Genomic DNA, 49,023 nt, shown 5'->3' with positions numbered 1-49,023 from the left:
AGATGTGTATAAGAGACAGATATTATTGATTGTTGTTTGATTTAAGACCGAATTTTTTGTTGAATCGTTCAACACGGCCATCCGCTGCTGCGAATTTTTGACGACCTGTGTAGAATGGATGTGAGTCAGATGAAATATCTAAACGGATAACTGGATATTCGTTACCATCTTCCCATTCCATTGTTTCTGATGATGTTTTAGTTGAACCACTTAAGAATTTATAGTTAGTAGTAGTATCTAAGAAAATTACTTTGTGGTATTCAGGATGGATTCCTTGTCTCATTATTATTTTCAGCTCCTTTGCCCTGAACCATCTGGAACAGAGTTATTTGTGAGTTTTTACCCAATACTTAGTAATTATAATTGTTACCAGAATAAATTGCAACCCATTCTGGATGACAAATCAAATTTATATTTAAATGATCGGCTTGCCTGTACGCTTGCTGTCTTCAGCTGCTTTTTGTAATTTTTGGAAGAATTCTTCATTATTTTTCGAACGTTTTAACTTTCTGATGAAACGTTCTGTGAAGTCTGTAGAATCTGTAAACATATTACGTAATTGCCATAAGCTTTCTAAATCTTTCTTATCTACCAGCAATTCTTCTTTACGTGTTGAGCTTCGACCAATATCAATAGCTGGGAAGACACGTCTTTCAGCTAATTTACGATCTAAATGCAGCTCCATATTACCTGTTCCTTTGAATTCTTCATAAATTAAATCGTCCATTCTAGAACCTGTATCAATTAATGCAGTGGCTAAAATTGTTAAGCTGCCGCCTGCTTCAATATTTCTTGCCGCACCAAAGAAATGTTTAGGTTTGTGTAATGAAGCCGGATCTAAACCACCTGATAAAGTACGTCCGCTTGGTGGAATAACTAAGTTGTATGCACGTGCTAATCGTGTAATAGAGTCCATTAAAATAATGACGTCTTCTCCGATTTCAACTAAACGTTTCGCACGTTCTAGTAATAATTCAGCAACTTTCACATGATGTTCTGGCGGCTCATCAAATGTTGAATGCACTACTTCTGCATCATCACTTGAACGTTCAATATCTGTTACCTCTTCTGGTCGTTCTCCAACTAATAAAATGAACAATTTAGCTTCTGGTTTGTTTGCTGAAATGGCGTTCGCAATTTCTTTAAGCAACGTTGTTTTACCTGCTTTAGGCGGTGCGACAATTAAACCACGTTGGCCTAAACCAATCGGTGAAACCAAGTCCATAATACGTGTGGAATAGTTAGTTGATTTTGTTTCTAATCGAATACGTTCATCTGGATATAGTGGTGTAAGTGCTTGGAAGTGAGGACGTTTTTTGACTTCTTCTGCATTGTGATCATTAACGAAGTCAACTTGCAGTAAACCATAATATTTCTCATTATCTTTTGGCTTTCTGACTTTACCTGTAACCTTATCCCCTCGTTTGATTTCAAAACGGCGGATTTGGCTTGCAGAAATATAAATATCTTTTTCGCCCTTGGAATAGTTGACTGTTCTTAAAAAACCGTAACCGTCAGGTTGAATATCATCTAAGATACCTTCCATATAATAGTTGCCGTCTTTTTCCATTTGAGCTTCCATGATAGCTAATACTAATTCTTTTTTATTAAGTTTACTATAATTTGTAAGTTTAAGAGATTTTGCTTTTTGAGTTAGCGCTTTAGTAGTGTTGTTCTTATAAAGTTCGTGGAAAGACTCGTATTGAGGAGATGTACGTTCTCTTTCAGGCATGTTTGACACTCATTTCGTTTTAATTTTACGTATTTACTTATTATAAAGTATTTTTCATAAGATAACCATAGCAAATTTCCATTTTAATTACAAAAACAATCATTGGTCTAACGTTATCAATTGCGTATAATTAACTATTTCTCCATTAAAAAAGCTGGACACTTTCGTGCCCAGCAAATAGTATTCAAAGGTTATTCATTATAGTAACCTGCAATTGATTTAATTTCTAAGAATTCTTCAATACCATAGTCGCCCCATTCTCTACCGATACCTGATTGTTTATAACCACCGAATGGTAAATCTGGTTTGCGACCTGCTTCATTGATTTCAATTGTACCTGCTTCAACTTCACGTGCAACTTTGCGTAAAGTGTTTAAGTCTTTACCATATACATAACCAGCAAGACCATATTTTGTTTCGTTCGCAATTTCGATTGCTTCTTTAAGGTCTTTGTAAGTGATAATTGACATTACAGGTCCAAAGATTTCTTCTTGTGCGATAGTCATTTGGTTATCAACATTCGCAAAGATTGTTGGTTTTGCGAAGTAACCTTTGTCTAATCCTTCAGGTTTACCTACACCGCCAAGAACTAATTCAGCACCTTCATCGATACCTTTTTGAATATAATCTTCAACTTGATCAAATTGTTTTTTGCTGATGATTGGACCCATTTGAACGCCTTCTTCTCTTGGATCTCCAACTTTTACTTGGCTCATTTTTTCTTTTGCTGCTTCAATGAATTTATCTTTCATTGATTCAGGAATAATAGTTCTTGTACCTGCAGTACATACTTGGCCTGTGTTGTTATAAACTTTGCCGACTGCAGCTTCAGCAGCTTCTTCTACATCTGCATCATCTAAAATGATATAAGGTGATTTACCACCAAGTTCAAGTGAAACTTTTTTGAAGTCTTGTGCTGCTTTTTCCATGATTTTAGCACCTGTACGTCCTGAACCTGTGAATGACATCATGCGTACATCTGGGTGTTCACTTAATGGATTGCCGACACCTTCGCCGTCACCATTTACTAAGTTGAATACACCTTTTGGTACACCAGCTTTATCAAAGATTTCAGCTAAGATAATTGCTGCGTATGGTGTTAATTCAGAAGGTTTTAATACGACTGGATTACCAGCTGCGAATGCTGCTGCTAGTTTTAATGATGTTTGGTTAGTTGGGAAGTTCCATGGTGTGATTAAACCAGCAACACCAATACCTTCTTTCACCACTAAGTCATTACCGCGTCGTTCTTCAAATTGGAAATTATCCAATGCATCTCTTGCTTCTGAGAAGTGATTAAGTCCCATTTGATAATGCACATTTTCGGATTTTTCAAGCGGTGAACCTAGTTCATCAGTAATCGCTTCAATAATATCTTGTTTTCTATTTTCATACTCTTTGACAATTTTATCGAGTAAGTCTCTTCTATATTCTACACTGCTGCGACGGAATTCAAGATAAACATCTTTTGCAGCTTGGACTGCTTTATCTACGTCTTCTTTGTTACCTTTCGCAACTTGACCGAGTACTTCTTCAGTTGCTGGGTTGATGACATCGATTGTTTCGCCACTTGCACTATCAACCCATTCACCATTGATATATTGCTTAGTTTGAATTCTCAATTCAGTCACTCCTTAGTATTACGTCTTACTTTATAGTTTATCCTTTCTCAGATTTTTTTAAACGTTTCTGCTTATAACGCAAAATAAGAGCTACTCCAAAAGGAATAACTCTTACTTCTCTCAAATCTATATTAAGAATTGGCCACATTATCTGTTTGATTCTCAGATTCAAGTTCAATATATTTTTGTGCCCATTCTTCCATCGGTACTAAAGCCTCAGCTAAAGCAGCACCTTTATCAGTTAAATGATAAACGATTGATAAGGGGGCTTTTGATACGATGTTCTTTTCTACTAACTCCCATTCCATCAGTTCAGAAAGTTTTAAGCTTAAAGAACGTGGTGTAATTGTCTTCAAATCTTTCTTCATATCACTGAAGTGTGCAGACTGTTCTGGACATCTAGATAAATAATTTAAAATTAATCCATTCCAGCTTCGACCGATGATTTTGAATGTTTCTTCTAGATATGGACAAATTTCCATTTAAATCACCTCTCATGATTACTAGATCATGCAAACCTACTATACAAAGTATACCACGTTTCCTAAATTTTTTCAGTCCAAATGTTTGCGCCGAGAGATTTTAAATTCTCTACAATGTTTGTGTAGCCGCGATAAATGTGATTTACATTATAAATTGTTGTTACACCCTCAGCGATTAAACCTGCAATAATTAAGCAAGCACCGGCACGTAAATCACTCGCATACACAGACGCACCATGTAATTGAGACGGTTTAACTGTTGCTGTGTTTTGATCTACAGAAATTTCTCCGCCCATTTTTCTTAACTCTTCGATATGACGGAATCTTTCAGGATAAATTGTATCTGTTACAAATGAAGGTCCATCTGCTAAGAATAATAATGGTGTGATTGGTTGTTGTAAGTCAGTCGCAAAACCTGGATAAACCAACGTTTTGATGTTGACGCTGTTAAATGGTAATTGGCCTTTAAGTTTTACGCGGTCATCATCAATCTCAACATCTACACCTAGTTCACGTAATTTAACAGTTAAAGGTTCGATGTGTTTTGGAATGATATTATCAAGTTCCACTTCAGCACCGCAAGCTGCTGCCATACACATATATGAACCCGCTTCAATACGGTCTGGAATAATTTGATGTGTCACACCATGCAAATGATCGACACCCGTAATTTTAATAGTACTTGTACCTGCACCTTTGATATTCGCACCCATTCCTGTTAAGAACGTCGCAACATCTACAACTTCAGGTTCTTTCGCTGCATTTTCGATTACTGTTTGTCCCTCTGCACGGACAGCAGCTAACATAATATTGATCGTTGCACCGACACTAACCATATCTAAGAAGATATTCGCACCTTTTAATTCTTCCGCTTCAATCTTCATAGAAGTCGGGCTTGATTCATCAATCGTCGCACCTAATGCTTTGAATCCTTTAATATGTTGATCAATCGGACGTGGTCCTAAAGGACAACCACCTGGTAGTCCGATGACGCATTTTTTAAATCGACCTAACATTGCTCCCATCATATAATATGATGCTCTTAATGACTCTACCTTATGGTTTGGTAAAGACGCATTTTTTATTTCCGTCGGGTCTACTTTTAATTCTGTATCTTTTAAATCTGTTTTAATGTTTAAATCCTCTAACAAGCTTACTAAAGTAGCAACATCTGAAATTTGCGGTAAGCCTTCTAATGTTACAACATCCTCTGCAAGTAATGCTGCTGGGATAATCGCCACTGCACTATTTTTAGCGCCGTTGATTTTCAGTTTCCCTTTTAATGGCTGTCCGCCTCTGATTTTTATTACTTCTTGAGCCATTCGATTGTTCTCCTTTGTTATTCAATCTTTATTCCACAGTTCTATGTATAGTCTACCTTGTTTCTGATACGACTACACCCACTCTTTCATCATTTTCTATGAAAATAACTGTTATCCACATACTTCATATTAATTATAGTTGAATGTACTAGCGATTGTATATTCATATTATAGAATACAAAGCCATTTGTTAAAGTATTTACAACATGTTGATATGTTGCACCCATTTTATGCGTTTGTCTTAAGTTGTCAGTCTCAACAAACTTTTTTGTTTCATTCAAAAAATCACTTAAGACATTATAGCACAAGTCACGTTAAGACTGCGAAATAATTTCAGGCAATACACCATTTTTGCCTAACATTATTGTCATATAGATATTTCCGCAATCTTTTGTATCCTAACAAATGGTTGACGAGAACACAATCTTTTGGTGTTGTCTCACAACACAAAAAAGAGCATCCGAAAAAGATGCTCTTTCAATACTTAATTACTCAAAATTAAGCGCGGTTAGAAGTACCGAATTCTTTGATTTTACCAGTTACTGTAGCTTTGATAGCTTCACGAGCTGGTCCTAAATATTTACGTGGATCGTATACTTCTTTGTCGTTGTTTAATACTTCACGAACTGCTTTCGCTGAAGCAATTTGGTTTTCAGTATTTACGTTGATTTTAGCTGTACCTAAAGAAATAGATTTTTGGATATCTTTAGTTGGGATACCAGTACCACCGTGTAATACTAATGGTAAACCAGTTGATTGACCGATTTCTTCCATTTCTTTGAAGCCTAAGTTTGGTTCACCTTTGTAAGGACCATGAACAGAACCTAATGCAGGTGCTAAAGTATCGATACCTGTTTTTTCAACAAGTTCTTGACACTCTTTAGGGTCAGCATAGATAACGCCGTCAGCTACTACGTCGTCTTCTTGTCCGCCAACAGTACCTAATTCAGCTTCAACTGATACACCGCGTGCATGTGCATATTCAACCACTTTTTTAGTGATTTCAATATTTTCTTCGAATGGGCTGTGTGAAGCGTCGATCATAACTGATGTGAAACCAGCGTCGATTGCTTCTTTACATTTTTCGAAGCTTGAACCGTGGTCTAAATGGATAGCAACTGGTACAGTGATTTTTAAATCATGTAATAAGCCTTCTACCATTTTAACTACAGTGTAGAATCCGCTCATGTAACGAGCAGCACCTTCAGATACACCTAAAATAACTGGTGCATTTTGTTCTTGTGAAGCTTCTAAAATAGCTTGAGTGAATTCTAGGTTATTTAAGTTGTATTGACCAACTGCGTAACCTTTTTCTTTTGCATCGATTAACATTTCTTTCATTGAAACTAAAGGCATGAAAGTTCCTCCTTGCGTGCGTTTTGCACGTGATTTTTATACGTTAAGTATATCAAAGTCACCGCCGTAATGCATTGCAAAACTAAATGTAAGCGGTTATAAATGATAAAATTGTGTGAATTTTCAAATGAAAACGTATACAACATGTGTATATGTGTTTCACAACCACTTTGTTCTGTGCTTAACGTTGTATTTTTTATTATTACCCATTTTCATCTGCGTCTTATACATTTTTCAGTCAATTGAATTAAAGATAAGCTTCATTTAAAATTGAAATATCGATAATATAGTTGGAGGCTACTATGGCGAATATCTTACAAACACAACTTACTGGTATATTCAATCGCTTAAATCAACAAGAATTGGATATACAAATGGCAGCACAATGTTTAATTCAAGCTATCGGCGGAGAAGGTCATGTTTATGTCAAAGGTTATGGCGACTTAAATTGCTTCGAAGATTATGTGCTTAACAGCAATGAAAAATTAGAAGCAAGCAAACGTCTAACTGACTTAGAAAGTTATGATGCATTAGATACAACTGACCGCGTCTTACTCTTCTCTCCTTTTTATACAGAAGAAGTTCAAGCGGATACACAACGCTTAATTGATTTAGATGTTGATTTCGTTTTAATCTGTAACAAAAATAAAGAAACACCTATTCCTGACCATCTTCTTCATTATATAGATTTATGTACACCAAGACCGATTGTCTATACAGAGGATTATGACAAAATTGTTCAACCTCATCCTATGGCTTTCACTTATGTTTACTATGAAACCTATACACAAATGATTGAAATGATCAGAGACTTGGATTTGAACGTAGAAGAGTAACTAAATAATTTGAAAATACAAAAGCGGCAAAGCTGTTTCACCTAGTTGTGAATCTGCTTTGCCGCTTCTTTATGCTTTATAATAGACGTGTTTTGCCTTATTTACTTTTATTTTGTTGATATTTGTTAGCCGCTTCGATAAACGCTTTGAAGATTGGTTGCGGACGGTTTGGTCTTGATAAGAATTCTGGGTGGAATTGACTCGCGAAGAAGAAGTCATTACCAGGAATTTCAATCATTTCGATTCTTCTGCCGTCTGGGCTGATACCTGAGAAGACCATACCTGCATCTTCCATTTGTTGACGATAGTCGTTGTTAAATTCATAACGGTGACGATGACGTTCTTCGATTTCTTTTTTACCATAGATATCATAAGCTAATGTACCCTCTTTAACTTCACTTGGGTACAAGCCTAAACGTAATGTTCCGCCTAAATCTTCGATATCTTTTTGTTCTGGTAATAAGTCAATGATTGGATATGGTGTATCAGGATCTAATTCTGCAGAATGTGCACCTTCTAAACCAAGAACGTTACGCGCAAATTCTACTGTTGCCAACTGCATACCTAAGCAGATACCGAAGTATGGCACATTGTTTTCACGCGCATAACGGATTGCTGAAATCTTACCTTCACTTGCACGGTAACCAAAGCCGCCAGGCACTAAGATGCCGTCTACATCTTTTAAATATTCTGCTGCGTTTTCATCTGTCACTTCGCTAGAATCAATCCATTTAACTTTAATGTCTTTATATAATGGATAGCCTGCGTGTTTTAATGATTCTACAACTGAAAGATAAGCATCTTGCAAGCTTACATATTTACCGACTAAACCGATTGTGATTTCACCATCAAGATTGTTTACGATTTCTAATAAATGTTTCCATTCATCTAATTGTGTATCGTATTTCGCATCTAAGTCTAAGCGATTGATGACTAAGTCATCCATATGTTGTTTGCTTAATTGTAAAGGAATTTCATATAAAGATTCAGCATCACGACATTCGATAACATTTTCTTCAGGAATGTCACAGAATAATGCAATTTTATCTTTTAAATCTTGTGTCATTTCATATTCAGTTCTTACCACAATCAAATCAGGTTGGATACCTAAACCACGTAATTCTTTAACACTATGTTGTGTCGGTTTTGTTTTCATTTCACCTGCTGCTTTGATGTAAGGTAATAAAGTACAGTGGATATACATGACATTATCTCTGCCTAAATCACTACGAATTTGACGAATCGCTTCGATAAATGGCAGTGATTCGATATCACCTGTTGTGCCGCCGATTTCAGTAATAACAACGTCTGCATTTGTGCTTTCGCCTGCTAATAATAAACGTTCTTTAATTTCATTCGTGATATGAGGAATAACTTGAACCGTACCGCCTAAGTAATCACCGCGGCGTTCTTTTTTCAATACGTGAGAGTAAACTTTACCAGCTGTCACGTTTGAATATTTATTTAAGTTGATGTCGATAAAACGTTCATAGTGTCCTAAGTCTAAGTCTGTTTCCGCACCATCATCTGTCACAAAGACTTCCCCGTGCTGATACGGACTCATAGTACCTGGGTCTACGTTTAAATATGGATCGAATTTCTGTATCGTTACGGATAAACCTCTATCTTTTAATAATCTGCCTAATGATGCCGCTGTAATTCCTTTACCAAGTGAAGAAACTACTCCGCCAGTAACAAATATGAACTTAGTCATTCTTTTTCCTCCTACTTTTCAATTACAAATTAATTTAACATTCCATAACTTGTTTGTATTCATGTTAAGACATAAAAGTCTTAGCGCTTATTTTAAATATCGCTTAAAAATAAAAAAACGCTCCCTCTCACATCTCATGTAAAGGGGGAGCGTATGATTTATACACGTTGTCCTAATTAAAGGAGCCCGAATAAAATTTTATCATTTTTCTAGAAAAAGTCAATTATTATTCTTCATCGTCTGGCTCATCATTAAAACCAGCCGCATCTTCAAATAATTCTTCTGCTTCTTCTAATTCATCTTCGTCTTCTTCGATAACGATATCAGATTCATTGACTTCTTCTTCATCTTGAGGATCGTCTAAATTTTCTTCGTCGTCCTCAACATCTTCTTCAGTTCTTGCTTCGTCTTCCTCTTCTTCCTCTTCGCCAAGAAGTTTAAGATTTTTATCTTCTTCGTCTTCTTCATCCAAGATATCGAATTTTTGAATTGTAGGTGCGATTTTTTCTTCAATATCATCTACTGAATACCAGTCACGTAATCCCCACATATTTTCTCCGACATTTAAGAAACGTCCATCTGTGTTTAAGTCAGTGTAGAATTGAACAATACGATTTTCTAAATGTTCATTATCTTCATAGTGTCCTAAAGCTTTAAATTCATCAATGATATCGTATAAGTTCATTGTAGTCCCTTTTTCTTCTAATAAAGTATGGGCCATATCGATGAATGATTTTTCGTCTACCATTTCTTTTGTGTAGTCTTGAATTTTCATATGTTCTATTACTCCCTTTCAAAGGCTTTATCAATTCAATCACAAGTTTACTTATTTCTCATGTTAACAAATGTAAATTATAAATGACAATGCCCTATTTCGCAATGCTAATGATTACATTTTTAATAAACGATATATTTTTCAAATTTTACATAATCTTCAGTTTGCAAAGTTGCGACAAAATTACTGTTCAAACATAACGGTTTTAATTCATTATGTTCACCAAATAAAACAATATCTAAGACTTCTATTTCAGGATATGTTTTTCTGATATATGTCACTAACTGACGTAACGCACTTTCTGCGATACCTTTATGTCGTTTATCCTTATCCACTTCTATACCTCTGATATGCATACGGTTTTCTGTTGCTTGCAAGGCAATAAAACCTACTTTTTGACCGTCCAGCATTAAATGTACTGTATCGATTTCTTTATCAGGTTGTTCATCGGGTGCTTTCAACTTTAATGATGAAACATATTTAGAATCTAAATCTAAATAGTATAAACGTTCTTCACCGATTGGTCCTTCTTGTTTTGTCGCAGTATGCATAAACCCTGCACGTTCATACACATTCCACGCTGCTTTATTTTCAGCATCGACCACAAGGTATAAATGGTTGAAATCACTATAAAGTGACTGAACATAATTTGGCAGATTCATCATAATCTTCGTGCCGTAACCATTTCCTTGGAATTTTTCATTAATAGATAACGAACGGACATAGACGACATGTTCTGGTGTGTCGTAACCTTCGTGTTGATAATATTGATGTAAAACAAAGAAGCCGACCACTTCCCCTTTTTGATTAATAGCTATATTCGCGATACGGTCTTTGTCTTTTAATGCATCGTCTAATACTTGTTTTGGTAAAGAAGAATAAATCATCTGTCTTTCTGACAGTTCGAAATCTTCGACTTCTTGATGGTACTTTGGTTCGTATGGCTGAACGATAATATCTCCAAATTGCTTACTGTGTTTCATATACATCCCCTACATTTCTTATTTACTGCAAGTTCAATTAGTGTTTCCCTATGCGCTATGCTGAGAAACAATTTGAGAGCCAATTAACACCGTATTGGTCTCTGACTTGACCATGCATTGCGTTGAAAAAAGTTTTAGTAATCGGCATGTGTGGATCTCCACCAACACTCAACGCATCATATACACGTTGTTGTTCTGTAGAATCTTCAAATGTCAGAAGCAGATTCACATCTTCATTACTGAATGGTTTGCCATAATTGCTCGATAAGTGCAATACAATAGCATCAGTAATGTGAACTTCTGCGTGCAACACTTGTTCTTTTTGTTGATTTAATACTTTAATCTCACCGCCGAAAACACTTTGATAGAATTCAGCTGCTTTTGCAACATTTTCTACGATAAGGTATGGACTTAATTTCATTTTTTATTGTACACTCCTTAACTTTGCTTTTTTCTTTCTCTTTTGATTATACTATTAATGATTACATGTCATACATAATTTTGAGGTGAAACTATGAAAATCGGTATTGATGCCGGTGGTACATTAATTAAAATTGTCGAAATCGACAACGGGCACCGTACTTTCAGAACGAAACGTACTGATGAATTAACAGAAGTGATTGAGTGGTTGAATCAACAACCTTGCAGAAATGTTTCTTTAACCGGCGGTAAAGCACAAATGATTAAAGATCAATTAGATTTCCCTGCACAAGAATTCGTTGAGTTCGATGCAGCTTCAAAGGGTTTAAATATGTTATTAGAAGAACAAGGTCATTATTTAAAAGACTACATCTTCGCCAATGTCGGAACAGGCACATCTATGCACTATTTTGACGGCCAGACACAAAGACGTGTCGGAGGTATCGGTGCCGGCGGCGGTATGATTCAAGGTTTAGGATACTTATTATCTGGGATTACAGATTATCAAACTTTGACAGATACCGCAGAACAAGGTGACCGTGAATTTATTGATTTAAAAGTAAAACACATCTATAAAAATAGTGAACCGCCGATTCCAGGTGATTTAACAGCCGCAAACTTCGCACATGTGATGCGTCATCTAGATAAAGAAGTATCAACCGCAGATCAATTAGCATCAGTAATGGGTGTCGTTGGAGAAGTTGTCACAACCATGGCCATCACACTCGCAAGAGAGTTTCAAACTGAAAATGTGGTGTATATCGGTTCTTCATTCAACAATAATCATCTTCTACGCAAAGTTGTAGAAGATTATACTGTCTTACGTGGTTTCAAGCCTTACTATGTTGAAGGCGGCGCTTTTTCAGGCGCTTTAGGCAGTATCTACTTAGGAAATCCAGCGTAATGTACATCAAATAAATAGGGAATAAGGCAGATTTTAATCATAGCCTTATTCCCTATTATGTTCTCTATCTATTTAAACAATTTTAATAAGATAATTCATTTTTCAATGTTTGGGCTGAAACTATCGAACCTACAACATTCGGTTTTAAGTTGATGCCGACGCCGTTATCATCATCTCTTAATTGATCAAGCCATTCACTGAAAACTTCTCCTTCAACTTGATCTACATCGCATTCTTCAAAATCTTCATCGCGCACTTTCAATGCAGATTGGTAATCACTCCACACTGGCATGAAGTTAGGTTGGTTTTCCCCGTTATTGCTGATAATAATAAACTGTTTATTTCCTTTATCAGTCAGACCATAAACATCATCTGTTTTCGCAGTAATTCGCGCAAATTCAACTGTACGAATACGATCCAGTTCTGTCATAATTTGTTTTGTGGCTTCATAAATATCAATGAAATGTCCGTCTAGTTCATCTGTAACATTGACTAAGACTTTATCCCCTTTATCAAATAAGTCATCCATTTCACTTGTCACAAAGCGATCTAAATCACGAATAATAATTTTATCGTAAGCATCTTTACGGTTTTCAAAATAAGCTTCTGCTAATTCTTTCTTTGTCCAAAATAGCGCAATGGCATGTCCATCTACATCTCTTCTAACCATTTTTCTATCTTTGACTGCAATATAGTACGTTTCATTTACAAGCAAATCTATGAAAAACGTTTCGTATTTATAATCCATAGTAAACCCACTTTCTCTATAGTTGTGTATCAATGCAAATATAAAATAATAAACTTAAACAGTCAATCTAATACGATTTATGTTAAAGCAAAACGGCTAAAATCACACAGGATTTTAACCGTTTCACTAAAACTCTATATTAATCGCCTAATTCTTTTAAGAATGCTTTTTCATTTAATTCAATTTCTTCTCTTGAGCTGCCATGCCAGATACACGCAAAACGAGAATTCACTTTATCCTTACCATACCAATCACCATCATAATAAGATAATGGATAAATTTTGCCCTGGCGGACATATTTCATAATCGTGCGATAAAATTTCGTATTATCACCGCGTGAGAAATAACTATAGAATTTATGGAAATCTCCAGATAATTCATCATCTAACAGCAACATGCTTGTTGACCCGTTTTGACGGAAGTTTAAATCAATCGCATAAACATGACCATACTTATCATAAAGCAAGTCGAAACCTCCGACACCATAGAAACCTTCTTTAATACCGTTTTCCATAATTTCGCGACCCGCTTCAATCACAGCTTGCGGCACCTCTTCCACCGGTACACTTTGATTTCCGTTATAGAAACCATAATCATCTGTGATTTGTTCGGCTGTTCCTAAATATTTCAAACCGATTTGATCTGAGTAAGCAAATTGTACACAGTAATTGGCGATATCATCCACTTTTTGTTCAATAATCATTGTTTCTGTTTCATCTAATGCTTGATGAACACGTTCAATTGCTTTTTCTAAATCTTCTTGGTTATAACAGATCATCACGCCATAGCCGCCGGCTGTCGGTAAATCATCGCCCGGTTTTAATACAATCGGTAAATCCCACTTCTTCACTGCTTCTTCAAAATCTTCTACCGCCACAACTTCACGTTTCGGCAAATATTTACCGTTTGTCCACTCTGGTATACGTGCTTTATTGTTGAGCGCAACAAACGTATCTTTATCCAGCGCATAATCTTCTTTAGGTACAATGTCTTCACTATGCACATATTGGAAGTATATCTTCTTGTTGTCTTCTTTCGTTAACGAACGTAATAAATGTTCATAACTAGCTTGGTTATGGAATTTATAAACATTGCTTGGCACTTCTTTACCGACTTCGTTGAATAACTGTTTCAACTTATCAGTGACACTCGCTTCATGCACAATCACCGGCATTTTATTCGCAATTAATAATTCACGACCTGTTAAGAAGTTAGATTGATGCTCATCAGGCTCTAACCAAGGATTAGAAACATACGATGGACGAGACGTATAAACAATAGACTCATCATATAAATCACTTAAAGTGACCTTAGGTTGTTCTGAATGTTTTCTAAGTTCTTTTAATGATGCTTGCTTCACTTTTCTGACATGTTGTTCTTTAATTTCTCTCAACAATTCATTGTTTTGAATTAAATCTAAGCCCATACGTGCTAAAATATCCGCACCTTTAATTAAGGCACTATCACCATGGTCAGATGCAGCAGCTTCTTTAAATTTGTAAGTATGTCCTACTAAATTGCTTGGCCCGATTTTAATATGTGCATGTAACGTCGGTACGATATGACTGACGTTACCCGTATCAGTAGAACCGTAACCGAAGTCATCTTCACTGACTTCTTCTCCTTTTTGACGGGCATAATGTGCAAACAGTTCATCTAATTTAGGTGTTAAGATAAATTCGTTCACGCCATTTTGAATCGGTTTGAATGAATAGTCACAACCTGTCTGCAATGCGGCACCTTGAGCAATTTGACCTACTCGGTGTGTTAACACATCTAAATCTTTACGTGTTGTTGCACGTGTATAGAAACGTGCATGTGTAAAATCAGGAATAATGTTGGCTGCTTCTCCACCATTTAAAATCACACCATGTACACGTTCACCTTTTTTAATTTGTTGACGTAATTGTGCTACACCATTGAAATAGCTGATCATCGCATCTAAAGCGTTAATCGCTTCATCTGCATTTTCAGAGGCATGCGCACTTTTACCGTAGAATTTAATATCTAAGACATCTACTGCTAATGTATGGATTGTTTTGTATGTTTCATTACCAGGGTGCAGCATCAAAGCAACATCTAATTCATCAATGATACCTTCTTTAACATAACTCGCTTTCGCACTCCCGTTTTCTCCGCCTTCTTCAGCTGGACAACCTAACACAACCACTTGTCCGCCTACTTTATCGATAACTTGTTTTAAAGCGATACCAGCTAACACACTTGTTGTACCGATAATATTATGACCGCATGCATGACCTAATCCAGGAAGCGCGTCATATTCTGCTAGGAAACCAATCGTCGGCCCTGGCTTGCGACTATGATATTGAGCAATGAAGCCAGTCGGATGACCTGCGATATCTTGTTCAATTTCAAAGCCGTATTTCTTTAATTCTTGCATTAATAAACCAGAAGCAAAGACTTCTTGGTTTCCTAGTTCTGGTCTTTCATGGATTTTATGACTGATATCAATAAATTCTGACTGTTTCGCATCTATAAATTGTTCAATATGAGTTTCAAATGACATTTTAGTGACTCCCTTTATTTTTCAAAGATATATGTGTCTTTAAGGTCGTTTTAACACGATTTGGAACGCTTTTACCTTGCGTTCTCATCCCCTTTTATATCTTTATCAGTAAAATTGATTACTAAACATTTTAAAGGTTTTTCATGACTTTGTCATCCTTTTTCTTAATTTTCAACAAATTTATCCCGAGTAAACTGATAAACTTTTCATTGAAAGTGTATTCGGTAAAATTGTAAATGCTGCTTAGCCTTGTTACAATAAGACATGAAGAACTAAAGGAGGTTTAGTTTTATGCCTAAAATGAACGTTGAAAGTTTCAATTTAGATCATACTAAAGTTGTTGCACCATTTGTGCGCTTAGCAGGTACAAAAGAAGGTCAAAACGGAGATGTAATTAAGAAATACGATATTCGTTTCAAACAACCAAACAAAGAACACATGAAAATGCCTGGTTTACATTCATTAGAACACTTAATGGCTGAAAACATCCGTAACCACACAGACAAAGTCGTAGACTTAAGTCCAATGGGTTGCCAAACTGGTTTCTATGTATCATTCATCAACCATGATGACTACGAAGATGTATTAAACATCATTGAAGCAACATTGAAAGATGTTGTTGCGGCTAAAGAGGTCCCTGCTTGTAATGAGGTACAATGCGGTTGGGCAGCAAGCCACTCATTAGAAGGTGCACATGAAATTGCACAAGAAATGTTAGAAAAACGTGACCAATGGGATAAAATCTTCAGCGAAGACTAATCCTGGTCATTTGATGCGTTAATAGTATGTGAAGCCCCGCTTCAAATCAAAAATTGATTTGAGACGGGGCTTCTTTTTGTTTGCTATTAAAATTATGAATAGATTGCTTTCATCTATTCTCTGTTTTTTAGTTTGTCTAATAATAATGAGAGTTTGTAGAGCATTGGGCGAAGCGGTTTAATAAAATCTCCAATATACTCTTCTACGTGTGCATTAAATCCTTCTTTGAATTTTTGTACACCATAGTCTTCTGCATTATCAGAGAAATCTCCTGTAATACCGTAGAAATTATAACGGTCAATACCTTTCTTCTTCGCAAATTTAATCATTTCCCATTGTAAACGGTATGCGCCCATAAACGCATTATATTGAGGATTCGAACCACTAGAGAGATAGTAAACTTCGTGCTCATTATAAAGATAAAGCGCAGCTGCTAAGTTTAAGATGTTGCCATCTTTTTCTATCATCGCTTGTGTTTCTTTGATTTTACGTTCGTTACTATTAAATTGTTGCTGCAGTTGATTAGCTCTGCTTTTTGATTTCTTAGAGTTCGCACTTTCTTTCAACTTCTCATTCACTTCATCTAAATCACTTTGTAATTGTGCGTGTTTCTCTTTCAACTCTTTTAAGTACGTATGCAAATCGACATATGCTAATTTTAAGAAACCACGATGACCATAAACCTTTTGCATTTGTTTAAAATAATCCAAACCTCTAAATGTGAAACCGTGTTTCTCTTCTGCCATTTTAAACAATTCGAAGAATAAAGGTGTTTCATCAATAGAAAGTGTACGGACTTGTACACCCATTTCATAAGTCTTTTTAATATTACGTCTTGTTTGATAGTCCATTTCATTGAGTAACTGCGTTTCTGATTTTCCTTTTAAATCTAACACAGACAACCATCTGATTTGACTCATAGAAGAATAACCAGTGGAATAGCCTTGATGTTTGTAACCTAACTTTTCCAATGTTTGAATCAACTGATGATTATCAAATTGTTCAATGATTTCACCATCAGGTTCTCTGATATTTTCCAAAATATACGGATCGACAAGTACATATAACCCTTTGTGTTTTCTTAAATAAAGTGTCAAAGACGCAAAGAAATATTCCACAAGTTTAATATTCTTATAATCCATGACAGGTCCGCGATGTGTATAGAAGTATTTAAAGAAGCGCAAACTTCTCGCTTCTGTTAGTAAACACGCCGCAATAACTTCATTATTTTCATCTTTAACTCCTACTAGGTGCACATCATGTTGTGCCTTATTGCGATTATGATAATGTTTCGCTGACTGTGTATAATGTGAAAAATGTTGTTTTGTATAATTATCAAACTCTGTTTCAGATAAATTTGTGAAGTACATGTTGCATCTCCTTCGGTGTTTTATACACAATAATAGAACTGAAATGTAAATATTCCAGTTCTATTATCATATACCTTAATTAATAATTCCCCATAACGGGCCTAATGTATTAGAATTTTTATCCCATGTTCTAACTGGTAAATATATTCGTTTTCCTGAATATCCAGTATATACAACCCATACATGTCCATCTTGTTTCATGACTGTATCATACTTAATTGTTTGACCAGGATGTAACACACCTGATTGTGGGTTACTTCTAAATGGCCCATTCAATCGAGTTTTAATATCATAGTTTGCTGTAAATGATGCTGATTCTGCTTTGTAATAAGTACCTTTGCCATCAACTTTATAAGTACTGTTAGTTGATGGTGCTTGTACGCGATTAACCGGCGGAGTATAACCAGAAGTATTACTACCATATCCATATTGTTTTAAAAATGGTATTGGATTTTGTGCATAATTATTACCTAACCCACCAACCATTCTTTGGAAATGCAAGTGTGGACCTGTTGAGAATCCTGTACTACCTGATTTTCCTATAATTTGTCCAGTTGAGATATAATCTCCGACCCTAACATTTAATTGACTTAAGTGCATATACCATTGGTAATGGGAACCATCGGGCTCTTTTACACCAATTTGATTACCGCCACCATAAGGGCTCCAACCAGCTTCAATAATTTTACCACCTGTAATTGCTCTTACTGGAGTCCCAATAGGCATTGCAAAATCAGCCCCATAATGCATGCCATTATTTATGTTTAAATTATAATGTCCATATCCAGCAGTCAATTGATATTTCGTAAGCCATTGAGCTGATGCATAGGGTTCCATACTTCTTGTAGTATATCGAGGAGTACTTTCAACAAAGTTAAGATTACTTCTTGTATGAAAACTATTTTTATATTCTCGTTGAGAAACTGTATTTTTATCTAAATACGATTCAAAATATTTCTTTTCAGGATTAACAAATTGAATGTTGTTTTGCAATTGACTATCTATCATAGTACTTGATTCATTTAAATTGTTGTTTTTTGATATATTCTGATTGCTTTCAACTGAATCAACTTTTGCTTTTGAAACTTGATTTTCAGTTACAGTATCATTAGTTGTTTGTAATTTCGAATCAATTTTCACCTCGTTATTTATAAGCAATTCTCCATAATTAACTTGGTTTTCTTGATTAATTTCTTCTGCTGCATATGCGTCATTATTGTAATTGGAAAGAAAAACTCCACCTGCGGCAAGTGTTGACGTTAAAATAAGCACTTTAGTGTTTAATAACTTTTTTCATTGATGTCCATTCTATTGCTTCCTATTAATAATAACCACTTAAAGATTACCACTTATTTATGTTCTGCGCAATTATAAATAAGAACATTTCATAATAAAACATTCTTAAATTCAATGATTGCCACGTACAAAATAAAAAGGGGCTGGGACATAAATCCAGTCTCAAATAAAAGCCAAGGAGAATTTTTAATGATTTCCCTCGGCTTTTTATATAAAATACTCATATTATTTTAAAAAAATAAAGCCCTCACGTATAATTAGAGAATAACCACAAACCCAATCATTGGAGGAACTTTATGTATAAAAATTATAACATGTCTCAACTCTCACTGCCACTAACGACTGACTTTAATTTTCCTAAAAATGACACAGCATTAATTGTTAATGAAATTGTAGAAGGGATTTCTGAAGATAGATTTATTAGATATCAAAATCGTAGAGGTGCTTAATCTTATAATTCACGTATGATGCTTAAAATAATTCTATACGCATGTAGTAATTCGATATTTTCCGGTCGGAAAATTGAATTTGCTTTAAAGGACAGCATTAGGTTTATGTGGTTAGCTCAAGAACAGACACCTAGTTATAAAACTATTAATCGTTTCCGTTCTAATCCTAAAACCAATGAATTAATCAAAGAATGTTTTACAGAATTCAGAGAGTTTTTAGTGACTAACAATTATATAGATGAAGATGCTGTTTACATCGATGGCACAAAAATTGAAGCTGATGCAAATAAATATACTTTTGTTTGGAAGGCCAACACAGAACGGTATAGTAAAGCTAATATAAAGAAATCGAAAGAAGTATACGACGACTTAATGGTAAATGAACTTTTATCGAGTTTAAAAGAGGAATTATCTGAAGAACTACAAGTCCATGATTTACAGGCAATCGAAGATTGCTTAATTCAAAAAATTGATGCATTAACTGAAGAAATTGATGCTAGTAAGGATACTGGAAAAAGAAAAATAATTCGTTCAAAACGTACGCTTTTGAAAAAATATAAAAAGGTAGTAAGTGAGTGTAAAGAGAAAAATGTGAAATACGAAGAACAAAAACGAATTTTAGGTAGTAGAAATAGTTATTCCAAAATAGATCACGATGCAACTTTTATGAGAATGAAAGATAATCATATGAGAAATGGTCAATTAAAAGCTGCATATAATATTCAAGTGGGAGCCAATAATCAATTTGCATTAGCGTTTGGTGTCTATCAGAATCCAACAGATACAAGAACCTTAGAAAGGTTTTTATATAGAATTCAAGAAATAAATGGTGACTTACCAGAAAATATTGTATGTGATGCAGGATATGGCAGTGAAAGTAATTATGGAATGATAATAGATGTATTTAATAGAACGTCTTTGATGCCGTACGGCATGTTTTTAAAAGAACAGAAAAGAAAGCATAAACACAATACTTATAACTCATTAAATTTGGAATATGATGAGAAAGATGACAGATATATTTGTCCTCATGATAGGCTTTTATTCTTTTCTGGATATAGATTTCGAAACGATAAGTATGGATATCAATGCCAATTTAAAGAGTACAAATGTTATGACTGTGTGAGTTGTCCACTTAGAGATGAGTGTATGAATCCAAAAACCAAACTTGATACCTTAAAAAACAATCAGAGGAAATATGGTTTGGGAATACTATAAACATTTCAAAAGAGAAAAGCTTTCAGATCCAAAAACTTCATCAATTTATAAAAGAAGAAAAATTGATGTTGTAACTTTTTTGTAAGCTAAAGGCTAATTGGGGTTTCACTCGAATGTATGTAAGGGGTATTCGAAAAGTTGAAACAAAAGTTGGCATAGCATGTACGGCCGTGAATATTAGGAAATTAGCAGCTCTACGAGCTGAAAATTTCTTGAACAAAATAAAAAAGAACGATTTTCATTTTATATGTGAAAGTCGTTCTTTTTATCAGATTCCAGAACAATTATGTCCCGGCCCCTTTCATAGATTTAACCACTTATTCATTTAATAATCAGAATCTGATTCTAATCCTTGAATAATTTGTACACCAGCACTTGCGCCTACACGAGTTGCGCCTGCATCTAGCATAGCTTTGAAGTCTTCTAAGTTACGAACGCCGCCTGAAGCTTTGACTTCTAATGTGTCGCCAACGACTTCTTTCATTAATTTTACATCTTCAACTGTCGCGCCGCCGCCAGCAAAGCCAGTAGAAGTTTTCACAAAGTGTGCACCTGCTGCTTTACTTAATTCAGATGCTTTACGTTTTTCTTCATCTGTCAGTAACACTGTTTCGATAATCACTTTAACGGTACGACCATCAGCAGCTTTAACAACCGCTTCAATATCTTGTTGTACCTCATCATAGCGTTTGTCTTTTAATGCACCGATATTAATAACCATATCTAATTCATCTGCACCATTTTTCACTGCATCTTCTACTTCAAATGCTTTTGTCGCTGTTGTATTTGCGCCTAATGGGAATCCGACGACTGTACATACTAGTACGTCAGAATCTGCTAATGCTTCTGCCGCATGTTTCACGTAAGTCGGGTTGATACATACAGATTTAAATTGATATTCCTTTGCTTCTTCAATCAACTTATCAATTTGTTCTAAAGTAGTATCTGGTTTTAATAAAGTATGATCAATATACTTCGCATAATTCATTTGTATACATCCTCCAATTTGGTTGTTTACTTTCACATATAATATAACGTATTCAATTATCATTTTACCAAATATTTTAACTCGCTAAAATATAAGAGATGTTCAACTTGTTTCAATTTCACCCTTTTAATGAAATCATACCTGAATTGTCATTAAATAAGCCCAACTGTGTATAGTAATTCTCGCAAATTATAGGCTTGCGTGTTATCTTTAACTTAACTTATTTTTTATTAAAGGAGCAGATAAATATGACTCAAGGTACACCGCATATTCAACCAAATGGTGCTAAAATCGCGAAAACAGTTTTAATGCCAGGTGACCCGCTGCGCGCAAAATATATCGCAGATAATTATTTAGAAGATGTCGTACAATTTAACGAAGTTCGTAATATGTTCGGTTATACAGGCACATATAAAGGTAAAGAAGTTTCAGTAATGGGTTCAGGTATGGGGATTCCAAGTATTGGTATCTATTCATATGAGCTTTATAACACGTTTGATGTAGATACAATTATTCGTATCGGTTCATGTGGTGCATTACAAGAAGACGTAAATCTTTACGATATTATTATTGCACAAGGTGCTTCTACAAACTCTAACTATGTAGATCAATACAACATTCCTGGTCATTTCGCACCATTAGCTGACTTTGATTTAATGGTCGAAGCTAAAAATGTTGCAGACAAAGTCGGCGCAACGACTCATGTTGGTAATATCCTTTCTTCTGATACGTTCTATAACGCTGACTCAACATTCAACCAACAATGGCAACGTATGGGTATTTTAGGTATTGAAATGGAATCTGCAGGTTTATACTTAAACGCAACTTATGCAGGTAAAAAAGCATTAGGTATCTTCACAGTAAGTGACCACATCTTACGTGATGAAGCTACAACACCTGAAGAACGTCAAAACTCATTTACACAAATGATGGAAATTGCGTTAGAAATCGCATAATCTATTCAATATATTTTAAGGCGAAGCTCAACTCAGCTTCGCCTTTTTTTATAATTTCATTTAATATTATTTCTTATCATAACCATAATCTAGATATTCTTCTAATGTCTGATGTTGATTATGGATGTCTTTCGCATGTTTAAGGCCGACATATCTGAAATGCCAAGGTTCATATTGATAACCTGTAATATGTTCTTTACCTTTCGGATATCGAAGAATAAAACCATATTCATGCGCATGTTCAGCAAGCCATTTACCTTCAGGTGTTTCACCATATGCTTCTAAGAAATCTTTATTTCCTGGTGGTGTGCCCACATCGAAAGCTAAGCCTGTTTGATGTTCAGAAAAGCCAGGTCTAGCACTATATTTATCAGCGGCTTTCTGACCATCACGAGCCACATAACTATTATAAAGTCCGACTTGTTCTTGATAAGATCTGAATCCGCTGCGATAGACAATATTTAATCCTTCTTTTTTCGCATCTTGCATCATTTCATTTAAATGTTGTCTCGCTGTTTGATTTTCTCCACGATTATAGTGTTTTGAAATCGATACCTTTTTATTCACTAACATTAAACCATCAACAGTTGTCACACCATTTTTCTTGTTCACTTGATGTTGTTGTTTAGGTTGTGGTGCTTTTTTAGTGTCTTGTTGTGCTGATTGCTTGTTCTCCTTGTTGTCGTTTTGTTCTGATGTACTGCCGCAAGCTGTTAATAATAAACTAGCAGCCAAAGTACCCGCAATTAATTTATTCATCCCGTTATCACCTCATCAACTTTCACATCTATATTATAGAACGCATAATATATTTTTCAACATCCTTTTATGAAACTTTAAAATACTTTCACAAAAGAAAAACCAAGCCATGGTTCTTCTTGACCACGGCTTGGTTTTATCATTATAAGTTATTTGATTGGTGCTTATTTGCCTAGGAATGATTGGAACATCCAGTTGTGTTTATCAACTGATGTTTGTAATGCGATTAACATATCTTGAGATACATCATCTTCTGCATCTCCTGCAACTTCTACTGCTTTAGCAAGTTGTTCAGAAATGTTAGTGAAGTCTTTAGAAATTGATTGAACCATATCTTCAGCAGTTTTTTCTGATTCTGCTTCATCTACAATTGCTACATCTAAGCTATTTTTCAATGTCGCAACTGGGCTGCCGCCGATTGCTAAGATACGTTCTGCTAATTCATCAATGTGTTCACTTGCTTCGTTATATAATTCTTCAAATTTAACGTGTAATGAGAAGAAATGAGGACCTTTCACAAACCAATGGAAGTTGTGAATTTTTGTATATAATACTGTCCAGTTTGCTACTTGTTCGTTTAATACATTTACTACATCTTGTTTATTTGCCATAAAAATAATCGCTCCTTTAAGTTGTCGTTTTCTCTCTTTGTAATGATTATTATATTATAATAATTCTAATCTGTAAAGCTATATCTCCTCTAATTTAAAATTATTATAAACTATAGTTCTAAGATGTTGTATCTGCTTTCTCTATTACTTTACCCTGCTTGGAAGCTTTTAACACATTAATAACACTTATTACTAAGCCATTTAAAAGGATGTGACATTTAATGCTTGTCCATTATAAACAAGTAGTTCATTTTATTTTCATTCTCAATTAAATATTCTTAGGCAATTCAATAAAGAATGAGCGTTCATAATCAGTAGGTTCTTGCCATTCTGCATGCCACATCTTATCTCGATTATTCGCAAATAAATCATAACCGAAGTTACGCAATGGTTTCGGTACAAGTGTTAATAGGACACCTATCCATTTTTCTTCTGTTAATGACATCAACAGTTTTGCGATAGCTGTAGATTTGAAATAAAGATGTTCCCCTTCTTGCAGTACGACAGTATTCATTTTTAATATACCTGGATGTCTGCGTTCTAATTCTTGGCCTGCAGTACCTTTTAATGTCGCAAACTCATAACTTTTAGATAAACCGTGTCTAATTAACCATATTGCATAGTTATAGCAATACACACAGTTTGCATCATAATAAATAATCGGCATTCTATTACTCCTTTCTCGTTCAGTCTTTCATCTATTATTTAATATACCCGTTTAGAATTACCATTAATTTTTCATTAAAAAAAGTCTTAGATGGGACGTAACCCTCTAAGACTCATATCTATATTAGTCGTGATTTACTTTGACAATTCGTGCATATTTTAAGAATTGTTCTGAGTATTTTTGTTTAATCGTTTCTAAATCATCATATGTGACACCGATGATATGCCAGTTTGGATTAAAGTGATAGAAAGAATCTTTATCACGTGACCATCTGATCATAGAACCATCTCGATTATAACGTGGCAATGTCACTTCATAGCCTTCTAACACATTGATATACGTTTGGAAAATATCTGGATCAATACGATTGAAGTTATCAATGACTAAATAACTGCGATCTGTTCTCGGCATCAATTCTGTAATGAAACCTTCTCTGTAATAAAGCGCTCCTGCTTCATTTGGTAAATACTTTCCGTATAACATATCTTCAGAGAAGTCAGGATGTCCTGTGGTAATAACAGGTTTTGCATTGGTTTTTTGTAGTAGATTCTCTGCAGCTTTTAAGCCTTCTGCACGATCTTTATCTTGAATCACTAATAAAATAAATGGTTTAATTTCATCTTCTGTTTGTGCTACAGCATCATCTTTTTTGATGGCTTCAAATTGTGGTTTCACACTATCATTACGACTCATTTCAAGAATCGCATCGAATTGTGCTTGAGACATACTTGCGATGGCCTGTTTGGCATTTTCTTGTAAGTAGTACAAGTTCTTTAATCTTGGATGTTTATTTAACGTCGCTAAATTTACCGAATTGATATCTTCATCATAGCGGACTTCAATTGCGGTACTATTTGTACGTCCTTGAATTGGCGGCAACTCACGAATATGTTGTGTTACTTCACCTAAACCTACCACAGAATGATCCGCATTACGGTTATAAAAAACAAGTTTATCGCCAATTTCAAGTTGCGTGTAGTAATGATAGCCGTTACGTTTAATCCCGTTGAACGTATGTGTAAATAATGTATACGTTTCACCCGGTTCAAAGTCTTTGGTTTCAGCTAAGAAGAAGTATCTCGGCACTTGTGTAGTCCCTTTACCAAGTTGTTCAATTAATTCAAATTCTTCTTTAGCGATTTGATTGAACAATGTTTCTTTCATGTTATTGATACGAAATTCTAACTGTTCACTGCGTTTTAAGTAATCTGCAGTTAATGGTTTCAAAGCTTCAGTTAAACGAAATTGTACGCGGATTTTGTGTTGTGCACCTGTTTGGACACTGATGATTTCACCGCTTCCAAGCAAACCAGCATCTGTTTGAACTTGATAAAAGATGACTTTATCACCTGGTTTTGCTTTTTTAAATGCTCGAAAGCCTTGCGTAGGATTGAATTGTGCCCCTGATTCAAACAATGTCGTCTGACCTACTAAAGGTTCATTATGATTCCAACGATTATAACCGCAGTTCAGCCAGAAATAGTTTGTTTCTTCACTCATTTTGATACTGCTCCTTCTTCATAAATATATATTGATTTAAGTGCAATATACGCATTTCGCGGCTGTTAGCTTCAACCCTATATTGCAAATCTCATTCTAGCTATTTATATCAAATGCCTCTCTTTGATACAAGTCAAACTCATTATCTCGGCATTAGTAAAATTGCCATCAACGGCATGAAATTAATTAAAAATCCGCCTAACTTCAACATGTTGCTCGTTTGTTTATCTGGAATAGTAAGTAATACACATAGAATTCCTAAAATTGAAAACGCAGCTGGAATCATCAAGTTTGGATACTTAGGGAAATTCATAAAGACCCCTGCACCTGATAAAATACCGCAAATTAAAGTGATATATAAAAACTTGCGCATGCTGTTACACCTCTGTTTCTTTAAACATACGTAATCATAACTGTTAAGTCACCTTCAAAGATGTTATCTAAATCCTCAGATGTCAGTATAAAACTGCTGCCTGACGCAATTTCATAAACATCACCATCTGTAATCAATTGGCCTTCGCCATGTAACACTGTGACTAAACAAAACTCTCTTGGCTTCATATAATTTAATGTTCCTGTGATTTCCCATTTAACGACTGTAAAGGCATCATGTGTAATATATGTTGTTCGTTTATGATTTTCAATAATTTCTGATTCTGGTATCACATTCGGACTATCTTCACGTACTTCAACGACATCTTTGGCTTTATCGATATGCATATCACGCGGTTGCCCTTGTGCATCTACACGTTCATAATCATAAATACGATATGTGACATCAGAAGCTTGTGTTACTTCATACACGACTAATCCTTTACCAATCGCATGGACAATACCATTAGGTACGAAGAAAAAGTCACCTGCTTGAACTGGGATATGTTTAAATAAATCCTGGTGTTCACCTTGATCTAAAGCTTCTACAAAGTCATCTTTAGACTCTGTATTCAAACCATAGATAATTTCAGCATCTTCATCCGCTTCAATAATGTACCAGCATTCCTTTTTACCGAAATCTCCGTCTTCATGCTCATAGGCATAAGCAGTATCTGGATGTACTTGTACCGACAACGCTTCTTGTGCATCTATCATTTTAACCATTAATGGAAATTGAGCACTTGGAAAATCTCCAAATAATTCTTTATGTGTTTGCCAAACATAGCTAAGTGTTTGACCTTTAAATGGACCATTTGAAATGACACTGTCACCATGTGGGTGCGCAGAAATCGTCCATATTTCTCCAATATCTGATTCAGGTAATGAATAACCATATTTTGATAAATGGTGACTCCCCCAAATTCTTTCTTTAAAAATCGGGTCTAAAAACAATGGCATTGAAACTGTCCACCTCCGCTACTTTTTCAAACCGTACCTTATTATGTATCGATATCTTTATCTCTGATTTCTTGATGGATTCATTCATGTTAGCGTTATCTAGCATATTATAACAATATTTTGTTCAGGGTGGTAGTATCCATAATTTTTTTACAAAACTTAATCATCAAAATTTCAATCAATGTATGTTTTTTTCACATTCTTTTTTATACTTTTGATATTTTTTATCATTTTCTCTATTAAATCTACATTTTCTGTTAATTATTGCTTGTGCTAGCTGTCTGTTACCCTTTATAATAGAAGTATGTTAATAATACCTTAACATATGCTACATAAGGTAATAAAAATGATTAATATCGAACGGGTTGCTGATGCAGCTCACACTGATAAAAAATTTGCATAAGGACCTAAGCCCTGGAAAAGCTTAGGTCTTTTTAAATACAGAGAAATCCCCGAGTCATACTGTTAATTGTATGGTTCGGGGATTTATGCATTTTTATATAATTAATTTATGGTTTCTAGATATCTTCTACAACAATATAAGCCGCTTTCACTGGACCATGTACACCCACAACTAAATTCATTTCGATATCAGCTGAGTTAGATGGACCAGTAATGAAGTTTACACATGATGGGAAACGTGCATCTTCTTGGTTTATATCGAATAAGCCGTCTGCTGCTTGAGTAAATCTTGGAACAATATTCGATTTAGGAATAATCGCAATATAAGTTTCAGGCATTAAACTTACTGCACGACCGCGTCCTTTGCCTGAGAATAGCACGATTGTGCCGCTTTCACTTAAACAATAATCACTGAAAGTAATACCCACTTGTGCAGTTTGTGCTGCTGCTTTACTTTCTTCAGGACGTGCTTCATCCCATACTGTTGTTTCAAATGCGCTTAAATCAATGTGGTATTGATCAAAGCGTGGATCATCAAAACGTACAACTGGGTTGCCGCCAAACTGTTCAATTGTTTCTTTCAATGTTTCATTCAATTGTGCTGTAGTTGTTTTCACAAATGCAGTATGAATGTTTTTACATTCTTGTTCTAAGTGGTCGACTAATTCATCTTGTGATAAGTCAGATAAAGTTTTGTATTGTGGTTGAACTGACCATTCAGGTTTGATGACTTTCTCTGGTGTTTTACGTTCTAAGGCGTTTTGAATATTTGCTAGGAATTTGTCTTTATTAGAAACTGAACCAGTCATTAGTGATTACCCTCTTTCTGTTTCAAATGTTCTTTCATCCAGTGATTGAAACGTTCTTTTTCAGGTGTTGGGAAATCTCTGGATTGTGTCCAAGCGTGTAATGGTTTTGGACCTTTTTCAACCCAACCGTCTTTATTCGCAAACGGTTTGAGGGCTGGTCCTGCCATTTTGATACTATATTGGAAAAGATGCGGTTTAGTTGTACCGATACCGAAACCTTTCATAACCAGACGTTCACCTAATGCTGATTTTTTAAGTTCTTCTGCTTCGACTTGACGGTGTTTTAAGAGTAAGTCGTGAAGCGGAATTTTAACTGGACATGCTTCAGAACATGCGGCACATAGTGATGATGCATATGGTAATTGACCATATTCTTCATAACCGCCGAGTAATGGTGATAAAACTGCACCGACTGGTCCTGGATAAATAGAACCATAACTGTGGCCGCCTGAATGACGGTACACTGGACATACGTTCATACATGCACCACAACGGATACATTGTAAGATTTCTTGGAATTGTGTACCTAAAATTGTTGAACGTCCATTATCTACGATAACTAAATGGAATTCTTCTGGTCCGTCGATTTCACCTTCACCACGAGGACCTGTTAATGTAGTGACGTAACTTGGTAATTTTTGACCTACTGCACTACGAGATAACATACCGACTAAAACTTCCATTTCTTTAAATGATGGTACGATACGTTCCATACCCATAACTGTGATTTGTGTTTTAGGTACAGTTGTAGACATACGTGCATTACCTTCATTGGTAACTAAGCAGAAGCTGCCACTATCAGCAACCGCAAAGTTACATCCTGTAATACCGACTTCTGCAGCTAAAAATTTTTCACGCATAATTTTACGTACAAAGCGTGCCATTTCTGTCGGATCATCAGTACCTTCATAGCCTTCTTTCGCATGTAACACACGACGGATTTGACCGCGGTTTTTATGCAATGCAGGTGCAACGATATGTGATGGCGGATCTTCTTCATCAATTTGCAGTAAATATTCACCTAAGTCAGTTTCAACAACTTCAGCCCCTGTATCTTGTAGGACATGGTTCATATTGATTTCTTCAGTAACCATGGATTTTGACTTCACGATTTTTTTAGCATTTTTCTTTTTAACTACTTCAGCAATATAATTAGAAGCTTCTTCTTTTGTTTCTGCGAAGTATACATGACCGCCAAGTTTCGCAACATTTTCAGATAACTGATTCAAATAATAATCTAAGTTTTCTAATGTATGTTGACGAATTTCTGCAGAAAGTTGACGCCATTCTTCCCAGTTGCCAAGTTCTTCTTGTGCTTTTAATTTTTTAACTCTTAAGCCATCTTGTGCAGAACTTACTGCACCACGCATGAATTTATTTTGTTTCTCAACTTTGAAGGCTTCTTTGAATGTTTTTTCTCCGATACGCATACCCATCTTAATGCACCGCCCCTTCAAGTTGATGATTCAACACTTCCGCAATATGAAGTACTTTTACTTTACTATTGATACGTTTTAAACGTCCTTCGATATTCATTAAACAGCTGGCATCAGCACCGATTAAGTAATCAGCCCCTGTTTCATCAACGCAATGTGCTTTTTCATCAACCATTTCACTAGAGACATCAGCCATTTTTACAGCGAATGTACCACCGAAACCACAGCAGTTATAATACTGAGGTAATTCTACTAATTCTAATCCTTTCACATGACTTAATAGTTCTTTCGGTTCATTCACAACGCCTAATACACGTGTGATATGACAAGATGGATGAATTGTTGCTTTACCTTCTAATGATGCACCAACATCTGTTACACCTAATACATTAACGATAAATTGAGTAAGCTCATAAGATTTATCTGCCAATGCGATAGCTTCTTTATGCATTACAGGATCCTTTTCAAATAAACTTGGATAATGTTTAAACATAGTAATACAAGAACCAGATGGTGCGACAACATAATCTGAATCTTTAAATGCTTTAATCATTTGTTTAGCTGATTGTCTTGCATCATCAAAATAACCTGAGTTGTAAGCTGGTTGTCCGCAGCATACTTGTGCTGTCGGATAATCTACTTCACAGCCTAGTCTTTCAAGCAATTCCACTGTCGCAACACCAATGCGTGTATGGAAAGCTTCAACTAAACAAGTTGAGAATAAACTGACTTTCATATTTTACACCCTTTCCCCGCTCGCGCATGTTACGTGAACGTATATGCCCTATTAAATTTTTAATGATTTCTGGATTCTTAATCATTAATGCAGCAGTGATCATCCCCACAACGATTACTGTTTAGATTAAGAATAGAAACGATTACTCGTACATTATAGCGCTATTTAAACATCTAGTCATCAGATGTTTAACAATTTGTTCAAACTTTTTTGATTTCGCGAACAGTTTTTAAGCAAAATAAAAACAAGCCTCTATTTCATGAGACTTGTTCCTAATGTTTATTTTTGGCGAATATTTTCTAGAATTGTATCACGTACTTCTGCTAAATGTGATTTCATTTGTTGAACAGCTTTATCTGAATCTTGTTGTTCAATCGCTTGATATATCTTTTGATGTTCTTCATATAAACGGCGTAATGCTTTCTCTTTATCAAATAAATACACTCTGCGCGTTTCTTTCATTGTTTCTTGAATCACATCAGAAATATTATTCAATAAATCAAATAACATCTCATTTTGTGCTGATCTGGCAATTGCTAAATGGAACTTTAAATCAGCCGCTTCACCTGATGTTCCATCACCTACTGCTTTCTGCATCAATTGCAATGCAGAAGATAACGCTTCTAAATCTTCATCTGTTCGGTGTGTCGCAGCTTTTTGTACTGTCGCAAGTTCCACAACTTCTCGTAACTCTAATAAGTCTTCAATTTGTTTGCGCGTCAAACTTGATTCATTCAAATCAAAGAACACCGGTTCTTTTTTAGTCACGAACGTCCCATAGCCTTGTTTGATTTCAATGACCCCGATTGTACGTAACGCATTAAAAGCTTCTCGTACAGATGCCACACTGACACCGTAGTCTTTTGCTAACGCTTGAATGGAAGGCAATTTGTCCCCGACAGCATATTCACCAGATTTAATTTGTTCTAACAAGATGTCGGCAATTTTTTCATATATCTTTGTTTTCGAAATTTTCATCGACTTTTGACCTCCATAGTTTTATCTTCTTAATTATAACAAATTCCTTCATAAACTTACTATATTACATATAAAAAAGAAGGCCATCAAAGACCTTCCTAAACAAATTTTATAATCATGATTATTTGTTTTGATAATATTGAGTCAACGCTGTATCAATTGCTTCATCGCCACTAACGACTTGGAATTCTCCGCCTTGATATGCTTTGTCGCTCAAGACATTTACTATGACAGATGCAACGTCTTCACGTGGCACACTGCCTGCTTCTTCTAACTGAGCAACAATCGTTACTTTGCCAGTACCTGGATCATCTAATAAAGCACCAGGATGCACAATCGTATAGTGCAAGCCTGAATCACGTAAATGATTATCTGCATAATGTTTCGCAATAGTATAAGGTTTTAGTTCTGGTACACTATCAAACGCTTCACGACGAGAATCAAATGTAGAAACCATCACAAAGTGTTTCACGCCTGCTTGTTTACTTGCTTCAATAGCTTTAACTGCACCATCCAAATCAACAATAATTGTTTTATCTGCACCAGTACTGCCACCTGAACCAACAGAGAAGACCACTTGTTCAAAGCCTTTAAACTTCTTCGTAAGATCATCAATCGTATCATTTTCAACATCTACAAGTTCTGCTTGATAACCTTCTTCTTTTGCTTTACTCACTTGTTCTTCTTTACGATAAGCTGCTGTTACGTCTTGGTTTGCTTCTTTTAATTGTTTTACTGCATAATGGCCAACACCACCATTGGCACCTAAGAATAAAATACTCAATGACTTCACTCCTTATCTGTTTTAACTCTTTTTATTAGTTATATGCTATGACTGTTCCCTTCATTTGTTAACCCAAAACAGACATTGTTTTCTGATATTGACTTATACATACAATCGATGTACATTATATATGAATACATGTTCATATATTAATAAGAGGAGTGAAAGTAATGTCACATCAAGAATTAAGCGGCCGTACACTCGCACAAGTGACGGACATTTTCAAAGCCTTAAGTGAACCCAACCGTATCCGAATTATGCATTTACTTGAACAAGGCCCTTGTAGTGTAGGTCACATCAGCCATACGCTCAAACTTTCGCAGTCAAATGTGTCGCATCAATTAAAGGTACTGCGTCACGCTGAATTAGTTAAAGATCAACGACAAGGTCAATCTAAAATTTATATGCTTGATGATCAACACGTAGTTACACTGCTTTCACAAGCCATCCATCATGCAGAGCACCCGGTTGATTAGAAAGGAAGTTTTATTATGAATCATTCTCATGAACATGCACATCATCACCACCATCATCATGTGCATACCGACAACAAATGTGTTTTAGCTTTTTCTTTTATTATTATCGCATCCTTTATGGTCGTTGAATTAATCGGAGGATTCTTTGCGAACAGTTTAGCCTTGCTATCAGATGGTGTACATATGCTTAGTGATGCTTTTTCTCTTGGCTTAGCATTATTCGCATTTAAATATGCTGAACGTCATGCGACCATGAACATGACCTTTGGTTATAAACGTTTTGAAATCTTAGCTGCTTTATTTAATGGTGTCTTATTACTCGTTATCAGTATCGGCATTATGATTGAAGCCATTCGAAGATTTGCAGCACCTCCTGAAGTTCTCTCTACTGAAATGTTTATCATCAGTGTCATTGGTTTAGTGGTCAATATTGTAGTGGCTTGGATTATATTGCGTGGCGGAGATACGGAACATAATATTAATATGCGCGGCGCATTCTTACATGTCTTAGGTGATTTACTTGGTTCATTAGGTGCGATTGTTGCCGCATTCTTAATTTGGGCTTTCCATTTTACTATCGCTGATCCTATTGCAAGTATGTTGGTGTCTTTATTACTCCTTAAAAGTAGTTACGGTTTAATCAAAGATTCACTTAATATCTTGATGGAAGGTACACCCAAAGATATCGATATTGATCAAGTGGTTGAAACGGTACGTGCTGAAACAGAAATCCAAAATGTGCATGACTGTCATATTTGGACGATTTCTAATGATTTAAATGCATTCAGTTGTCATGCAGTCGTAAGTGATACATTATCTATCAAAGAGTGCGAGGCATTGCTTAAACGTATTGAACATCAATTAAACGAACTTAATGTGCATCATATGACGATTCAATTAGAGTCTGACCAAAATGAACATAGTCGCGAAACATTATGTTCACATGTCGTGACACCTTAAAACATTCAAATGAATATTTATATGATATTAAAAAACGACGTCTCATCAATCACTGAAACGTCGTTTTTTAGTCTTTTGTTAATAAGCGTTCTCTATTGAATAAATTTATCAAATATCAATTGTTGACCTGGCACATCTTTTTGTTCGAAGCCATCAATGAAACGTGTATTATCATAAGCTACTCTGACATGTTCGATATTGAATTGTTCAGGTGTAATAGTCACAATACCATATACTGTATAAGGTGCACGATTCAATCCTACTGAACCTGGATTAAAGTAAGCAACATCTTCATAAATAAAATGATGCAACGTATGATTATGGCCGAATAGAATCAAATCCGCTTCTTTATCTTTAAATAGATGTGCCATATGCGATGCTGTCGGTTCAACAATTGGACTGAACGGCACTTTATCTATAGGTTGTTCTAACATCATATTTTCAATTTCATAATGAATACCTAATACTTTTTGGCCGGCCACTTCTAAGTTAAATGTTCTCGGTAATTGATTTAAATACTCGTAATACTGTGGGTTTAAATGTTCAGCAACCCAATGATGATGTTCGTAAAACTTATCTTTTAAATCTTCTGGATATGGTGTTTGATTGATGACTGACATAATTGCTTCGTCATGGTTGCCTGCAATTGATGTAATATCATCGCGTAAAGTGACCATACCTAAAACTTCATTTGTATTATGACCGATTCCAATAATATCTCCTAAATTGTAAATATGATCAATATCCCCTCTTCTATCAATGTCTCTTAAGACTGTAGCCAATGCATCCATGTTTCCGTGGACATCTGTAAATACTGCAAATTTCATACTATCACCCTCATTAAAGTTTATAATGAAACAAAACATTACATTTTGCTTATAATCTTGATTTTTTAATTTGAAACCAAGCATTTTTTTGATATTGTGTTTATATCATATCAAAGGAGTGCTAAGCCATTGTTTAAATTTCATAAACATGCAATACAAAACGCAAAACCGCAAAATGTTAAAATAGCTCTTTTTAGTATTCTAACATTTATTGTCTTTCTATTACTGACTGGATTGACATTACAGCCGTTAACACAGAGTATCTCGATGTTTATTATGGCGATGATGTATCAATCTATGTCACCGCAAATTTTATTACCGGTGATTATCAGTCTTATCATACCATTAGCTTTCTTTATTTTTGTTGGATATCACCTGGCTGCAGGTGCCATCAATATTATTTATAAAGGTATCCATAAAGAAAAAGTTAGTTTGCTTGATGCTTTAGAAGCATTTAAAAAAGGCAGCTATTTAAGAGCTGTTAAATTAGCATTGTTTACTTTACTCTTTATCGCGATACTGAGTCTGATTCGTTACTTACTGACTCAATTGTTCAGTTTAGGTATCGGAGCGTTGTTGAGAAGCGGACAAAGTTACTTTATGGAACATGTCGGTGTATACATCGCTGTTCAATTGATCGCGCTAACTATTTTAGCGATTGTATTATCATTCTTTATTTGGACATTCACATACATCATGATTGCATATACAGTCGCATACTTTAAAGACCGTCAGGCCGGTGCATTCCAAGATGTTAAACACGCATTTAAATCTATGAAAAATGGTCATCATTCATGGTTCAAACTATTACTTGGACTTGTAGTATTAGATTTAATTGTTATTATTCTAGAAACACCTGTTTCTCAACTTGTCGCATTCTCTACAAGAAGTATTTCACAAAATGTGGCAGGCGTTTTAACAGTTGTTTTACTAGTCATTATTATCATCGTACGAATTGTCGTTTATTACTTAAACGTTAATGCGATTATCGCATTCTTCAGTACAGTGACTGATGGGGTTGTACCTCACCGTGCACCTTCTCGTCAACAACGTAAACAACAAGCAAAAGCAGAACAAAAAGAACAAGAAGAAACAACAGCTCCTGTTAAAGAAACAGAAACGAAAGAAACTGCAAAAGAAAATGATAAAGAAGTTTATCAAGATACAACTTTTGATCACTTACAATCAAAGAATAAAGAGATTGATGAACGTTCTGATGAATTTAAAAAATAAGCAATAAGAAAGCGTATGAAGGAATTATAACAAGTCCTTCATACGCTTTTTCTATTTATTGATTCAAAAGATTAGATTCTAAATAACGTGCTGCACCATCTTCATCATTTGTATAAGAAGTGACGTCTTTTGTCAGTGCTTGAATTTCAGGGCGTGCGTTTTTCATTGCGACTGTATAATGACCGAAAGCAAACATAGAACGGTCGTTATCACTGTCACCAATTACAAGTGTATCTGATTGAGGAATATTAAAGTGTTCAATCATTTCTTTAATACCTGTTCCTTTATCGATACCTTCTGCCATTGTTTCTGCATTAAAACGTGATGAGTTGGAAACTGTGATTTCTAGTTGTTTCTGTTCATCAATTAAATGTTCTCTGAATTTCGTGATTTTCTCTAAATCTGGTGTGAACATATAAATTTTAGAAAATTGCATTTGCGGTAATGTATCTACCCAGTTCACGTTGCCATTTAAAGCATGCTTACGAGAATTCCATTCACTGATACCTACATTATTCGGTGGTGTATCGCCTGCACAAGTTGCTTCAATCCATTCACGGTCTTCTTTTAAAATCATACGCTTACCGCTAAATGGAAAGACTTCATAATAAATATGTTGTGCTTTAGCACTTTCTACAATTTCAGTTACTGCTTCATATGTCAGACTATGTTCAAAAATAGTGACACCCTCTGCGTCTCCTCTTGTACCGTTAGATGAGATAACACCATCAATTTCAAAGTTTTCAGGTGTTAAATGTTCAATTTCATCAAATGAACGTCCTGTCGCAATAAAGACTTTGTATCCATTTTGACGTAATTGTTTGATTGTTTCTGTTGTTTTATCTGATACTCTATTATTTTCTTGTAAAATCGTTCCATCCATATCTAAGAATATCGCTTTTACATTATCCATTACTTTTCCTCCAAGTTGTTGTTATCGCCTTGATTATGGCATTTTCAGACTGTTTTCGCAACTTTCTTCAAATAAAAAAACTGCCACTCTGCAAAGAGAATGACAGTTTCGTTAATAATCAATTATTCTACTGTGACTGATTTTGCTAAGTTACGTGGTTTATCCACATCTAAATCACGGTGTAATGCTGCATAGTATGCAATCAATTGTAATGGAACCACAGATACAAGTGGTGTTAACAATTCATTTACTTGAGGAATGACATAAGTGTCTCCTGCTTTGTTTAATCCATCCATTGAGATAATGCAAGTATGCGCACCACGTGCAGCAACTTCTTTTACGTTACCGCGAATTGATAGATTAACATTCTCTTGTGTTGCTAAAGCAATCACTGGTGTTTGATCTTCAATTAAAGCAATTGTACCGTGTTTTAATTCTCCGCCAGCAAATCCTTCTGCTTGAATATATGAAATTTCTTTTAATTTTAATGCGCCTTCTAAGCTGACATTATAGTCAATTGTACGACCGATAAAGAAGGCATTACGAGTTGTTGCTAAGAAATCTTTCGCAATTTGTTCCATGTATTCAGCATCGTCTACAATTGCTTCCATCGCATTTGCGACTTTCGCAAGTTCTTGTAATAAGTCTACAGTTTCTTCTTGGCCATGACGTTTAGCCACAATTTGAGACAAGATAGCAAGTACTGCAATTTGTGCTGTATAAGCTTTTGTAGAAGCTACAGCGATTTCTGGTCCAGCATGTAATAATAATGTATGATCCGCTTCACGTGAAAGTGTTGAACCAGGTACGTTTGTTACTGTTAATGCTTTATGACCACGTTTTTTCATTTCAACTAATACAGCACGGCTGTCTGCTGTTTCACCTGATTGTGAAATATAGATGAATAATGGTTTTTTAGATAATAATGGTGTGTTATATACGAATTCAGAAGCGACATGTACTTCTGTTGGGACACCTGCCCATTTTTCGATAAATTCTTTACCTACTAAACCTGCATGATAACTTGTACCTGCTGCGATAATATAAATACGGTCAGCTTGTGCGACTTCATCGATAATCGCATTGTCCATTTTCAAGTCGCCGTTGTCATCTTGATATTCTTGAATAATACGACGCATAACAGCAGGTTGTTCATGAATTTCTTTTAACATGTAATGATCATAAACACCTTTTTCAGCATCAGCCGCATCGATTTCAGCAGTGTACGTTTCACGATCTTGTACATTGCCATCTAAATCTTTGATTTCAACTGAATCGCGTTTAACAATAACAATTTCATGATCGTGAATTTCTTTATATTCATTTGTTACTTGCAACATTGCTAAAGCATCTGATGCAACAACGTTGAATTTTTCACCAACACCGATTAATAATGGTGATTTATTTTTCGCCACGTAGATTGTATCGTGGTCTTCTTCGTCTAATAATGCTAAGGCATAAGAACCATGTAGTAATTTAACGACTTTAGTGAAGGCTTCTTCAGTAGATAAGCCTTCATTTGAGAAATGTTCTACTAATTGTACGATAACTTCAGTATCTGTTTCAGATAAGAAATTCACATCTGAAACGTACTGATCACGTAACTCTTCATAGTTTTCAATCACACCATTGTGAACTAAAGTAAAGCGTTTAGATGCTGATTGATGCGGATGAGAGTTTTCATAGTTCGGCACACCATGTGTCGCCCAACGTGTATGACCAATTCCTACTGTTCCATCTACATCACTGTTGTCAGCTACATTTCTTAAATCTGCAATACGACCTTTTTCTTTAAATACTGTCGTACCTTCATCATTCACAAGTGCAATTCCTGCAGAGTCATAACCTCTGTACTCTAATTTCTCTAAGCCTTTTAACAATACTTCTTTCGCATTATCATATCCGATATATCCTACAATTCCACACATAATTCAATTCCTCCGTATTCTTCATTCCTAACGGTTACCCTTTTCACGGGGGAATCTTTCAGTTTCATATTAAATTTTTTTGTATCGAATATAAATTGATTCCGCCTAAATTTACTTTATAGAGTCCCTTCTCACTTGAACTCTACAAAATAGACGTACTAATCCCCTTGTGTGAGTACCGTTCAAAAATATAAACTTGGGTCTGTTTACAAACTTTGTGCATCGAGTCACCTCAATGTTTTACCTTGTAAACTTACGACTGACCTTATCCGAGACAGCATCCGCCGATAATCCGATCACTGTCTTCCTCGTCGACAATTTAAAGCTATGCTTGCTATTACATCTTCTGCTCTAAGATATAAATCTACGCAAATTCCAGCTTGTCATTGTACGGGCGCTATAATTATGGTTTAACCTGTCTATCCCCCTTTTACACGTAATATAAGTATTTTACAATGAGTGATTTTATAAATGCAACTATTTTCACAACCTGTATCCGCTTACACTCTAAAGTTTTTTGCTAACTGCAAATTTTTTCTATTTCAAATTATGTTTCTACTATTATATATAGGCTATTTTATAAATGTCATTATCTCTGTGACAAAGTACCATTTAGATTAGATTGTAACCGCATCCATGTCAGTCTTAAAATTGAGCTATATCAAAGTTATTAAGAGAGGTGGATGACAATGTCAAATTCACAGGAAAATAAAGGGATTGGACGTAAGGTCCAAGCATTCGGCTCATTTCTGAGCAGTATGATTATGCCAAATATCGGTGCATTTATCGCGTGGGGCTTTATTGCAGCGATCTTCATTGATAATGGTTGGTTACCTAACAAAGATTTAGCTGAATTAGCAGGACCAATGATTACTTATCTGATTCCATTACTAATTGCTTTCAGCGGTGGACGTCTGATTCATGATTTACGCGGTGGTATTATCGCAGCTACTGCAACGATGGGGGTTATTGTTGCACTGCCTGATACACCAATGTTACTCGGCGCAATGATTATGGGGCCGCTTGTTGGTTGGCTTATGAAGAAAACAGATGAATTCATCCAACCTAGAACACCACAAGGATTCGAGATGTTATTCAATAATTTCTCTGCTGGTATTTTAGGTTTCATCATGACTATTTTCGGTTTTAAGATTTTAGCACCTATTATGAAGTTAATTATGCATCTTTTATCTGTTGGTGTAGAAGCATTAGTACATGCATATTTATTGCCGTTAGTCAGCATTATTGTTGAACCAGCAAAAATTGTGTTCTTAAATAACGCAATCAACCATGGTGTCTTCACACCACTTGGTGCAGACCAAGCTTCACATGTAGGTCAATCTATTTTATATACAATTGAATCTAACCCTGGACCAGGTATTGGTGTCCTTCTCGCATACATGATTTTTGGTAAAGGTACTGCCAAAGCAACATCTTATGGTGCTGGTATCATTCAATTCTTTGGTGGGATTCATGAAATTTACTTCCCATACGTATTGATGAGACCTTTCTTATTCGTAGCAGTTATTTTAGGCGGTATGACAGGTGTAGCAACTTATTCATTATTAGATTTTGGATTTAAAACACCTGCTTCACCAGGATCAATCATTGTTTATATTATCAACGCACCTAAAGGTGAATTCTTAAGCATGATTATTGGTGTACTTTTAGCAGCACTTGTTTCATTCGTGGTTTCTGCTTTAATCTTGAAATTTACGAAAGACCCTAAACAAGATCTTGCAGACGCTACAGCTAAAATGGAAGCTACTAAAGGTAAAAAATCAAGTGTTGCATCTAAATTAAGTGGTAATGCAGAAAGCAAATCTGATGAGCAGACACAAGCCGCTTCAACTTCACAAGTTGATGGTGATGCCCTTTTAGACAAATACAACACTGAAGATGTCGACGCACACAATTACAATAATGTTCAACATGTCATTTTTGCTTGTGACGCAGGCATGGGTTCTAGTGCTATGGGTGCCAGCATGTTAAGAAACAAGTTCAAGAAAGCTGGTCTTGAAAACATTGAAGTGACTAACACAGCGATTAATCAATTACCAAGCGATGCAGAACTTGTTATTACTCAGAAAAAATTAACAGATCGCGCTATCAAGCAAGTACCTGATGCGATTCATATTTCAGTAGAGAACTTCTTGAACTCTCCTAAATATGAAGAATTGATTAATAACTTGAAAGAAGACCAAAATGGTTCAACTACAACTGCTTCAGCAACAAACAGCCAAGAAGACTTGACTGAACAATATAATACTGAAGATGTTGATGCTCATAACTATGACAATATTAATCATGTTATTTTCGCATGTGATGCAGGTATGGGTTCTAGTGCTATGGGCGCCAGTATGTTACGTAACAAGTTCAAGAAAGCTGGTCTTGATCATATCAAGGTCACTAACACAGCGATCAACCAATTACCAAGTGATGCACAACTTGTAATTACGCAAAATAAATTGACAGACCGTGCTATCAAACAAGCACCCAATGCTGTTCATATTTCGGTGGATAATTTCTTGAACTCGCCTAAATATGAAGAATTGATTAATAACCTTAAAGAAGACCAACAATAGATTAGAACTTCTTTAAAAAGGAATGCAGGTGAGGCCTATGTTGTTAAGCAACAGAGAAAAAGCAATCTTAGAGTTACTCATTAAATCGCACGGCCAATATATGACTATTTATGATATTGCACAACAACTCGCCGTTTCATCACGTACGATACACCGTGAACTTAAAATTTTAGAACAAGATTTGTCTGAACTAAATTTACAAATCGATAGAATTCCCAATAAAGGTATCCAGTTAGAAGGTTCACAAGCAGCAATTGCTAAACTCCAAACAGAGCTTAGCAACATTGCTGCTTTAGACCTGACAACTGCTGAACAAAAAACCATTATTTTATATGCATTGATACAAAGTAGAGAACCTATAAAGCAATATAGTTTAGCACATGAAATTGGTGTTGCTCAGACTACGTTGACAAAGTTGCTCGATGAATTAGAACAAGATGCATCAGAATACCAACTCGAATTAGAACGACGACGAGGTGCTGGTGTCAGCTTAAATGGTTCAGAAGCAAAGAAACGCGAGATGTTGAGTCATCTTATGGTTGAAAATTTAAATAGCACCAGTGTTTACTCGGTCATAGAAAATCACTTTGTATATCAATCATTAAACACTTCTCAACTTTCAATGGTAGAACTTGATCATATTTTCCAAGTTGAGCGTGTATTAATGGATTACCTTAGTGCTCTACCCTATACATTGACAGAAGCGAGTTATTTAACGCTGACTGTTCATATTGTATTGAGCATTGACCGCATTAAACACGGTGAAAATGTTTCTATTGACGAAACGATTTATCAATCAGTCAAAGATACAGAGGAATATAACATTGCTTCCTCATTAACTAAACAACTATCACACATTTATGACGTAACTTTCAACAAAGCAGAAATCACTTTTATTACGATACATTTACGCGGTGCTAAAAGAAAACACGAAGACTATCAATCTGAAGAACTGTTAGATAACAATTACAAAATCCAACAATTGATTCACCTGGTAGAAGAAAGTTCTCAATATTCATTTGTAAATAAATCGAATTTAGCTGCGGGGTTAAAATTACATTTAATACCTGCGATGAACCGTTTAAATGCTAATATTGAAACACATAATCCTCTGACAGAGATGATTAAAAATAAATATCCAAAACTTTATAACAGTGTCTCAAATAGTTTATCGAAGATTTGGCCTGAGCTTTACTTTCCAGATAGCGAAATTGCTTTTGTTGTTTTGCATTTTGGGGGTTCACTAAAAGCTAATAGTCTACCAGATTATCATGTGTTAGTTGTATGTAGTTCTGGTATAGGTACCAGTCGTGTGCTAGCCACACGCTTACAACAAACTTTTCCAGAAATTACACAAACTAAGCAAGCATCATTAAGTGATTTAAAACAATTAAATCTCAATGCTTATGATGGTATTATTTCTACTTTAGCATTAGATATTAATGAACATTATATTCAAGTCAATCCATTATTACCGGATGCAGATATCAAATATGTTTCTAACTACTTGAACACACAAGCAAACGAAAACAGAGTGACTTCTAGTTCATCAAGCGAAATTTCATCTTTAAATCAGGATCAGATTATTGAGACCATTCAAAGGTATTTGGATGTGATTGAAAATATTTATGTTGAAGATGCAACAATCACAAATTGGCAAGATTATTTAGCGAAACGATTAGCTAAACATAAAAGTATTCTAAGCAAATCACAATTTAAACAAGTATTAAAAACATATGCAGAGGATAGAAGCATTACATTAGCTCCCTATCCTATAGGACTACCACATCTAAAACATGCGCTGATTGTAAAGCCAATGGTATTGATTACAAGGTTAAAACAACCATTAACTATCGTTGAACAAAATCAAGAACATACCATCAATTATTTAATCAGCATGTTTTTACCAGAAGATAGCCCATCCTCACCTATCGTTAGTGCTATTTCAGAAGTAATTACATGTAATTTACATCAAATTGATGAATTAATGCAAAATCCTAACGAAATTATAGATGAGATGAAGAAGGCTTTTATTAGAGAAACAAAACAAATTTTATTAACGGAGTGATTATTTATGTCAGAACTATTCAGTAATGAAAATATCTTTTTAAATCAATCTTTCAAGAACCAAGAAGAAGCTATTGAAAAAGCTGGACAAGCTTTAATAGACGCTGGTGCTGTAACTGATTCTTATATTCAAGCGATGAAAGATAGAGAAGAAGTTGTTTCTACTTACATGGGTAATGGTTTAGCGATTCCTCATGGTACAGAAGAAGCAAAAAATGCAGTATTGCAATCAGGACTTACATTACTACAAGTACCTGACGGTGTTCAATGGGGAGACGAAACTGCTAAAGTCATCGTTGGTATTGCCGGTAAAGATGGCGAGCATTTAGATTTATTATCTAAAATCGCAATTACTTTCAGCGAAGAAGAAAATGTTGAACGTATTTTAAATGCACAAAGTGCTGAAGAAATTAAAGCTGTCTTTGAGGAGGCTGATGCATAATGAAAGCAGTACATTTTGGTGCAGGTAATATTGGTCGAGGATTTATCGGCCAAATCTTATCTGAAAACAATGTAGTTGTCACTTTCTCAGATGTTAACGCTGAGATTGTAGATGCATTAAATCAAGACCAAGCATACCAAGTTATTCTTGCAGACGAAGATAAAACAACTACGACAATTAATGGCGTTGATGCAATTAACTCAAAAGATAATCCACAAAAATTACATGATGCCTTATTAGAAGCGGATATTATTACTACAGCTGTAGGTGTTAATCTGTTACCGATTATCGCAAAATCCATTGCACCTGCACTTCAAGAAAGAACAAAACCTGTAAATGTAGTTGCCTGTGAAAATGCAATTATGGCAACAGATACATTAAAATCTGCAGTACTTTCAATTACAGGTCCTCTATCAGATGAAATTCATTTCGCTAATTCAGCAGTGGATCGTATTGTTCCAAAACAAACACAAGATAATATTTTAGATGTGTTAGTTGAACCTTTCTTTGAATGGGTTGTTGAAAAAGATGCTTGGTATGGTAAAGAGTTAGAACACATTAAATATGTTGACGATTTAACACCATATATTGAACGTAAATTAATGACAGTTAATACTGGTCACGCTTATTTAGCTTATGCCGGTCAATATCATGGCTATCAAACAGTACTAGAAGCTGTAGAAGACCGTAATATTGAAGAAGGCCTACGTCAAGTATTGAGCGAAACAAGCCAATATATTACTGAAGTATTTGGATTCTCTCAAGATGAACAACGAGCTTATGTAGAAAAAATAATCAATCGTTTCAAAAATCCATATCTTTCAGATGATGTAACAAGAGTTGGTAGAGGTACTTTACGTAAAATTGGTCCTAAAGATCGTATAATTAAGCCGCTTGCTTATCTTTATGATAAAGACTTGGAACATCAAGGTTTAGTTCAAGCAGCTGCTTACTTGCTTAAATATCATGATAAAAATGATGAAGAGACAGTTAAGAAAGATGAATACATTGAGAAGCATGGAGCAATGGATTTCTTAGAAGAATATGCACAAATTAATGAACCACTTGCGGAAGAAATCAATGATGTTTATCTAGAACTTTAATAGATATAGATTTAGACTGAAGCTATTTTAAACAGCTTCAGTCTATTTTTGTACCACAAATCAAAAAACTGAGACTTTCTTACCAGTCTCAGTTCTTCAAAGTTAATTATTCATTTAAACCCATTTTTTCTTTAACTACATCTGCAATTTGTTGTGCATAGCTTTCAGCTTTTTCATCTGTTGCAGCTTCTACCATGACACGTACTAATGGCTCTGTACCTGAAGGACGTACTAAAATGCGTCCTTCACCGTTCATGTCAGCTTCTACGCGGTCCATTTCTGCTTTAACATCAGCATTATCAGTTACTGCATATTTATCTGTTACACGTACGTTAATTAATGATTGTGGGTATTTTTTCATTTGTTCAGCAAGTTCGCTTAATGGTTTACCTGTTAATTTCACAACAGCTGCTAATTGTACACCTGTTAATAAACCATCACCTGTAGTATTGTAGTCCATCATTACGATGTGGCCTGATTGTTCACCACCAAGGTTGTAATTACCTCTACGCATTTCTTCTACTACATAACGGTCGCCAACTTTAGTTTTATTAGATTTGATGCCTTCTGCTTCTAATGCTTTGTAGAAACCTAAGTTACTCATAACAGTAGAAACAATCATGTTGTCGTTCAATTCTTGGTTTTTAGACATTTCTTGACCAATAATGAACATGATTTGGTCACCATCAACAATGTTACCTTTTTCATCGACAGCAATTAAACGGTCTCCATCTCCATCAAAAGCTAAACCAAAGTCGCTTTCAGTTTCCACAACTGTTTGCGCTAAAGCTTCTGGATGCGTTGATCCGACACCGTCATTGATATTGTAGCCGTCTGGGCTGCAACCAATAACTTCTGTATCAGCTTCTAAATCACCGAATAAGAATGGTGCAAGTTGTGATGTTGAACCATTTGCGCCATCTAACGCAATTTTTAAACCTTCAAAATTAACATCGACAGTTGATTTTATATAGCTTAAGTATTTTTGAGTACCTTCGAAGTAGTCCGAATACTGAACAATATCATTTCCGATTGGACGTGGTAAGTCAGGATTTTCTTCGTCTAATAATGCTTCAATTTCTTGTTCTTGATCATCAGATAATTTAAAGCCGTCTGAGCCGAAGAATTTAATTCCGTTATCTGCCACTGGATTATGAGAAGCTGAAATCATAACACCTAATTCAGCATCCATTTCTTTTGTTAAGTATGCTACACCTGGTGTAGAAATAACGCCTAATCGCATTACTTCAGCACCGATAGAAATTAAACCTGCGATTAACGCAAATTCCAACATTTCCCCAGAAACACGTGTATCACGTCCTACAAGGACTTGTGGATGCTTCTTGTCTTCATTGTGCGCTAAAACATAACCGCCGTATCTACCTAGTTTAAAAGCCAACTCTGGAGTTAATTCTTCGTTTGCTACACCTCTGACTCCGTCTGTCCCAAAATATTTGCCCATTTCAAAATTCTCCTTTAATGCTTAATTTATTTCGCTGATATAGTAGCTTTGATATCGCCCGCATCAGCATCTTTAACTTTGTCAGGTAATTCCATCTTCACAGCAGCTTCATCTGAATTTTCGAAGTCTGCTAAATCAACTACTGCTGTTACACTATGGATATCACTTAACTCATCTCTATTTCCAAAAATTTCAATTTGTTGTTTAGACAAATTAACATTATCAGCATTTAACTTAGAATTTGATTTACCGATAACTTTCTTTTTAATATCTACTTTCTTGCTGTAAGGTTCTAACTCTACAGTAATATTAACAGTGCTTGGTTTTGTAATTACATCAAGTTTCTTCAAGTTTTTATCAAAAGCTACAATTTCACCGACATCTGTTGTATCGTCGTTGATATCTGTATCATTTTTGAATGTTGCTTTTAAGTAAGCAATACTATCTACTTGATGTTGTCCACCTATCACTTTAACTTTCTTTGGTGTCACAGTTTGATTTTTGATTTGATAGTTAGAATTGATGTACGATTCACTCACATCAGGCGTTACTGTCATCATCTTTGTTACTTTCTTCTCAAGATTAACAGTCGCTTGTTTAGGATTAACAGTACCCTCTACTTCATTATCCAAACCTTTAATAACGTAATCGACTTTGTGACGACCTAATGATGTTTTAGTTAGATCTAATTCGACTTTAATGTCATCTGATTGTTCTGCTTTCAACACTTTGGATTGCGTACCTTTAATTTGAACGTCTACGCTGTCAGGTATGCCTGAAGCGTATAAATTTTTACTGTTATATGTAGCTTCTACAGGTACATTCGAAATTGTGCGTGTTGAAGTTTGTGATAGTTTAGATGTTCCAAAGATATCTCCAAAGACATTGTTCACTGTTAAAAAGAAAGCTAATGCTAAGACAAATGCTACAAATCTTAAACCCCATTTGCTCTCAAACATTCTACTTCACGCCTTTCTTTGGAAGTCTTGTATCAAACCAATGTTCAGCTAATAATTCTTCAAAGACTTCTAGTGAGATGTCTTTACGTAATTTTCCATCAAACGTCACAGAAATAGAACCAGTTTCTTCAGATACCACTGCGGTAAATGCATCAGAAACTTCTGAGATACCTACTGCAGCACGGTGTCTTGTTCCTAAACTCTTTGAAATCTTAGAACTATCAGAAAGTGGTAAATAACAAGCAGCACTTGCAATCTTTGTTCCTTGAATAATCATTGCACCATCATGCAACGGTGTATTAGGAATAAAGACATTCGTCAAAAGCTCTTGTGAAATATCAGAATCCATTGGTATACCTTTCTCAATGTAATCTTGAAGACCTGTCTTTTTCTCAAACACAATTAAAGCACCAATTCTTCGTTTGGCCATGTATTGTACTGCTCCGCCAACTGCTTTAATCAATTTCTCTTGATCTGCTGATGAATTAGCAACATAGCGTTTAAACAGGTTACCTCTACCTAACTGCTCAAGTGCACGTCTGATTTCTGGTTGGAAGATCACAATGATAGCTAAGAACCCCCATTGGATAACCATATCAAACAATCTTGCAGTAGTAGTCAAGTCTAAAGCAGCACTGACCCAACGACCAATTACAATAACAATGATACCTTTGAGTAGTTGGATTGCTTTAGTACCTTTGAATACTGTGATTAACAGATAAATCACATACCAGACTATAAGCAAGTCTAGAATACTTGTTATTAACTTTACCGTATTGAAATTTTCAAAAATGCCGCCAAAATTCATAGCATCTCCTCCGGTAACCTAATTACAATGAATGCTGTATGATTGATTATTACAGCGCTCATACATATAAATTATAGCATACATCCCCCTTTAGCTTAGAATAAAAATACATACACAATTGAATTATATACTTGAATTCAAATAGCAAAGGAAAAAATGCAATAAAAAAAGCACCCTTATCACAAGGGTGCAAGAGTGAGCCATAGAGGATTCGAACCTCTGACCCTCTGATTAAAAGTCAGATGCTCTACCAACTGAGCTAATGGCTCTAATGGCTGGGCTAACTGGATTCGAACCAGTGAGTGACGGAGTCAAAGTCCGTTGCCTTACCGCTTGGCTATAGCCCATTAGATGGTGGAGGGGGGCAGATTCGAACTGCCGAACCCGAAGGAGCGGATTTACAGTCCGCCGCGTTTAGCCACTTCGCTACCCCTCCGACAAATATATATAATTCAAAATGGTGGAGAATGACGGGTTCGAACCGCCGACCCTCTGCTTGTAAGGCAGATGCTCTCCCAGCTGAGCTAATTCTCCAATATGTAATGACCCCGACGGGACTCGAACCCGTGTTACCGCCGTGAAAGGGCGGTGTCTTAACCGCTTGACCACGGGGCCATATGGCTCCACAGGTAGGACTCGAACCTACGACCGATCGGTTAACAGCCGATAGCTCTACCACTGAGCTACTGTGGATTAATATCATTGCCTGGCAACGTCCTACTCTTGCGGAACGTAAGTCCGACTACCATCGGCGCTAAAGAGCTTAACTTCTGTGTTCGGCATGGGAAC

At 35.5% G+C, this 49,023-nt stretch carries 43 protein-coding genes, 6 tRNA genes, 1 rRNA gene and 2 pseudogenes; 12 read left to right on the top strand and 40 right to left on the bottom strand.

The window, feature by feature from the left end; translation table 11 throughout:
• Positions 1 to 22 precede the first annotated feature (22 nt).
• From CD112_RS12560 to fdaB, 6 genes are all read right to left on the bottom strand, one after another.
• Positions 23 to 283, bottom strand: a complete 261-nt coding sequence (locus CD112_RS12560) for a type B 50S ribosomal protein L31 (protein ID WP_002481800.1) — start codon at positions 281 to 283, stop codon at positions 23 to 25.
• Between the two features lie 132 nt (positions 284 to 415).
• On the bottom strand, positions 416 to 1,732 hold the full coding sequence (rho, locus tag CD112_RS12555) for a transcription termination factor Rho (protein WP_070626501.1): 1,317 nt from the start codon (positions 1,730 to 1,732) through the stop codon (positions 416 to 418).
• Between the two features lie 191 nt (positions 1,733 to 1,923).
• Positions 1,924 to 3,354: an aldehyde dehydrogenase family protein gene (locus tag CD112_RS12550; RefSeq protein ID WP_070626502.1), complete on the bottom strand. Its 1,431-nt coding sequence runs from the start codon at positions 3,352 to 3,354 to the stop codon at positions 1,924 to 1,926.
• Positions 3,355 to 3,485: 131 nt separating this feature from the next.
• Entirely contained in the window at positions 3,486 to 3,836 is a 351-nt protein-coding gene (locus tag CD112_RS12545; protein ID WP_002481803.1) for a winged helix-turn-helix transcriptional regulator, read from the bottom strand.
• A gap of 62 nt (positions 3,837 to 3,898) precedes the next feature.
• Positions 3,899 to 5,158 carry a UDP-N-acetylglucosamine 1-carboxyvinyltransferase gene (murA, locus tag CD112_RS12540; protein ID WP_023016121.1) on the bottom strand — a complete coding sequence of 420 codons (1,260 nt, stop codon included), beginning with the start codon at positions 5,156 to 5,158 and terminating at the stop codon, positions 3,899 to 3,901.
• Between the two features lie 498 nt (positions 5,159 to 5,656).
• Positions 5,657 to 6,514 carry a class IIb fructose-bisphosphate aldolase FdaB gene (fdaB, locus tag CD112_RS12535; protein WP_002481805.1) on the bottom strand — a complete coding sequence of 286 codons (858 nt, stop codon included), beginning with the start codon at positions 6,512 to 6,514 and terminating at the stop codon, positions 5,657 to 5,659.
• A 302-nt stretch (positions 6,515 to 6,816) separates the two neighbouring features.
• On the opposite strand from fdaB, the gene CD112_RS12530 reads away from it, so the two are divergent.
• Positions 6,817 to 7,350, top strand: coding sequence for a DUF2529 family protein (locus tag CD112_RS12530; protein ID WP_103364409.1), 534 nt, complete (start codon positions 6,817 to 6,819; stop codon positions 7,348 to 7,350).
• A 97-nt stretch (positions 7,351 to 7,447) separates the two neighbouring features.
• Here the strand turns inward: CD112_RS12530 and pyrG are convergent, their stop codons facing one another.
• The 4 genes from pyrG to CD112_RS12510 form a co-directional block, all read right to left on the bottom strand.
• Positions 7,448 to 9,064 (bottom strand): CTP synthase, encoded by a 1,617-nt coding sequence (gene pyrG, locus CD112_RS12525; protein WP_002481807.1) that lies wholly within the window; start codon positions 9,062 to 9,064, stop codon positions 7,448 to 7,450.
• 226 nt (positions 9,065 to 9,290) lie between these two features.
• Entirely contained in the window at positions 9,291 to 9,839 is a 549-nt protein-coding gene (gene rpoE, locus CD112_RS12520; RefSeq protein ID WP_002481808.1) for a DNA-directed RNA polymerase subunit delta, read from the bottom strand.
• 122 nt (positions 9,840 to 9,961) lie between these two features.
• On the bottom strand, positions 9,962 to 10,828 hold the full coding sequence (locus CD112_RS12515) for a GNAT family N-acetyltransferase (protein ID WP_162496172.1): 867 nt from the start codon (positions 10,826 to 10,828) through the stop codon (positions 9,962 to 9,964).
• Between the two features lie 49 nt (positions 10,829 to 10,877).
• The gene (locus CD112_RS12510) at positions 10,878 to 11,243 is read right to left on the bottom strand and encodes a VOC family protein (protein WP_002481810.1); all 366 of its coding nucleotides are present in this window, start codon (positions 11,241 to 11,243) and stop codon (positions 10,878 to 10,880) included.
• A gap of 93 nt (positions 11,244 to 11,336) precedes the next feature.
• Between CD112_RS12510 and coaW the strand changes: the two genes are divergently transcribed.
• Positions 11,337 to 12,146: a type II pantothenate kinase gene (coaW, locus tag CD112_RS12505; RefSeq protein ID WP_002481811.1), complete on the top strand. Its 810-nt coding sequence runs from the start codon at positions 11,337 to 11,339 to the stop codon at positions 12,144 to 12,146.
• Positions 12,147 to 12,228: 82 nt separating this feature from the next.
• Here the strand turns inward: coaW and CD112_RS12500 are convergent, their stop codons facing one another.
• The 3 genes and pseudogenes from CD112_RS12500 to CD112_RS13830 all read right to left on the bottom strand — a co-directional run.
• On the bottom strand, positions 12,229 to 12,894 hold the full coding sequence (locus CD112_RS12500) for a DUF2750 domain-containing protein (RefSeq protein ID WP_070626503.1): 666 nt from the start codon (positions 12,892 to 12,894) through the stop codon (positions 12,229 to 12,231).
• Positions 12,895 to 13,033: 139 nt separating this feature from the next.
• A complete protein-coding gene (gene ldmS, locus CD112_RS13835) occupies positions 13,034 to 14,254 on the bottom strand; it encodes an L-aspartate--L-methionine ligase LdmS (protein WP_231724100.1) in 1,221 nt (406 codons plus the stop codon).
• 9 nt (positions 14,255 to 14,263) lie between these two features.
• A pseudogene (locus CD112_RS13830) lies at positions 14,264 to 15,421 on the bottom strand (M20 family metallopeptidase); the annotation flags it as partial.
• Positions 15,422 to 15,712: 291 nt separating this feature from the next.
• Between CD112_RS13830 and CD112_RS12490 the strand changes: the two are divergent.
• Positions 15,713 to 16,180, top strand: coding sequence for an S-ribosylhomocysteine lyase (locus CD112_RS12490; RefSeq protein WP_002481814.1), 468 nt, complete (start codon positions 15,713 to 15,715; stop codon positions 16,178 to 16,180).
• A 113-nt stretch (positions 16,181 to 16,293) separates the two neighbouring features.
• On the opposite strand, the gene CD112_RS12485 is transcribed toward CD112_RS12490, so the two are convergent.
• Positions 16,294 to 17,550 carry an aminoacyltransferase gene (locus CD112_RS12485; protein WP_103364407.1) on the bottom strand — a complete coding sequence of 419 codons (1,257 nt, stop codon included), beginning with the start codon at positions 17,548 to 17,550 and terminating at the stop codon, positions 16,294 to 16,296.
• A gap of 75 nt (positions 17,551 to 17,625) precedes the next feature.
• Positions 17,626 to 18,822, bottom strand: coding sequence for a peptidoglycan DD-metalloendopeptidase family protein (locus tag CD112_RS13895; RefSeq protein WP_269147997.1), 1,197 nt, complete (start codon positions 18,820 to 18,822; stop codon positions 17,626 to 17,628).
• A gap of 320 nt (positions 18,823 to 19,142) precedes the next feature.
• On the opposite strand from CD112_RS13895, the pseudogene CD112_RS12475 reads away from it, so the two are divergent.
• Positions 19,143 to 20,873 (top strand): annotated as a pseudogene (locus CD112_RS12475) (IS1182 family transposase).
• On the opposite strand, the gene deoC reads toward CD112_RS12475, so the two are convergent.
• The gene (deoC, locus tag CD112_RS12470) at positions 20,839 to 21,501 is read right to left on the bottom strand and encodes a deoxyribose-phosphate aldolase (protein ID WP_060804032.1); all 663 of its coding nucleotides are present in this window, start codon (positions 21,499 to 21,501) and stop codon (positions 20,839 to 20,841) included. The pseudogene CD112_RS12475 and the gene deoC overlap by 35 nt on opposite strands.
• A gap of 248 nt (positions 21,502 to 21,749) precedes the next feature.
• Here deoC and deoD point away from each other — a divergent pair, with 248 nt between their 5' ends.
• Positions 21,750 to 22,457, top strand: coding sequence for a purine-nucleoside phosphorylase (gene deoD / locus CD112_RS12465; protein WP_002481817.1), 708 nt, complete (start codon positions 21,750 to 21,752; stop codon positions 22,455 to 22,457).
• A 66-nt stretch (positions 22,458 to 22,523) separates the two neighbouring features.
• On the opposite strand, the gene CD112_RS12460 is transcribed toward deoD, so the two are convergent.
• From CD112_RS12460 to CD112_RS12410, 11 genes are all read right to left on the bottom strand, one after another.
• Complete coding sequence (locus CD112_RS12460; RefSeq protein WP_002481818.1) at positions 22,524 to 23,216, bottom strand: D-Ala-D-Ala carboxypeptidase VanY; 693 nt, start codon at positions 23,214 to 23,216, stop codon at positions 22,524 to 22,526.
• Positions 23,217 to 23,380: 164 nt separating this feature from the next.
• A complete protein-coding gene (locus CD112_RS12455) occupies positions 23,381 to 23,827 on the bottom strand; it encodes a Dps family protein (protein WP_002481819.1) in 447 nt (148 codons plus the stop codon).
• Between the two features lie 268 nt (positions 23,828 to 24,095).
• Positions 24,096 to 24,494 carry a thiol-disulfide oxidoreductase DCC family protein gene (locus tag CD112_RS12450; RefSeq protein ID WP_023016315.1) on the bottom strand — a complete coding sequence of 133 codons (399 nt, stop codon included), beginning with the start codon at positions 24,492 to 24,494 and terminating at the stop codon, positions 24,096 to 24,098.
• A 123-nt stretch (positions 24,495 to 24,617) separates the two neighbouring features.
• A complete protein-coding gene (locus CD112_RS12445) occupies positions 24,618 to 25,994 on the bottom strand; it encodes an EVE domain-containing protein (RefSeq protein ID WP_070626507.1) in 1,377 nt (458 codons plus the stop codon).
• A gap of 142 nt (positions 25,995 to 26,136) precedes the next feature.
• Complete coding sequence (locus tag CD112_RS12440; RefSeq protein ID WP_002481822.1) at positions 26,137 to 26,367, bottom strand: hypothetical protein; 231 nt, start codon at positions 26,365 to 26,367, stop codon at positions 26,137 to 26,139.
• A gap of 20 nt (positions 26,368 to 26,387) precedes the next feature.
• Positions 26,388 to 27,326, bottom strand: a complete 939-nt coding sequence (manA, locus tag CD112_RS12435) for a mannose-6-phosphate isomerase, class I (RefSeq protein WP_057510761.1) — start codon at positions 27,324 to 27,326, stop codon at positions 26,388 to 26,390.
• Between the two features lie 518 nt (positions 27,327 to 27,844).
• The gene (locus CD112_RS12430) at positions 27,845 to 28,537 is read right to left on the bottom strand and encodes a LutC/YkgG family protein (protein WP_103364406.1); all 693 of its coding nucleotides are present in this window, start codon (positions 28,535 to 28,537) and stop codon (positions 27,845 to 27,847) included.
• Positions 28,537 to 29,973: a LutB/LldF family L-lactate oxidation iron-sulfur protein gene (locus tag CD112_RS12425; protein WP_023016320.1), complete on the bottom strand. Its 1,437-nt coding sequence runs from the start codon at positions 29,971 to 29,973 to the stop codon at positions 28,537 to 28,539. Before CD112_RS12425 ends, CD112_RS12430 begins: the two co-directional genes overlap by 1 nt.
• A 1-nt stretch (position 29,974) precedes the next feature.
• Positions 29,975 to 30,709, bottom strand: a complete 735-nt coding sequence (locus CD112_RS12420; protein ID WP_023016321.1) for a (Fe-S)-binding protein — start codon at positions 30,707 to 30,709, stop codon at positions 29,975 to 29,977.
• A 279-nt stretch (positions 30,710 to 30,988) separates the two neighbouring features.
• A complete protein-coding gene (locus CD112_RS12415; protein ID WP_023016322.1) occupies positions 30,989 to 31,687 on the bottom strand; it encodes a FadR/GntR family transcriptional regulator in 699 nt (232 codons plus the stop codon).
• Between the two features lie 121 nt (positions 31,688 to 31,808).
• Positions 31,809 to 32,471: an SDR family oxidoreductase gene (locus tag CD112_RS12410; protein ID WP_103364405.1), complete on the bottom strand. Its 663-nt coding sequence runs from the start codon at positions 32,469 to 32,471 to the stop codon at positions 31,809 to 31,811.
• Positions 32,472 to 32,641: 170 nt separating this feature from the next.
• Between CD112_RS12410 and CD112_RS12405 the strand changes: the two genes are divergently transcribed.
• A complete protein-coding gene (locus CD112_RS12405; protein ID WP_002481828.1) occupies positions 32,642 to 32,947 on the top strand; it encodes an ArsR/SmtB family transcription factor in 306 nt (101 codons plus the stop codon).
• A gap of 12 nt (positions 32,948 to 32,959) precedes the next feature.
• Positions 32,960 to 33,907, top strand: coding sequence for a cation diffusion facilitator family transporter (locus tag CD112_RS12400; RefSeq protein WP_162496178.1), 948 nt, complete (start codon positions 32,960 to 32,962; stop codon positions 33,905 to 33,907).
• 92 nt (positions 33,908 to 33,999) lie between these two features.
• Here the strand turns inward: CD112_RS12400 and CD112_RS12395 are convergent, their stop codons facing one another.
• On the bottom strand, positions 34,000 to 34,734 hold the full coding sequence (locus tag CD112_RS12395; protein ID WP_103364403.1) for a metallophosphoesterase family protein: 735 nt from the start codon (positions 34,732 to 34,734) through the stop codon (positions 34,000 to 34,002).
• 129 nt (positions 34,735 to 34,863) lie between these two features.
• Here CD112_RS12395 and CD112_RS12390 point away from each other — a divergent pair, with 129 nt between their 5' ends.
• On the top strand, positions 34,864 to 35,967 hold the full coding sequence (locus CD112_RS12390; protein ID WP_070626511.1) for a hypothetical protein: 1,104 nt from the start codon (positions 34,864 to 34,866) through the stop codon (positions 35,965 to 35,967).
• A gap of 55 nt (positions 35,968 to 36,022) precedes the next feature.
• Here the strand turns inward: CD112_RS12390 and CD112_RS12385 are convergent, their stop codons facing one another.
• Together CD112_RS12385 and glmS are read right to left on the bottom strand one after the other, a co-directional pair.
• Positions 36,023 to 36,880, bottom strand: a complete 858-nt coding sequence (locus tag CD112_RS12385; RefSeq protein ID WP_002481832.1) for an HAD family hydrolase — start codon at positions 36,878 to 36,880, stop codon at positions 36,023 to 36,025.
• Positions 36,881 to 37,002: 122 nt separating this feature from the next.
• Positions 37,003 to 38,808 carry a glutamine--fructose-6-phosphate transaminase (isomerizing) gene (glmS, locus tag CD112_RS12380; protein ID WP_002481833.1) on the bottom strand — a complete coding sequence of 602 codons (1,806 nt, stop codon included), beginning with the start codon at positions 38,806 to 38,808 and terminating at the stop codon, positions 37,003 to 37,005.
• 689 nt (positions 38,809 to 39,497) lie between these two features.
• Here glmS and CD112_RS12375 point away from each other — a divergent pair.
• Genes CD112_RS12375 through CD112_RS12360 form a run of 4 tightly spaced genes read left to right on the top strand, consistent with a single transcriptional unit; the run spans position 39,498 to position 45,005 of the window.
• Positions 39,498 to 41,393: a PTS mannitol transporter subunit IIBC gene (locus CD112_RS12375; protein WP_103364402.1), complete on the top strand. Its 1,896-nt coding sequence runs from the start codon at positions 39,498 to 39,500 to the stop codon at positions 41,391 to 41,393.
• A gap of 37 nt (positions 41,394 to 41,430) precedes the next feature.
• Positions 41,431 to 43,461, top strand: a complete 2,031-nt coding sequence (locus CD112_RS12370; RefSeq protein WP_070626513.1) for a BglG family transcription antiterminator — start codon at positions 41,431 to 41,433, stop codon at positions 43,459 to 43,461.
• A 6-nt stretch (positions 43,462 to 43,467) separates the two neighbouring features.
• Complete coding sequence (locus CD112_RS12365) at positions 43,468 to 43,902, top strand: PTS mannitol transporter subunit IIA (RefSeq protein ID WP_002481836.1); 435 nt, start codon at positions 43,468 to 43,470, stop codon at positions 43,900 to 43,902.
• Positions 43,902 to 45,005 carry a mannitol-1-phosphate 5-dehydrogenase gene (locus tag CD112_RS12360; protein ID WP_103364401.1) on the top strand — a complete coding sequence of 368 codons (1,104 nt, stop codon included), beginning with the start codon at positions 43,902 to 43,904 and terminating at the stop codon, positions 45,003 to 45,005. The genes CD112_RS12365 and CD112_RS12360 overlap by 1 nt, the downstream gene beginning before the upstream one ends.
• Before the next feature lie 106 nt (positions 45,006 to 45,111).
• On the opposite strand, the gene glmM is transcribed toward CD112_RS12360, so the two are convergent.
• The 10 genes from glmM to rrf form a co-directional block, all read right to left on the bottom strand.
• Entirely contained in the window at positions 45,112 to 46,467 is a 1,356-nt protein-coding gene (glmM, locus tag CD112_RS12355) for a phosphoglucosamine mutase (RefSeq protein WP_002481838.1), read from the bottom strand.
• A 26-nt stretch (positions 46,468 to 46,493) separates the two neighbouring features.
• Positions 46,494 to 47,426 (bottom strand): CdaR family protein, encoded by a 933-nt coding sequence (locus tag CD112_RS12350; protein WP_070626516.1) that lies wholly within the window; start codon positions 47,424 to 47,426, stop codon positions 46,494 to 46,496.
• A 1-nt stretch (position 47,427) separates the two neighbouring features.
• Positions 47,428 to 48,234, bottom strand: coding sequence for a diadenylate cyclase CdaA (gene cdaA, locus CD112_RS12345; RefSeq protein WP_103364400.1), 807 nt, complete (start codon positions 48,232 to 48,234; stop codon positions 47,428 to 47,430).
• Between the two features lie 196 nt (positions 48,235 to 48,430).
• Positions 48,431 to 48,503, bottom strand: a tRNA-Lys gene (locus CD112_RS12340).
• A 3-nt stretch (positions 48,504 to 48,506) separates the two neighbouring features.
• Positions 48,507 to 48,581, bottom strand: a tRNA-Gln gene (locus CD112_RS12335).
• A gap of 5 nt (positions 48,582 to 48,586) precedes the next feature.
• Positions 48,587 to 48,670, bottom strand: a tRNA-Tyr gene (locus CD112_RS12330).
• A 22-nt stretch (positions 48,671 to 48,692) separates the two neighbouring features.
• Positions 48,693 to 48,768: transfer RNA gene (locus CD112_RS12325), tRNA-Val, on the bottom strand.
• A gap of 9 nt (positions 48,769 to 48,777) precedes the next feature.
• Positions 48,778 to 48,849: transfer RNA gene (locus tag CD112_RS12320), tRNA-Glu, on the bottom strand.
• A gap of 3 nt (positions 48,850 to 48,852) precedes the next feature.
• Positions 48,853 to 48,927: transfer RNA gene (locus tag CD112_RS12315), tRNA-Asn, on the bottom strand.
• An 11-nt stretch (positions 48,928 to 48,938) separates the two neighbouring features.
• Positions 48,939 to 49,023, bottom strand: a 5S ribosomal RNA gene (rrf, locus tag CD112_RS12310); the annotation flags it as partial.

Origin of the sequence: Staphylococcus simulans, assembly GCF_002902285.1 — a bacterium.
Lineage (GTDB): Bacteria > Bacillota > Bacilli > Staphylococcales > Staphylococcaceae > Staphylococcus > Staphylococcus simulans.
This window is presented reverse-complemented; position numbering and strand designations above follow the sequence as displayed.

Excerpts from the sequence above, each read along its gene's own strand:
- CD112_RS12560 (WP_002481800.1), bottom strand. The coding sequence starts at position 283 with ATGAGACAAGGAATCCATCCTGAATACCACAAAGTAATTTTCTTAGAT.
- rho (WP_070626501.1), bottom strand. The coding sequence starts at position 1,732 with ATGCCTGAAAGAGAACGTACATCTCCTCAATACGAGTCTTTCCACGAA.
- CD112_RS12545 (WP_002481803.1), bottom strand. The coding sequence starts at position 3,836 with ATGGAAATTTGTCCATATCTAGAAGAAACATTCAAAATCATCGGTCGA.
- murA (WP_023016121.1), bottom strand. The coding sequence starts at position 5,158 with ATGGCTCAAGAAGTAATAAAAATCAGAGGCGGACAGCCATTAAAAGGG.
- fdaB (WP_002481805.1), bottom strand. The coding sequence starts at position 6,514 with ATGCCTTTAGTTTCAATGAAAGAAATGTTAATCGATGCAAAAGAAAAA.
- CD112_RS12530 (WP_103364409.1), top strand. The coding sequence starts at position 6,817 with ATGGCGAATATCTTACAAACACAACTTACTGGTATATTCAATCGCTTA.
- pyrG (WP_002481807.1), bottom strand. The coding sequence starts at position 9,064 with ATGACTAAGTTCATATTTGTTACTGGCGGAGTAGTTTCTTCACTTGGT.
- rpoE (WP_002481808.1), bottom strand. The coding sequence starts at position 9,839 with ATGAAAATTCAAGACTACACAAAAGAAATGGTAGACGAAAAATCATTC.
- CD112_RS12515 (WP_162496172.1), bottom strand. The coding sequence starts at position 10,828 with ATGTATATGAAACACAGTAAGCAATTTGGAGATATTATCGTTCAGCCA.
- CD112_RS12510 (WP_002481810.1), bottom strand. The coding sequence starts at position 11,243 with ATGAAATTAAGTCCATACCTTATCGTAGAAAATGTTGCAAAAGCAGCT.
- coaW (WP_002481811.1), top strand. The coding sequence starts at position 11,337 with ATGAAAATCGGTATTGATGCCGGTGGTACATTAATTAAAATTGTCGAA.
- CD112_RS12500 (WP_070626503.1), bottom strand. The coding sequence starts at position 12,894 with ATGGATTATAAATACGAAACGTTTTTCATAGATTTGCTTGTAAATGAA.
- CD112_RS12490 (WP_002481814.1), top strand. The coding sequence starts at position 15,713 with ATGCCTAAAATGAACGTTGAAAGTTTCAATTTAGATCATACTAAAGTT.
- CD112_RS12485 (WP_103364407.1), bottom strand. The coding sequence starts at position 17,550 with ATGTACTTCACAAATTTATCTGAAACAGAGTTTGATAATTATACAAAA.
- deoC (WP_060804032.1), bottom strand. The coding sequence starts at position 21,501 with ATGAATTATGCGAAGTATATTGATCATACTTTATTAAAACCAGATACT.
- deoD (WP_002481817.1), top strand. The coding sequence starts at position 21,750 with ATGACTCAAGGTACACCGCATATTCAACCAAATGGTGCTAAAATCGCG.
- CD112_RS12460 (WP_002481818.1), bottom strand. The coding sequence starts at position 23,216 with ATGAATAAATTAATTGCGGGTACTTTGGCTGCTAGTTTATTATTAACA.
- CD112_RS12455 (WP_002481819.1), bottom strand. The coding sequence starts at position 23,827 with ATGGCAAATAAACAAGATGTAGTAAATGTATTAAACGAACAAGTAGCA.
- CD112_RS12450 (WP_023016315.1), bottom strand. The coding sequence starts at position 24,494 with ATGCCGATTATTTATTATGATGCAAACTGTGTGTATTGCTATAACTAT.
- CD112_RS12445 (WP_070626507.1), bottom strand. The coding sequence starts at position 25,994 with ATGAGTGAAGAAACAAACTATTTCTGGCTGAACTGCGGTTATAATCGT.
- CD112_RS12440 (WP_002481822.1), bottom strand. The coding sequence starts at position 26,367 with ATGCGCAAGTTTTTATATATCACTTTAATTTGCGGTATTTTATCAGGT.
- manA (WP_057510761.1), bottom strand. The coding sequence starts at position 27,326 with ATGCCATTGTTTTTAGACCCGATTTTTAAAGAAAGAATTTGGGGGAGT.
- CD112_RS12430 (WP_103364406.1), bottom strand. The coding sequence starts at position 28,537 with ATGACTGGTTCAGTTTCTAATAAAGACAAATTCCTAGCAAATATTCAA.
- CD112_RS12425 (WP_023016320.1), bottom strand. The coding sequence starts at position 29,973 with ATGGGTATGCGTATCGGAGAAAAAACATTCAAAGAAGCCTTCAAAGTT.
- CD112_RS12420 (WP_023016321.1), bottom strand. The coding sequence starts at position 30,709 with ATGAAAGTCAGTTTATTCTCAACTTGTTTAGTTGAAGCTTTCCATACA.
- CD112_RS12415 (WP_023016322.1), bottom strand. The coding sequence starts at position 31,687 with ATGAAAATTTCGAAAACAAAGATATATGAAAAAATTGCCGACATCTTG.
- CD112_RS12405 (WP_002481828.1), top strand. The coding sequence starts at position 32,642 with ATGTCACATCAAGAATTAAGCGGCCGTACACTCGCACAAGTGACGGAC.
- CD112_RS12395 (WP_103364403.1), bottom strand. The coding sequence starts at position 34,734 with ATGAAATTTGCAGTATTTACAGATGTCCACGGAAACATGGATGCATTG.
- CD112_RS12385 (WP_002481832.1), bottom strand. The coding sequence starts at position 36,880 with ATGGATAATGTAAAAGCGATATTCTTAGATATGGATGGAACGATTTTA.
- glmS (WP_002481833.1), bottom strand. The coding sequence starts at position 38,808 with ATGTGTGGAATTGTAGGATATATCGGATATGATAATGCGAAAGAAGTA.
- CD112_RS12375 (WP_103364402.1), top strand. The coding sequence starts at position 39,498 with ATGTCAAATTCACAGGAAAATAAAGGGATTGGACGTAAGGTCCAAGCA.
- CD112_RS12370 (WP_070626513.1), top strand. The coding sequence starts at position 41,431 with ATGTTGTTAAGCAACAGAGAAAAAGCAATCTTAGAGTTACTCATTAAA.
- CD112_RS12365 (WP_002481836.1), top strand. The coding sequence starts at position 43,468 with ATGTCAGAACTATTCAGTAATGAAAATATCTTTTTAAATCAATCTTTC.
- CD112_RS12360 (WP_103364401.1), top strand. The coding sequence starts at position 43,902 with ATGAAAGCAGTACATTTTGGTGCAGGTAATATTGGTCGAGGATTTATC.
- glmM (WP_002481838.1), bottom strand. The coding sequence starts at position 46,467 with ATGGGCAAATATTTTGGGACAGACGGAGTCAGAGGTGTAGCAAACGAA.
- CD112_RS12350 (WP_070626516.1), bottom strand. The coding sequence starts at position 47,426 with ATGTTTGAGAGCAAATGGGGTTTAAGATTTGTAGCATTTGTCTTAGCA.
- cdaA (WP_103364400.1), bottom strand. The coding sequence starts at position 48,234 with ATGAATTTTGGCGGCATTTTTGAAAATTTCAATACGGTAAAGTTAATA.